The sequence below is a fragment of the Pseudomonas sp. Emmai genome (assembly GCF_055179735.1).
On sequence record NZ_CM143685.1, the window covers coordinates 6,540,231 to 6,596,708 of the forward strand.

Consider the following 56,478-nt stretch of genomic DNA (forward strand, 5'->3'; position numbering starts at 1 on the left):
AACACATCCAGCGGCCCTTGCAGGTTGTACTTGAGGAACGCGTCGTCGCGGATCGAATCCCCCGCCTCGCGAATCAGCTCAATGGCTTTATCCACATCCGTGTCGTAGGTGAACTGCACCGAGAAAAACGCATAGGCAAATTGCCGCGATTGGTTGGTCACCGCCTTGATCTGCCCGAATGGCACCGAGTGCACGAAACCCTTGCCGTCGCGCAGGCGCAAGGTGCGGATGGTCAGGCCTTCGACCGTACCGGCGTGGCCGGAATCGAGCACCACCCAGTCGCCGATCGACAGGGTGTCTTCGATGATGATGAACAGCCCGGTGATCACGTCCTGCACCAACTGCTGGGAACCAAAACCGATGGCCAGGCCGACCACCCCGGCACCGGCCAGCAGCGGTGCCACGTTGATCCCCAGGTTGGCCATGGTGGTGATCGCGCAAATCACCACCAGGATGATTTTTATCGCGTTGCGCAGCAGCGGCAGGATGGTTTTGACTCGAGTACTGGGCTGGCGCGCCGAGCGTTTACTGACCGGTGGTTTCAGCGCCTCCTGAATCGCCGTGTCGAGCACCACCCACAGCAGCCAGGTCACGAGGAAGATCAACCCGATGCTGCTCAGCGAATTACTGATCGCACGCCCCGCCGAATTCTGCTCGGCGAACTCGAATAGCGAAATGCCCCAGATCCGTCCAAGGATCTCGATGAACGCCACGGCCATGACGATGCGCAACAAGGCGTGCAACAAGCTGAGAAAGCGGTCCTTGTAGGCGCTGCTGCGCTGGAATCTTTCGACTTTCCGGGATTTGAACAGGTGCTGGAAAATCGTGCTCAGGAACACCGTGGCGATCAGCAATATCGTGGTGAACAACGCGCAGCGCAGGGCTTTTTGATTGTCCTCGCCGACGCCGATCAGGTTGATCGCCGAGACCATCACCATCAACAGGATCGGCCAGTACCAGAGCCCGGAAAAGATTCGCAGGGATTCCTGCAGCGAGGGTTGTTTGATGCGTTGGGGCAAGGGGCGGTTGCGGATCAGATGCGCCACCGGCCGGCGCAGACGGATGACCAGATAACCGAAGATGATCGAGGCAAACAACCCGGTGAACACCGCGACGCTGCTGGTGATATTGCCGCCCAGTTGTCGAGCGATCTGGGGGCTGGTCAACGCATCGCTGAGTGCCGCGAGGAAGCCGATCAGAAACAGCGGTTTGGGGCAGTAGTCACGGATGATCTGTACCGCCGGGCGCTTGTGGCCGGTGTTGAACATGACAATCACGCAGAGCAGCATCGAGGTCGAGAAAATGCCGCTGCTGGTGGCGTAAGCAAAACACAGCGCCAGCGCCCGACCGGCCGAGGCCTGCATGAAGTGGCTGACGTACAGCGTGAGTGGCAGCGAGGCGATAGCGGGCAAAGTGTAGGGCAACAAGTAGCCGAGCAGGTCCTGGCTGCGTTGCCGGGTGCGCAACCAATGGCCGAGGCTCAAGCGCTTGGCGGCAATCCCGCCGAGCACCGTGAGCAAGGCAAAGGTGCCGAGCCAGATGCCGGACAACATCAGGAAATCGCCGGCCACGCTCCAGCCGGATCGCGCCGAGGGCTGGTTGACCAGTTTGTCGACTTCATCGGCCGCCCGATCCGCCCGCAGGCGCCAGGCGTCGACCAGGTTGTCGTTGAGCTCGAGTTTGTCCTGCACGTCGTCGATGCTGGAACTGATGGCCCCGAGCAAGCCGCCCTGGACCAGCGGCTCAGGTTTTGCGGCCTCGTCAGTGGCGGCGGGAACACCCGGCAGCGTCACGGCTTCCAGCTCGCTGCTCCCCAGAATCAGCAACGCCCCCAGTAGTATCGCGGTCTTGAACTTGAACAAAACGCGGAGCTCCTTGCGAAGGGTCTGTAAGGAACTGATCGGCAAATGCCAGGCAAGTTCGGTTTTGGCCGCGAGATAACCAGCCCAGAGGCTCTCTGTGGTGTGGAACACCCTCTGTGGCCAGGGGGCTTGCCCCCGTTGGGCTGCGAAGCGGCCCCAAAACCATCCGACCTTGTTCTTCAGGTATACCGCGTTTGCCGGGTTTACGACTGCTTCGCAGCCGAACGGGGGCAAGCCCCCTCGCCACAGGTCATCACCGTTCTTGGTGATATTTGACCAGCACGCAAATATCAAATGTCCAGCCCTCTATTTTTCCGCATAACCCAAACCCCGACACTGCGCTCCATCAAATAACCCACCGGAGTTGCAGTCATGCCCATTGCCTTGCTCGCGCTGACCCTCAGCGCCTTCGCCATCGGGACGACCGAGTTCGTCATCGTTGGCCTGTTACCCACCATCGGCGCCGACCTCGGGGTCAGCCTGCCGTCCGCCGGCCTGCTGGTCAGCCTCTACGCCCTGGGTGTGGCCATCGGCGCGCCGGTGCTGACTGCCCTCACCGGCAAAGTCCCGCGCAAATTGCTGCTGTTGTCGCTGATGGTGCTGTTCACCCTCGGCAACCTGCTGGCCTGGAAAGCCCCAAGCTACGAATCGCTGATCATTGCGCGGATCGTCACCGGCCTGGCCCACGGGGTGTTTTTCTCGATTGGCTCGACCATCGCCACCAGCCTGGTGCCAAAGGAAAAAGCCGCCAGCGCGATTGCAATCATGTTCACGGGCCTGACCGTGGCGTTGGTCACCGGTGTGCCGTTGGGGACCTTCATTGGTCAGCATTTCGGCTGGCGTGAAACCTTCCTCGCCGTGTCGGCCCTGGGTGTGATCGCGTTTATAGGCAGCCTGATCTACGTGCCCAAGAACATCGCCCACAGCAAACCCGCGTCGCTGTTGCAGCAATTGCAGGTGCTCAAACAACCGCGCCTGCTGCTGGTGTATGCCATGACGGCGGTCGGTTACGGCGGCTCGTTCATTGCGTTTACCTTCCTGGCACCGATTCTTCAGGACATCTCGGGTTTCAGCGCCAGCACCGTCAGCCTGGTGTTGCTGGTGTACGGCATCTCGGTGGCGGTCGGTAACATCTGGGGCGGCAAACTGGCGGACAAACGCGGCCCGATCAGCGCCCTGAAAATCATCTTCGCCCTGCTCGCTGCCGTGTTGTTCGTGTTGACCTTCACCGCCGGCAATCCATGGCTGGCCCTGGCCACCGTGCTGGTCTGGGGTGCGGTGGCGTTCGGCAACGTGCCGGGCTTGCAGGTTTACGTGGTGCGTCAGGCCGAGCATCACACCCCGCAGGCGGTGGATGTGGCATCGGGGCTGAACATTGCAGCGTTTAACCTCGGGATTGCCGGGGGGGCTTGGGGTGGCGGGTTGATCGTCGCGCACATGGGGCTGATTCACACGGCGTGGATAGGCGGGCTGGTGGTGTTGGTGGCCCTGGCGTTGACCATGTGGAGTGGTCGTCTTGATCGGTTGGGGCCGGTGTATGCCGAGAGCTCGACGCGGGTTGTCGCCGGGCACTGACCGTTTGCGGTGACGGCGGCACATCCGGCTTTGATGTGACTGATAGACCGCTATCGCGAGCAAGCGTTGCTCCCACAGGTGTGATGCGTTGCGTGTGTACCGTCCGTAGTCCCACGGAAACTTTCTCGTTTGCCCGACAGTCATCCAGAAATGGCGGGCAAACGACGGGAGGGACACATGGCGGCGATTCACATTGGTATTTCCGGCTGGCGCTACACGCCGTGGCGCGGGGGCTTCTATCCAAAAGGCCTGACCCACAAGCGCGAATTGCAATTCGCCTCGCGGGCGGTCAACAGCATCGAAATCAATGGATCGTTCTACGCCCTGCAACGGCCCGAACGCTATCTGCAGTGGTACGACGAAACCCCATCGGGCTTCGTCTTCAGCGTCAAGGCCCCGCGTTTCATCACCCACATCCGCCGCTTGCGGGACATCCATACACCCTTGGCGAATTTCTTCGCCTCCGGGGTGCTGGAGCTCAAGGACAAGCTCGGCCCGATCCTCTGGCAATTCCCGCCCAGCTTCAAATTCGACGCCGAACTGTTTGAACACTTCCTCGAACAACTGCCCCACACCACCGAACAGGCCGCCGCCCTCGCCCGCCAGCATGATTCGCATCTGCACGGCCACGCCAGCCTCAAGGCCCACGGCAAAAAACCGATGCGCCACGCCGTGGAAATTCGTCACGAGAGCTTCGTCGACCCGGCCTTCACCCGTCTGCTGCGACGCTACAACACCGCCCTGGTGATCGCCGACACCGCCGGCAAATGGCCGTACCGCGAAGACCTCACCAGCGATTTCGTCTACCTGCGCCTGCACGGTGCCGAAGCACTCTACGCCAGCGGCTACACGCCCCAGGCGCTGAAGCGTTGGGGCGAGCGGATCGAGGCGTGGAACCACGGTCAACAACCCACCGATCCGCAGTTGATCGCGCCACGACAGAAACCCAAGGTGCGCAAATCCCGGGAAGTGTTCTGCTATTTCGATAACGACATCAAGGTCCGCGCACCTTTCGATGCACGCCGCCTGCTGGAACGCTTCCACCTCGATAAAGAGCTCGCCACCCGCCCCGGCGAGCCCGCCGCCGAAGGGGTGCTGTCATGAGCCTTTCCGAACCGATAGGCGGCACCGACGAGCAGCAAACCGTGATCACAGCAGTGCGCAGCTTTACCGTGCTGACGGTCAACACCCACAAGGGTTTCACCGCGCTCAACCGGCGCTTCATCCTGCCCGAACTGCGCGAAGCGGTGCGCAGTGTCTCCGCCGACGTGGTGTTTTTGCAGGAAGTCCACGGCACCCACGAGCAGCATCCCCAGCGCTACAGCAATTGGCCGACCATGCCGCAATACGAATTCCTCGCCGACACCCTGTGGCCGCAGTTCGCCTATGGCCGCAACGCGGTGTACCCGGCGGGCGATCACGGCAATGCGTTGCTGTCGAAATTCCAGATCATCCGCCACGACAACCTCGACGTGTCCATCAGCGGCCATGAGAACCGTGGCCTGCTGCATTGCGTACTGCGCCTGCCCGGTGACGGCCAGGAAGTGCACGCGATTTGTGTGCACCTCGGGCTGCGGGAAAGCCATCGCACGGAACAACTCAAGTTGCTGGCCGAACGCCTGGAAGAACTGCCGAGCGATGCGCCGGTGATTGTCGCGGGCGATTTCAACGACTGGCGCCAGCGTGCCGATGCCTTGCTCAAACCCTGTGGTTTGCGCGAGGTTTTCGCCGAACACCATGGCAAACCGGCGCGCAGTTTTCCGGCGCGCTGGCCGACGTTGCGCCTGGACCGCATCTACGTACGCAACCTCAAGGCCAGCCGCCCGCAAGTATTGGCGGCGCGGCCCTGGTCCCACCTTTCCGACCATGCACCGCTGTCGGTGGAGATCGAGCTATGAACAATCCCTCGATGGAAAAAGCCGCCGTGGAACACATCGCCGCGCCGCCACTGGGCGAGCCGGCAGCGGCCGACGTGGAATACGCCTGGCACGGCAACAACCGGGTCGAGTTGCTGGAAAACGGCGAAGCGTATTTCCCCCGGGTGTTTGAGGTGTTGCGCGAAGCCAAGAGTGAAATCCTCCTGGAGACCTTCATCCTGTGGGAGGACAAGGTCGGCACCGAGTTGCAGCAGATCCTGATGGACGCGGCCCGGCGTGGCGTGCGGGTGACCATCAGCCTCGACGGTTTTGGCTGCGGCGAACTGAGCACGGGGTATCTCGCGGCGCTGAACGAGGCCGGCGTGCACATCCAGATGTTTGACCCGGCGCCCAAGCATTTGGGCTTTCGCACTAACTGGTTCCGGCGCCTGCACCGCAAGATCGTGGTGGTCGACGGCACCATCGCGTTTATCGGCGGGATCAATTTTTCCGGCGATCACCTGGCCGACTTCGGCCCGGAGGCCAAGCAGGATTATTCCGTTGAAGTCCAAGGCCCGGCAGTGGCTGACATTCATCACTTCGCGCTGCTGCAAAGCGGCCGTCCGGTCAGGGCCAAATACTGGTGGCAGCGCCGTCGGCAACGACGTTCGGAACTGGCGTTCAGCGACCATGACGGCCAGGTGCGGCTGGTGTACCGCGACAACAACGACCATCGCACCGACATCGAGGAGGTTTATCGCCTGGCTCTGCGTAGCGCCCAACGCCGGGTGGTGATCGCCAACGCTTACTTCTTCCCCGGTTATCGCCTGTTGCGCGAGATCCGCAACGCCGCGCGCCGGGGCGTGGATGTGCGGCTGATCCTGCAAGGCCAGCCGGACATGCTGGTGGCCAAGCTGGCGGCGCGCATGACCTATGACTATTTGCTCAAGGCCGGGGTGCGGATCTACGAATATTGCGACCGCCCGCTGCACGGCAAAGTGGCGCTGGTGGACGAGGACTGGAGCACCGTCGGTTCGAGCAACCTCGACCCGTTGAGCCTGTCGATGAACCTGGAAGCCAACGTGTTGATCCGCGACCGGACCTTCAACCGGGAGTTATTCGAACGCCTGGAAGAGCTGAGCAATCACCACTGCAAGGCCATGTCCCCGGACAAGGCACCGCGCGGGCGGGTCTGGCACATGACCGTGGGCTTCATGGTGTTCCACTTCCTGCGGCATTTCCCGGCGTGGGCCGGTTGGCTGCCGGCGCACAAGCCACGGCTCAAACCTTTCACTCATCCGACCGGGAGCGACCACCATGAGCCGCGCTGATGCCCCCTCCGTCGCCCAGGCCGACAGCCCGGCAAAATCCCGCTGGAGCCGCTGGAAAAAACCGCTGACGATGCTGTTTTTCCTGGCGCTGATCGTGCTGTTGACCATGCTCGCCCAGCGCCTGGAATGGAACGAGGTGTTCGACACACTGGCGGATTTCAAGGTGCGCACGCTGATCATTGCGTCTGGCGTGACGCTGCTGAGTTTCCTGGTTTACGCCTGCTTCGATCTGATCGGCCGCACCTACATCCGCCAGGACCTGACCTGGAAACAGATCCTGCCGGTGGGGATCATCAGCTACGCCTTCAACCTGAATCTGAGCGCGTGGGTCGGCGGCATCGCCATGCGTTATCGCCTGTATTCGCGTCTCGGCGTGAGCAAAAGCAACATCGCGAAAATCCTCGGGCTGAGCCTGGCCACCAACTGGATTGGCTACATGCTAATTGCCGGCGCGATCTTCAGCAGCGGGCTGGTGAGGATGCCGCCTGGCTGGAAGCTGAGCAGCGATGCGTTGCAAATCGTCGGGGTGGTGTTGCTGCTGCTGAGCGCGGGGTATCTGGCGGCGTGTCAGTTTTCCAAGCGCCGGGAGTGGGCGATTCGCGGCGTGGAAATCGACTTGCCGTCGCTGCGCATGGCGGTGCTGCAACTGGCGCTCGGGGCATTGAACTGGTCGTTGATGGCGGCGGTGATTTTCACCCTGCTGCCGAGCAAGCTCGACTATCCGCTGGTGTTGGGCGTGTTGTTGATCAGTGCGATTGCCGGGGTCATCACCCACATTCCGGCGGGGCTTGGGGTGTTGGAGGCGGTGTTCGTGGCACTGCTGCAACATGAGGTGTCGCGGGGCAGTCTGGTGGCGGGGTTGCTGGCGTATCGGGCGATTTATTTCATCTTGCCGCTGTTGATTGCGTTGGTGATGTACCTGGTGGTGGAGGCGAAGGCCAAGACGTTGCGGATTTCGAAGAAACCTTCTTGAGATTAGCGGTGATGCGGAAGACGCCTTCGCGGGCAAGCCTCGCTCCTACGGGGGTCGTGGTGAATGGGATTTCGCGAACGACACATCCCCTGTAGGAGCAAGGCTTGCCCGCGAATGGTCTTAAGAACACCGCAATTTCAACTGGACTGAATAATGCTCAACCGCTCACCCACCACCATTTCCGTGATCCAGTCCACGAGGATCGAGGTGTAGGCCTGTTGTGCAATCGGGTCGGTCAACGCGTGATCGGCACCGTCGATGATGCGGTGGGTCAACGAATGGGTTTGCTGGCACGCCGCGCGGTAACTCATGATCGTCGCATGGGGAATGTGATCATCCGTCTCCGATTCCACCAGCAACACATCCCCGGTAAACGCCGCGCAGGCATGCAGCGCCCGATTGTTCGCGGCATGTACTAGCGTGCTGCGGTAATCGAGCAAATCCACCTTGTCCAGTTCGCGCTTGGGTGTGTGCCACTGCTCGTCGCGGTACAGCGCCGGGACCCGCAGCGCCAGCCAGCGCACCGGACGCAAGGACGTGAGAATCGCCGCCAGGTAACCGCCATAACTGGTGCCGACCACCGCAATCGCCGAAGTATCGAGGGCCGGATGCGCGAGCAGGCGATCGTACGCCGCCAGCAAGTCGCGCAAATTGTCTTCCCGGGTCACCTGGGACAACGCAATGCCGGTGCCGCCGGTATGCCCGCGCAGGTCGAAGGTCAGGCAGACACAACCGAGGCCGGCGATGCCTTTGGCCCGTTCCAGATCCCGTTCCTGACTGCCGCCCCAGCCGTGCACAAACAACACGCCCGGGACTTTCGATTTGGGGCTGAGGAAATGCCCGGTCATCTGTTCGCCGTCAATGTCGATTTCTATGGTTTCGCTTCTAGCCGTCATAGGATTTGACCGTTACGTACTTGAGAAGAAAGTCACTGTCTTGCGCCGGGCCACGATAGACCTCGATGGTGTCCGCCGGCAGCGGCTGCTCGATGTAGGTTTCCACCGACGACACACGAATCGCGCGCATCCCCGGATCGTTGACGAAGCTTTGCAACGCCGCGATTTCGGCGCTGCTGGCACCGCCCATGCGCCAGGATTGTTCAAGCACGCCGCTACGCTGTTTGCCGTTGCTGTCCAGCCCCTGGGCGATGTCGTAATTGCGCCGCGACGCATAAAAACCGGGGTAAGCCTCGTCCGCCGCGCTGTCGAACACCTGGGCTTGCTGAATCGCCAGGCGCACATCCTCGGGCAATTCCAGTTCCAGCAGGTCCTCGTAGTAACCCTGGACCACCAGCAGATTGGAGCCTCCATAAACCTGCTCGCCGTGCCCGTCTTCGGTCAAGTATTGATCACCGCAGTAACTCAGCACTTTGTCGCCGATAAACGTCTGGCCAACGCTGTGGGTGATGACCTGGTCGAGGTCCTGCTCCAGCACCACGCCTTCGGTGAACAATTGCTCGGCGTCGGGGCGGGCGAGGATGGCATCGAACTGGTCGAGGCTCTTGATCACTTCCTGGCCGCGCCCGGCGCAGGCATGAATCGGTTTGAGGCGGATCGGGCCGCTGTAGAGCAAGTGCTCCGCCGCCGGCCGCGCATCCTCCAGGGAAAACACGCTAAGACCGTCGAGCACCACACTGCGCACCCGCTCGGAAAACAGTGGCGACCAGCCTTCGGGGGCGAATGCATCGCGGTTGAGCAAACCGTGGCTGATGGCTTTGGTGCAGATAAAGTCGTAGTCGACATAACCGCCCCACAGATCTTCCGGCCCCTTGACGCCAAACTTAAGCGCAGCGGCGGCGCCGACCAGCGTCTGGGTCGGCAACAGGTACAAGTCTCGGCCGTTGTGCAATTCGGGGTCGTAGCTGCCGCCGTATTTGAGCCCGAGGATCTGCGCCAGCCAACGGGCCAGCGCGCGATTGGTCTCGACTTCGTGCAGCGGGCTTTCAGGCCGCACGGAGTGAGCGACGACCAGTTTTTTGCGGTTTGTTGGGGTCATGCGTCCCCCTTCAATCTGCGCTTGATGAGTGTGGCTTGATGGTGCAGAGATCAGGCCAACGGTGGCCGGTTGGAAATGACTTTGAGATCAGTCATTTGCTCTAGCCGTGGTGGCATTGAGCCCGTTTATTCTGCACGACCTGTTCCCGGGCCCCGGCATTTTGCACGACGCTCCTCTGTAGGAGCATAGCTTGCTCGCGATGTCGGCCTGTCAGGCAGATCGATGTTGGATGTTCCGACGCTTTCGCGAGCAAGCTTTGCTCCTACGGATTTCGAGGCGGTGTTATGCCGAACCGGGTCCGGTAATCACTCGGCGCCAACCCGGTGATTTTCTTGAACGTGGCGCGAAATGCGCTTGGGTCCTGATAACCCACGGTCCAGGCGATGTGATCGATGGTGCCGTTGGTGAACTCCAGCATTTCCCGGGCCTTGCCGACCCGCAGGTGCTGGCAGTACTCGGTAGGCTTGAGCCCGGTCGCCGCGCGGAATCGGCGCAGGAAGGTGCGCTCCTCCAGCCCTGCCCGTTCGGCCATCGCGGTCAGCGACACGTCGGTCGCGCCGGTGCTTTGCAGCCAATGCTGGACCTTGAGAATCGACCCATCGCCATGGCTGAGGATCGGCGCAAAGTTGCTGCCGCACTGGCTCGCGCTGTCGCTGTGTTCGATCACCAGAAACCGCGCAGTGCTGGCGGCGATGCTCGGCCCGAGCAAGCGGTCGACCATGCGCAAGCCCAGCTCGGACCACGCCATCAGCCCGGCGGTGGTGATCAGGTCGCCGTCATCGACGATGGGCGTATCGGCCAGGAGCTTGATCGCCGGGTAACGTTCGGCAAAGGCTTTGGCCGAGGTCCAGTGGGTGGTGGCGCTGCGACCATCGAGCAAACCGCTTTCGGCCAACAGGATCGAACCCACGCACACGCCGCCCAGCGTCGCGCCTTGCCCGTGTTGCTGACGAATCCAGCGCAGCAGCCCTTGGGGCGCCTGACTTTCGGAAAAACCGCCAATCGACGGCGGGATCATCACCGCCACCAAGCCGCTGTCCGGGCCGGGATGACTGTCATACACCCGCTCGGGCACCTGATCGCCCTCGCCCCGCCAATGACTGACCCGCAGCAACGGCAACTGCGCCGCCTGATGCTCGGCGGCGATCCGGTTGGCAACGCCGAACAGGTCCGTCAACCCATGCACCGCCGCCATCTGCGCGCCGGGATAGATCAGCACACCCAGTTCGGCGACCGCTCTTTCTAGGCCCATTGTCAGTTTTCCCCCTTCTATTGTCGGTGCGGCCAATCCCCGGAAGGTCGGCCAGCGCCAATACTTGATTCCACACCTACACACACTTCGAGGAAACACCCATGGCCAAGCAAGCGCTCATCGTAGTTGATATCCAGAACGACTACTTCCCCCAAGGCAAGTGGCCGTTGGTCGGCGCCGACGCGGCGGCGGACAACGCCGTACGCTTGATCAACGCCTTTCGCGAGGCCGGCGACCCGGTGGTGCATATCCGCCATGAATTCACCTCGGACGCCGCGCCGTTCTTCACCCCGGGATCGGACGGCGCGAAGCTGCACCCCAAAGTCCTCAACCGCGCCGACGAGCCGGTGGTGCTCAAGCACTTCGTCAACTCGTTCCGCGAAACCGAGCTGCAAGCCATCCTCGATGAACAAGGCGTTGAGCATCTGGTGGTCGTCGGCAGCATGAGCCACATGTGCGTCGATGGCATCACCCGCGCCGCCGCCGACCTGGGCTACACCGTGACCGTGATCCATGACGCCTGCGCCACTCGCGATCTGGAGTTCAATGGCGTTACGGTGCCTGCCGCCCACGTTCACGCCGCGTTTATGTCGGCACTGGGGTTTGCTTATGCGAGCGTGGTGTCGGCTGATGAGTTTCTTGGGGCTGGGCGCTAACGGCATGACCTGAGAAAAATCAAAAGATCGCAGCCTTCGGGAGGCGATTTGAGGCCCGCAGTGTTTTCGCGCTGCGGGCTTTTGTATTTCCGTTGGTAAAAATCCTCACGCGTGAGCTATTGAGAGGGCCAGACAATCCCTGTAGTGTTTCTCACGCGTGAGATTTCACAACGGAGTCACCAGTATGAAAAGCAGCTCTGCATCAGGTCCGCCTGCCGAGCCTGTTACCGATACAGCGAGTCGCAAGGGAGAGCGCTCGAAACCGTCCGCGAAAAAACCGTCGAGCTTCTACATGAAGCAGATGCGCGCGGGCCTGGGTGCCGCCGGTTATGTGAAACACGAGACTTGGGTGCTTCCCGAAAACCGAAGCCTGCTCAAGCAGATGGAGAAACAGCTACGCCAACCGATCCTGGCTGGCTCATTCATGTCGGAGAATTTCATGAGCGCAGGTAACAACTGGAACATCGACCGCCTCTTCAGCGCCCTCCAGGCCCTGGATGACGTGGTTTCCAACGACATCACCCTTTCCCTCGTTCAAGGCTCCGAATCCAGCATCAAGCTGGAAATGAACGACTTTGGCGGCTTGCCGATTTACATCGCGGTCGTGGGCGAGCAGATCATCGTCGACACCGTGCTGGTGGACGTCGAGTCGATCAAGGACGTCGCAGCCTTCAACGACGCCGTGCTGCGCAGCCGCGAGCTGTTCCCGCTGTCCTCGATTGGTATCGAGTCGATGCCGAACGGCCAGGTCGTCTACAACATGTTCGGCGCCCTGAGCTCCGATTCGAGCCTGACCAACGTCGTGACCGAGGTCAAAACCCTCGTCGACAATGTGCAGCGCGCCAGCGAAGCCTTTGAACGTTTCTTCCATTAATTATTCAGCCATAGGGCATATCCAATGACTCAGTCCATCTGGAGCAAATTGTTCACCGCGCTGCGCGGCGGTGCCAGTGAAGTCGGCGAAGCCATCGTCGATCAACAGGCCCTGCGCATCCTCGACCAGGAAATCCGCGATGCTGACACCGCCCTGGCCAACGCCAAGCGCGAGCTGGTCACCATCATGGCCAAGCACAAACTGTCGGCGGATCGTGTGGCCGAGTACAACGCCAAGATCCAGGACCTTGAAACCAAGGCCATGGCTGCGATCCAGGCCAACCGCGAAGACCTGGCGCTGGAAGTCGCCGAAGCCATTTCGACCCTGACCAACGAACTCGAGGTCGAGCAAAAGCAGGCCAGCGAATTCGGCGGTTACGCGGACAACATGCGCAAAGACATCACCAAGGCCGAAAACCGCATCAAGAGCCTGCGCCAGCAAGTGGACATGGCCAAGGCGCGCGAAAGCGTACAGAAAGCCCAGGTCAGCGCTTCGATCGCCAGTGGCGGCGCCAACGGCAAGCTGGAAACGGCCGTCGGCACGCTGAACCGTTTGCAGGCCAAGCAGCAGCAACGCGCTGCCGAACTGCAAGCCCAGGATGAACTGGCCGACGCGTCGACCGGCACGGACCTGGAGCGCAAACTGCGCGAAGCTGGCATCACCCCGGATTCGGGCAGTGCCAATGCGATCCTGGATCGTCTGAAGAAAAAATCGGCTGAGTAAGCCGAGTAACCGGTCCGGGCCTGCCTGACTCCAATCAGTCAGGCCTGACACCGAACCTGTGGCGAGGGAGCTTGCTCCCGTTGGGCTGCGCAGCAGTCCCCTTCTTGTCAGGTAGAAAGAGGGGCCGCTTCGCAGCCCGGCGGGAGCAAGCTCCCTCGCCACAAGTAACTCATTGCCAGGTGCATCTCTTAACTAACTGGCATTGAGCGTCGAGCCCTGTCTTTTTTTGTAGAGTCGAGGTCAAGAATGGATGCCCTGAAGGGTTTCAAGACAATCGCCGGCCTGGCCCTTTTCATGGTGGCGCTGCAAGTGCTCAATTTCGTGAGCGGCTACAGCCTGCTGTCATTCGGCCTGGTCCCGCGGACACTCTACGGACTGCCCGGCATCCTCACGTCGCCTTTCCTCCACGCCTCGTTCGCGCACCTGAGCGCCAACCTGATTCCCTTTTTGATCCTCGGCACCCTGGTCATCGTCGATGGGCTCAACCGCTTCCTGGCCGTCAGCGCGATCATCATTGGCCTGGGTGGTTTGCTGGTCTGGCTGTTCGGTTTTTCCGGCCTGCACATCGGCGCCAGCGGCTGGGTGTTCGGGTTGTGGGCGTACATTCTGTTCCGCGCCTGGTTCCAGCACAGTTGGGGCAACCTGATCACGGCGGCGGTCGTCGCCTTGTTGTATGGCGGGCTGGTCTTCGGCTTTCTGCCGCGCCAGGGGGTTTCTTTCGAAGGCCATATTGCCGGGGCATTCGCCGGATTTATTGCGGCAAAGGTACTTCTCTCGGCGCCCGGCAACAGGTTTAATGCCGCCCGGTAGATGCGGATTCGAACCACGCATAGTGCCTGGAACGAGTTTTCCCACGGAGTCAGGGACGCCATGTCGATTTTTCTTTTATTACGCGTGTATGCCGCGACCTTCTTCCACCGTTTCGGCTGGGCAGGACTGGCAATTGCCTTGGGCATACACCTGAGCACGGCTTACCTCGGCCTGGTGCTTCTGGGCGAACAACACCTCACCGCCCCCGCGACGTTCACCTACTTCTATCTCACCACCACGCTGACGGTCGGCTACGGCGATCTCGCGCCGCAAACGGCGGCCGGGCGGGTGTTCGTGGCCACTTGGGTCATGCTTGGCGGCATTGCGCTGCTCACGGCAGCCATCGGCAAAACCACCAGCAGCGTCATTGATGTATGGAGAAAAGGCATGAAGGGCAAAGGCGATTTCAGCGGCAAGTCTGGCCATACGGTGCTGATTGGCTGGGAAGGTTCGTCCAGTGAGCGGGTCATCGAGCTGCTGCTGGAGGATGAAACCTCCAATGACAACCTGATCGTCATTTGCGATTGCGACCTCGAAGAAAACCCGATGCCGGGCAAAGCCGCCTTCATCAAAGGTGAAAGCCTGTCCTCCAGCGCGCTACTGATACGGGCCGGTGTGCCCGGTGCCGAACGCGTGCTGGTGCGCACCCATTCCGACGACCTGACCCTGGCCACCGTGCTGGCGGTCAATCAACTGAGCCCGGTCGGACACGTGGTGGCGCACTTCAACGAAAGCGAAATCGCCGCCCTCGCCAGCTCCTACGCGCCCAGCCTGGAATGCACCTCAAGCATGGCCATCGAGATGCTGGTGCGCGCGTCGCAGGACCCGGGCTCGTCCGTGGTCATCAACGAGTTGTTATGCGTCGGCCAGGGCGCCACGCAATACCTCATGAAACTGGCGCCGGACTATGTGGCAACATTCGGCGAGCTGTACGCGCGCATGAAAGACCGCCACAACGCGACCCTCATCGGCTATCGCGCCAAAGGCGCCCAGCAACCATCGATCAATCCGCCCAACGCCACGCGCATTGAGGGCGGTGAACTCTTCTACATCGCCTCCACTCGCCTCAAGGAAATCTCCAATGGGATGGTTTAAACAGTTGATGGGGCTTGAGGCCCCGGCTCCTAAAGCGGACCCGAACTGGACAGCCAACGCCAGCCAGCAGGCAGTCGGCCCGCTGGGCCTGGCGCTGGGTAAAGGCGTGATGTTCGACAGCACGCTCACATTGCTGCTCGACGAAAAAACCGCCGTGACCATCCCCGGCTCCCAGCAGATCTGGTGCGCCGGCACGGTCGATCTCGGGCAGTCGAACTGGCTGTCACGCTATTACATGAACGACGAAGATTATTGGCTGCAAGTGCACACCACCGGCGACATCGCCGGGCAGGTCGAGTCGGTCATCCTGTTCAACTACCTCAGCTACGTGACCATCAGCAGTGAGGCGGAGTTGAGTCGCCTGGCCGGCCCGCAAAGCCTGATCGGGCTGCCCTACTACGCCCACAAAGGCGTCGAATTCACCCGCGAATGGGGCACCGAGAACGGACAAACCGAGCTGGTCGCCCTGAGCGAAAACCTGAAGAACCCGAACGAGGCCTACACCATTGAGCACCGCTCGATGCTGTACGCCCGTGAAACCGGGCTGACCGATCGACGGGAGTTCCTGCTGTTCTCCGTCGAAGAGGACGCCGAAGGCAGCATCAGCTTGAGCACATCGCTGGGCATTTCGCTGTACACCACCGATCTGAACACCATTTAAAAAAAGGAAGAATGCCATGCTAGAAGCGCTCTCTATCTCCCTGAACAAGGCCGCTGTGCTCGGGTTTGTCACCTACATCATCGGCGCGGCCGTGCTGTTCGCGCTGTTCCAGTTCATCTATACCCGCATTACCCCGCACAAAGAGTTCGAACTGATCCGCTCGGGCAACGTCGCGGCGGCGATTGCCCTGGGCGGCGCGATCATCGGCTTCGCCATTCCGGCCAGCAACGTGATTGCCTACTCGATCAGCATCCTCGACTTCGTGGTCTGGGCGGTCATTGCCGCGTTCGTCCAACTGCTGGCGTTCCTGATGACCAGCCTGGTACTCAAGGGCACGTCCGAGCGCATTCGCAACGGTGAAATCGCTGCCGGCATCTACGTGGCAGCCGTGGCCATCAGCGTCGGCATGCTCAACGCCGCGTGCATGACCCCGTCCCAGAACTGATCGCGCAAACGGAGATTGTGATGAAACGAAGCAAGTACGTTCAGCTCTCGCTCGCCGCGTCAGTTGCCATGGCGATCTCAGGCTGCGGGCCATCAGAAAAAACCTACGAGATCCACAAGAAGTACAACTTCCAGTCCGTCCAGCAGTGTGCCGATGAAAAGCTTCCGGTCGACATCTGCTCTGACGCCTACATGAAGGCCATGACCCAGCATCGCAGCATTGCGCCGGTGTACGACAACAAGGCCGATTGCGATGCTGACTTCGTCGCCGACTGGTGCCAACAGGACTCCGCCGGCAAGTTCATCCCCAAACTCGGCGGTTTCGAACTGAACGCCGATGGCGAGGTGACGCAATCGGAAGTGGACGCGGCCAAGTCGAAACTGCCGGCGTCCGAAGCGAGCGCCGTCGGTGATTCCGGATTCTCCGGCAGCAGCCTGCTGATGGGGATGTTGGTGGGCAACATGCTCAGCGGCAACCGCAGCAGCTACTACTCCGAACCGGTCTACCGCTACCGCGATGATCGCGGCAGCTACTCGAACTCGACACTCAGCCAGCGGGTTTCGTCGGGTTCGACCTTCAACAAGTCCAATCAGGCGCGCTACGGCAGCAGCAATTACGCCGACACCGTCAGCCGCAGCAAGTCGGCGACGGTTTCCTCTGCGACCTCTCGCGGCGGCTTCGGCAGCCAGGCCAGCGCACGCAGTGGTTGGGGCGGTTCGGGCAAGAGTTCGGGCGGCTCAAGCAGCTAAGGGAACAGGGCCATGAAGAAAATCCTCTGCGCAGAGCGTCCCGACTGGAAACAGACTGCCGAAAGCCTCGGCTTTATGTTCCACACCATCGACGACGAGCCCTATTGGGACGAGAGCGCGTATTACCAGTTCACGCTCAAGCAGATCGAAAACGACCTAGAAGACCCGACCACCGAGCTGCATGAGATGTGCATGGACTTGGTGGCCCGGGTGGTGCAGAGCGAGGAATTGCTGGAGCGCCTGAGCATTCCCGCGCCGTTCTTCGACCTGGTCCGTACTTCATGGCTCGAAGGCCACCCGCATTTGTACGGGCGCATGGACTTCTCCTACAACGGCAGCGGCCCGGCCAAGTTGCTGGAACTCAACTACGACACGCCGACCAGCCTGTACGAAGCGGCGGCGTTTCAGTGGGGTTGGCTGGAGCAATGCATCGAACGCGGCCTGCTGCCCAAGCATGCTGACCAGTTCAACAGCATCGACACCAAGCTGCACCAGGCCTTTGCCCAACTGCAACTCAAGCAGCCGTTCTATTTCGCCTCGATGAAAGGTTCGGTCGAAGACAAAGGCACCACCGACTACCTGCGCCTGATTGCGGAGAAGGTCGGAATCGAATCCCGCCACATCGACCTCGAAGACATCGGCCTGACCAGTGACGGACGTTTCGTCGATCTTGAAGATCGCTGGATCCCGCACCTGTTCAAGCTGCATGCCTGGGAATTCATCTTCCACGAACCGTTCGGCGCCGCGATTGCCCAGAGCGATACGCAGTTTTTCGAGCCAGCCTGGAAAGCGATCATCTCCAACAAAGGCATCCTGCCGCTGTTGTGGGCGTTCAACAAAGGCCACCCGAATCTGCTCGCGGCGCACGTGGATACCGACCCGAACAAAGCCGTGCCGAAAGGCTGGGTGCGCAAACCTTTTTTCTCCCGGGAAGGCGCCAACATCGAGTTGCAAACGGCCGAGGGTCTGATTGTGAAAGAGGACGGGCCCTACACGGATGCGCCGTTTATCCTTCAGGAATTTGCGCCGTTGCCGCAGTTTGGCGACAGCTTCACCCTGGTGGGTTCGTGGGTGATTGGCGACCAGGCGGCCGGCATCGGCGTGCGGGAAGACAACAGCCTGATCACCAAGGATTCGAGCCGGTTTCTGCCGCACCTGATTCTTGATTGATCGGCACTTCACTTATAAAAAAGCCCGGTGCCGTGCATCGGGCTTTCGGGTGAAACAGGCTCTGGCCCCGACAACGACAAGACATACGTCTGAAAAGCCGGATAATGGCGGCCAATTCGTCTGCCGTTATGCTGGTAATCCCCCATGGAAATCAAGGTCAACTTTCTCGACAACCTTCGACTTGAAGCCAAGTTCGACGACTTCACGGTGGTGGCCGATCAACCTATCCGCTACAAGGGCGATGGCTCGGCACCGGGCCCGTTCGATTACTTCCTGGCGTCCTCGGCGTTGTGTGCGGCTTATTTCGTGAAGTTGTACTGCGACACGCGCAGCATTCCCACGGAAAACATCCGCCTGTCGCAGAACAACATTGTTGATCCGGAAAACCGCTACAACCAGATTTTCAAGATTCAGGTCGAGCTGCCCGCGGACATTTCCGACAAGGACCGCCAAGGCATCCTGCGTTCCATCGACCGCTGCACCGTGAAAAAAGTGGTGCAAGCCGGGCCTGAGTTTGTCATCGAAGAAGTCGATAACCTCGACGCCGATGCCCAGGCTTTGCTGATGCCGGCGTCCAGTTCCGAGGCGAGCACTTTTATTGCCGGCAAGGACCTGCCGCTGGAGCAGACCATCGCCAACATGTCGGCCATCCTGGCTGACCTGGGCATGAAGATTGAAATCGCTTCGTGGCGCAATATCGTGCCCAACGTGTGGTCGCTGCACATCCGCGACGCGCACTCGCCGATGTGTTTCACCAACGGCAAGGGCGCGACCAAGGAAGGCGCATTGGCGTCGGCATTGGGCGAGTTTATCGAGCGTCTGAACTGCAACTTCTTCTACAACGACCAGTTCTGGGGCGAAGACATCGCCAACGCGCCGTTCGTGCATTACCCGGACGAACGCTGGTTCAAGCCTGGCCGTAAAGATGCACTGCCGAGCGAAATCCTCGACGAGTACTGCCTGAAGATTTACAACCGCGACGGCGAGCTGCGTGGCTCCCATCTGATCGATACCAACTCGGGCAACGAAGAGCGCGGCATCTGCTCGCTGCCGTACGTGCGCCAGTCGGACGGTGAAGTGGTGTATTTCCCGTCCAACCTGATCGAGAACCTGTTCCTGAGCAACGGCATGAGCGCCGGCAATACTTTGGCTGAAGCCCAGGTGCAATGCCTGTCGGAGATCTTCGAGCGCGCGGTCAAACGCGAAATCATCGAAGGCGAATTTGCTCTGCCGGATGTGCCGGCCGAGGTGCTGGCGAAGTACCCCGGGATCCTGGCCGGGATTCAGGCGCTGGAAGAACAAGGCTTCCCGGTGCTGGTGAAGGATGCGTCCCTGGGCGGTGAATTCCCGGTGATGTGCGTCACGTTGATGAACCCGCGCACTGGCGGTGTATTCGCCTCGTTCGGCGCGCACCCGAGCCTGGAAGTGGCGCTGGAACGCAGCCTCACCGAATTGCTCCAGGGTCGCAGCTTCGAAGGCCTCAACGACCTGCCACAGCCGACCTTTGAAGGCCATGCGGTGACCGAGCCGAACAACTTCGTCGAGCACTTTATCGACTCCAGCGGCGTGGTGTCGTGGCGCTTCTTCAGCTCCAAGTCGGATTACGAATTCGTAGAGTGGGACTTCTCCGGCCAGGGTGAAAACTCGAACGCCGAGGAAGCCGCGACCTTGTTCGGCATTCTTAAAGCCATGGGCAAAGAATCGTACATGGCGGTCTACGAGCACATCGGCGCAACGGCGTGCCGCATCCTGGTGCCGGACTACTCGGAAATCTATCCTGCGGACGACCTGATCTGGGATAACACCAACAAAGCGCTGTTCTTCCGCGCCGACATCCTCAACCTGCATCGCCTGGACGAAGAAGAACTGAAAGCGCTGGTTGAGCGTCTGGTGGAAAGTGAGCTGGACGACTACACCGACATCACCTCGTTGATCGGCATCGAATTTGACGACAACACCGCGTGGGGTCAGCTGACCATCCTCGAGTTGAAGCTGCTGATCTATCTCGCCCTGCAGCAATATGAAGAGGCGAAAGAAGCGGTCGAAATGTTCCTGCAGTACAACGACAACACGGTGGAGCGCGGCTTGTTCTACCAGGCGGTCAATGTGGTGCTGGAGATGAAACTGGACGAAGACCTGGAACTGGAAGACTACGAAGCCAATTTCCGCCGGATGTTTGGCAACGAGCGCACGGAAGCAGCGATCGGCTCGGTGGACGGCAGCGTACGCTTCCACGGCCTGACGCCGACCAGCATGAAACTCGAGGGGCTCGACCGGCACCTGCGGTTGATCGAAAGCTACAAGAAGCTGCACTCGGCCCGGGCCAATGTGAACGCCCGTTAAAACAGCGCCCACAAAAAAGCGAAGCCAGATGGCTTCGCTTTTTTTTGTTCGCGGTTCTGAACCAGTTAGGGATCAGAACGGGATATCGTCATCAAAGCTGTCGAAATCCGGAGCCGGTTGCGGTGCTGCCTGCTGTGGCGGCGGAGCCTGGCGCGACTGCTGCGGAGCCGACTGCTGCGGACGCGGAGCCTGCTGCTGGCGTGGGGCTGGAGCGGACTGCTGGTAGTTGTTGCCCCCGCCTTGTTGGTCGCCCTGTTGTGGACGGCCGCCCAGCAGTTGCATGGTGCCTTGCATGTCGACCACGATTTCAGTGGTGTAACGCTTGATACCGTCTTTTTCCCACTCGCGGGTCTGCAGCTTGCCTTCGATGTAGACCTGCGAACCTTTACGCAGGTATTCGCCGGCGATTTCGGCCACTTTGCCGAACATCGAAACACGGTGCCATTCGGTCTTCTCGACCTTCTGACCGGTTTGCTTGTCAGTCCACTGTTCGCTGGTCGCCAGACTCAGGTTGGTCACGGCGTTACCGTTAGGCAAGTAGCGAACTTCGGGATCCTGGCCGCAAGTGCCGACCAATATGACTTTGTTAACCCCACGGGCCATAACGTTCTCCTAGGCTACGCACGCTGCCTCGGCCGGGTTGTTCACCAAGCGCTCAAGGGTCGTGCGATCCAATAGTTCTGTGTCCAATTTGATGTAAATCGCCGCTTCGTCTGCGACGACCACTGCATCTGTTACCCCTACGACGGCCTTCAGGCGCTCGACCAGACCCGCTTCGCGGATCGCCTCGGGCGACAATGGCAAGCGCAAGCTCGTCACGTAGGGAGGTTCGCGCATGGTAACAGCAAAGGCCAGCCAGAGGGCAGCCAGGCCGGCGCATCCGAGGAAGACAACCGACAAACCGCCATGCTGGAATAGCCAACCACCGAGGATCCCGCCCAGCGCCGAACCGAGGAACTGGCTGGTGGAATAAACCCCCATCGCCGTGCCTTTGCCGCCCGCCGGTGAAACCTTGCTGATCAACGATGGCAAGGACGCTTCCAGCAGATTGAACGCGGTAAAGAACACCACCGTCCCGATCACCAGAGCCCGCAAGCTATCGCCGAACTGCCAGAAGAATAGCTCAGTGAGCATCAGCGTCGCGACGGCGCCCAGCAAAACTCGTTTCATTTTGCGTCGCTTCTCGCCATAGATGATGAACGGGATCATGGCGAAGAAGGAGATCAGCAGCGCAGTCAGGTATACCCACCAGTGCTGCTCCTTGGGCAGCCCGGCTTTTTCCACCAGGGCCAGGGGCAATGCGACGAAGCTCGACATCAACATCGCGTGCAACACAAAAATACCCAGATCCAGCCGTAACAGGTCTGGATGCTTGAGCGTCGGGATCAGCGCCTGGCGGGCAACGCCGGATTCGCGATGCTGCAACGGGCCAGTAGCGCGCGGCACCATGAACATCACGATGACGATGCCGAACAACGCCATGCCGCCAGTGGCGAGGAACAACCCGGACAGGCCGAAGGCACGGGTCAGCAAGGGGCCGACGACCATGGCGACGGCGAACGACAAACCAATCGTCATGCCGATCATGGCCATGGCTTTGGTCCGGTGCTGTTCCCGGGTCAGGTCCGACAGCAACGCCATGACCGCCGCGGAAATCGCCCCGGCGCCTTGCAGGACGCGTCCGGCGATGACGCCCCAGATTGAATCGGCATTGGCCGCCAGCAGGCTGCCGAGGGCAAAAACGATCAGGCCCAGGTAAATCACCGGGCGCCGACCGATACGGTCGGAAATGAAACCGAACGGAATCTGGAACAGCGCCTGGGTCAGGCCGTAAGCGCCAATCGCCAGCCCGATCAGGGCCGGGGTCGCTCCGGCCAGGTCCATGCCATAGGTCGCCAGTACCGGCAACACCATGAACATGCCAAGCATACGGAAGGCGAACACCAGGGCCAGACCGCTGGCTGCGCGGGTCTCACTGCCACTCATGCGTTCGCTGTTGGGATCGTGCATGGAAAAACCTCATGTGAACCGGCGGCGATTCTACCAGTCCCATCGATTGACGGGGTATATCGCGACGCTATGACGCGCATAGATGACGCAGTCTTCATGTAAGCCTGCGCACTCCGTATTTGATAGTGTGCATCCATCCAGTATTTGGCCGTATACTCCTACGTTTTCGACGCCCGCCGAGCGAGGCCACTTTGGACAAGATCCTGATTCGTGGGGCCCGAACCCACAACCTGAAGAACATCGACCTGACCCTGCCACGGGACAAACTGATCGTCATCACCGGCCTGTCCGGATCCGGCAAGTCGTCCCTGGCTTTCGACACGCTGTACGCCGAAGGCCAGCGCCGCTATGTCGAATCGCTGTCGGCCTACGCCCGGCAATTCCTGTCGATGATGGAAAAGCCTGACGTCGACACCATCGAAGGCCTGTCGCCAGCGATTTCCATCGAGCAGAAGTCGACCTCGCACAACCCGCGTTCGACGGTCGGCACCATCACCGAAATCTACGACTACCTGCGCCTGCTGTACGCCCGCGTCGGTATTCCGCGCTGCCCGGACCACGACATTCCACTGGAAGCCCAGACTGTCAGCCAGATGGTTGACCTGGTGATGGCGCAACCGGAAGGCAGCAAACTGATGCTGCTGGCGCCGGTGATTCGCGAACGTAAAGGCGAGCACCTGTCGGTCTTCGAAGAACTGCGTGCCCAAGGTTTTGTGCGGGCGCGGGTCAACGGCCGGCTCTGCGAGCTGGACGAGTTACCGAAGCTGGATAAACAGAAGAAGCATTCGATTGATGTGGTGGTGGACCGCTTCAAGGTCCGCGCCGATCTGCAACAGCGTCTGGCCGAGTCGTTCGAGACCGCGCTGAAACTGGCGGACGGTATCGCTCTGGTGGCACCGATGGACGACGAGCCCGGCGAAGAGATCATCTTCTCCGCCCGCTTCGCCTGCCCGATCTGCGGCCACGCCATCAGCGAGCTGGAACCGAAGCTGTTCTCCTTCAACAACCCGGCCGGCGCCTGCCCGACCTGCGATGGCCTGGGGGTTAAGCAATTCTTCGACATCAAGCGACTGGTGAACGGCGAACTGACCTTGGCCGAAGGCGCGATTCGCGGCTGGGACCGGCGCAACGTCTATTACTTCCAGATGCTCGGGTCGCTGGCGTCCCATTACAAGTTCAGCCTCGAAGTGCCGTTCAACGACCTGCCGGCCGATCAGCAGAAGTTCATCCTGCACGGCAGCGGTTCGCAGAACGTCGACTTCAAATACCTGAACGACCGTGGCGACATCGTCAAACGCTCGCACCCGTTCGAAGGCATCGTGCCGAACCTGGAACGCCGCTACCGCGAAACCGAGTCCGCCTCGGTCCGTGAAGAGCTGGCCAAGTTCCTCAGCACCCAGCCTTGCCCGGATTGCCGTGGCACCCGTCTGCGTCGCGAAGCGCGGCACGTGTGGGTGGGCGAGAAGACCTTGCCAGCGGTCACCAACCTGCCAATCGGCGACGCCTGTGAGTATTTCGGCGTACTGAAGCTGACCGGGCGCCGTGGTGAGATTGCCGACAAAATTCTCAAGGAAATCCGCGAGCGCCTGCAGTTCCTGGTTAACGTGGGTCTGGATTATCTGTCGCTGGATCGCAGCGCCGACACGTTGTCTGGTGGTGAGGCTCAGCGTATTCGCCTGGCCAGTCAGATCGGCGCAGGTCTGGTCGGGGTTCTGTACATCCTCGATGAACCGTCGATTGGCTTGCACCAGCGGGACAACGATCGGTTGCTCGGCACCCTCAAGCACCTGCGGGACATCGGTAATACCGTGATTGTGGTCGAGCACGACGAAGACGCGATTCGTCTGGCGGACTACGTGGTAGACATCGGTCCTGGTGCCGGCGTACATGGCGGGCACATTGTTGCTGAAGGCACCCCAGCCGAAGTCATGGCTCACCCGGATTCGCTGACCGGGAAATACCTGTCGGGCCGAGTGAAGATTGCCGTACCGGCCAAACGTACACCGCGTAACAAAAAACTGACCCTGTCGCTCAAGGGTGCTCGCGGTAACAACCTGCGCAATGTCGATCTGGAGATCCCTCTGGGTCTGCTGACCTGTGTGACGGGCGTGTCCGGTTCGGGCAAATCGACGCTGATCAACAACACGCTGTTCCCGCTGAGCGCCACGGCACTCAATGGCGCCACGACCCTTGAAGCTGCCGCTCACGACAGCATCAAGGGCCTGGAGCATCTGGACAAGGTTGTGGACATTGACCAGAGCCCGATCGGTCGGACGCCGCGCTCCAACCCGGCGACTTACACCGGGCTGTTCACGCCGATTCGCGAGTTGTTCGCCGGCGTGCCGGAGTCGCGCTCCCGTGGTTACGGCCCAGGACGCTTCTCCTTCAACGTGAAGGGCGGACGCTGCGAAGCTTGCCAGGGCGATGGCCTGATCAAGGTGGAAATGCACTTCCTGCCGGACATCTATGTCCCGTGCGACGTCTGCAAGAGCAAGCGCTACAACCGCGAAACACTGGAGATCAAGTACAAGGGCAAGAACATCCACGAAACCCTCGAGATGACGATCGAGGAAGCGCGGGTGTTCTTCGACGCGGTTCCGGCGTTGGCGCGCAAGCTGCAGACGTTGATGGATGTCGGCCTGTCGTATATCAAGCTCGGGCAGTCGGCAACGACGCTGTCTGGTGGTGAAGCCCAGCGGGTGAAGCTGTCCCGTGAGCTGTCCAAGCGCGATACCGGCAAGACCCTGTATATCCTCGATGAGCCGACTACCGGCCTGCACTTCGCGGACATCCAGCAATTGCTCGACGTGCTGCATCGTCTGCGTGACCACGGCAACACAGTGGTGGTGATCGAGCACAACCTGGACGTGATCAAGACCGCGGACTGGTTGGTGGATCTGGGGCCGGAAGGTGGTTCCAAAGGTGGGCAGATTATTGCCGTCGGTACGCCGGAGGAAGTCTCGGAGATGAAGCAATCTCACACCGGCTTCTACTTGAAACCGCTGTTGGCTCGCGACAAGGCCTGATCAAGGCCCATGAAAAAGCCCCTGTCACTTCATCGGTGACAGGGGCTTTTTTATGTCTTGCACCTGTAGGAGCAAAGCTTGCTAGCGATGGCGACTTCTAAAACGCCATCGCCGGCAAGCCGTGCTCCTGCAAAGCAGAATCAGGTGTGCGATTGCAGGTAGTTCTCGAGGCCAATCAGCTTGATCAGACCCAACTGCTTCTCCAGCCAGTAGGTGTGATCTTCTTCAGTGTCGTTCAGCTGGATGCGCAACATCTCGCGGCTGACGTAGTCCTTGTGCTGCTCGCAGAGCTCTATGCCCTTGCAAAGCGCGGCACGGACCTTGTATTCCAGTCGCAGATCCGCAGCGAGCATGTCAGGTACCGTGGTGCCGACATCCAGGTCATCCGGACGCATGCGCGGCGTACCTTCAAGCATCAGGATGCGACGCATCAGGGCATCAGCGTGCCCGGCTTCTTCTTCCATCTCGTGGTTGATACGTTCGTAGAGCTTGGTGAAACCCCAGTCCTCATACATCCGCGAATGAACGAAATATTGATCACGCGCGGCCAGTTCGCCGGTCAGCAACGTGTTGAGGTAATCGATTACGTCTGGGTGGCCTTGCATCGCCCTACATCTCCCTGCTTGAAAGTCTGTAGTTTGAACCAAGGCGACTGTTTGGTCACGCCGATAGCGCGATAAAAGCGAAGATATTCTGAGAAAAGTAGTTTAAATAACGCAAAAACCGCCCAAATGAGGGCGGTTCTGCTTCTCGTTTAGACTTAGTTAAGCTGTACGCCCAACGCCTTTGCGATTGCTTCTCCATACGCCGGGTCAGCTTTGTAGAAGTGCTGCAACTGACGATCAACCACGTCGCCGGAAACCTCGGCCATCGCGCCCGCGATGTTGCTGATCAGCAGATGTTTTTGCTCATCATTCATCAGGCGGAACAGCGCACCGGCGTGGCTGTAGTAATCGGTGTCTTCGCGATGATCGTAACGATCAGCCGCACCGCTCAAGGCCAGCGCAGGTTCGGCGTAACGCGGCGCTTGTTTCGGCGACTCTACGTAGCTGTTCGGCTCGTAGTTGGGTGCAGCACCACCGTTGCTGCCGAACGCCATGGAACCATCACGCTGATAGCTGTTGACCTGATTGCGCGGCGCATTCACTGGCAGTTGCTGGTGATTGGTGCCTACGCGATAGCGGTGAGCATCGGCGTATGCGAACACGCGACCTTGCAGCATGCGATCCGGCGACAGACCTACACCTGGAACCATGTTGCTCGGGCCGAAGGCCGCTTGCTCTACCTCAGCGAAGTAGTTCTGCGGATTGCGGTTGAGTTCCAATTCACCGACTTCGATCAGCGGGAACTCTTTCTGCGACCAGGTCTTGGTCACGTCGAAGGGGTTCTCATAGTGCGCAGCGGCTTGAGCCTCGGTCATGACCTGAATGCACACACGCCATTTCGGGAAGTCACCACGCTCGATTGCACCGAACAGATCGCGCTGAGCGTAATCCGGATCGGTACCGGCCAGGCGTGCAGCATCTGCCGGCGCCAGGTTCTTGATCCCTTGCTGAGTCTTGTAGTGCCATTTCACCCAGTGACGCTCACCTGTGGCGTTGATCAGGCTGTAGGTGTGGCTGCCGAAGCCGTGCATGTGACGGTAACCGTCAGGGATACCGCGATCCGAAAACAGGATGGTGACCTGGTGCAGCGCCTCTGGGGAGTGCGACCAGAAGTCCCACATCATTTGTGCGCTTTTCAGGTTGCTTTGCGGCAGGCGCTTTTGCGTGTGGATAAAGTCAGGGAATTTCAGTGGATCGCGAATGAAGAACACCGGGGTGTTGTTGCCAACGATGTCCCAGTTGCCTTCTTCGGTGTAGAACTTGAGGGCAAAGCCTCGTGGATCGCGCTCGGTATCCGCCGAGCCGCGCTCGCCGCCTACAGTCGAGAAGCGCAGGAACGTCGGGGTTTGTTTGCCGACCGATTCGAACAGCTTGGCGCTGGTGTACTCAGTGATGTCGCGGGTAACGGTGAACGTACCGTAAGCACCCGAGCCTTTAGCGTGTACGCGGCGCTCTGGGATGTTTTCACGGTTGAAGTGGGCAAGCTTCTCGATCAGATGAAAATCGTCGAGCAACAGCGGGCCACGAGGGCCGGCGGAGCGGGAATTCTGGTTGTCGGCGACAGGAGCGCCACTGGCGGTCGTAAGCGTTTTTTTTTGGCTCATGCGATCTTCTTCCTCTGTCAGTTTTGGAACTGCCGGCTAATCGGCTTGGGACGGAGTATTGACCATTGATCAGGAAGGCTACAAATTCATTAATTTGTGGCGATCAATAGAAAAATACTACCAACGAATCCCGTTCGCATCATGACGGCGTGAACCACAGGGAAGCTTGTATAAACAGCGCGTTTCTTACAGGCACAAAAAACCGGGCACTAGGCCCGGCTCTTCGTTTCAGACTGACGTCTTACTCAGCGGATACAGCTTCACCGCCAACTGGACGATCAACCAACTCGACGTACGCCATAGGCGCGTTGTCGCCAGTGCGGAAGCCGCACTTGAGGATGCGCAGGTAGCCACCCTCACGGGTAGCGTAACGCTTGCCCAGGTCGTTGAAGAGCTTACCAACGATAGCTTTCGAACGAGTACGGTCGAAAGCCAGACGGCGGTTAGCCAGGCTGTCTGTCTTAGCCAAAGTAATCAGCGGCTCAGCAACGCGACGCAGTTCTTTAGCTTTCGGCAGTGTAGTTTTGATCAGCTCGTGCTCGAACAGCGACACTGCCATGTTTTGAAACATGGCCTTGCGGTGCGAGCTAGTGCGGCTCAGGTGACGACCACTTTTACGATGACGCATGGTTCATTCCTTACCAAACACAACGTTCGGTGATTACGACGATCAGGCAGTCGCCTTGTCGTCCTTCTTAAGACTTGCAGGCGGCCAGTTGTCGAGGCGCATGCCGAGGGACAGACCGCGGGAGGCCAGAACGTCCTTGATTTCAGTCAAGGATTTCTTGCCAAGGTTCGGAGTCTTCAACAGCTCTACTTCGGTACGCTGAATCAGGTCACCGATGTAGTAGATGTTTTCCGCCTTAAGGCAGTTAGCCGAACGTACAGTCAGTTCCAGATCGTCAACCGGGCGAAGCAGGATCGGATCAATCTCGTCTTCCTGCTCGACAACCACTGGCTCACTGTCACCTTTGAGATCGACGAACGCAGCCAGCTGCTGTTGCAGGATGGTTGCAGCACGGCGGATAGCCTCTTCAGGATCCAGGGTACCGTTGGTTTCCAGATCAATAACCAGCTTGTCCAGGTTAGTACGCTGCTCGACACGGGCGTTTTCCACCACGTATGCGATACGGCGAACCGGGCTGAACGAAGAGTCAAGCTGCAAGCGACCAATGCTGCGGCTTTCGTCTTCATCGCTCTGACGCGAGTCTGCCGGTTCATAACCACGACCACGAGCTACGGTGAGCTTCATGTTCAGGGCGCCGTTAGACGCCAGGTTAGCGATTACGTGATCGGGGTTAACGATCTCGACATCATGATCCAGCTGAATATCGGCAGCGGTAACCACCCCCGAACCCTTCTTCGACAAGGTCAGCGTAACTTCGTCACGGCCGTGCAGCTTGATAGCCAGACCTTTAAGGTTCAACAGGATTTCAATTACGTCTTCCTGTACACCTTCGATGGCGCTGTACTCGTGGAGCACACCGTCAATCTCGGCCTCGACTACTGCACAGCCGGGCATTGAGGACAACAGGATGCGTCGCAGCGCGTTGCCCAGGGTGTGGCCGAAACCACGCTCGAGAGGCTCGAGTGTGATCTTGGCGCGGGTTGGACTGACAACCTGCACATCAATATGGCGGGGTGTCAGGAACTCATTTACCGAAATCTGCATGGATGCACCTATTTTCTAGCCCTTACTTGGAGTAGAGCTCGACAATCAGGCTTTCGTTGATGTCGGCGGACAGATCACTGCGAGCAGGAACGTTCTTGAAAACGCCCGACTTCTTCTCAGTGTCTACTTCTACCCATTCTACGCGGCCACGTTGGGCACACAGATCGAGAGCTTGGACAATGCGAAGTTGGTTCTTTGCTTTCTCGCGAATCGCGACCACGTCACCAGCACGAACCTGGTACGACGGCACGTTTACGGTCTGACCGTTAACGCTTACGGATTTGTGCGATACCAGCTGACGGGATTCGGCACGAGTAGAGCCAAAACCCATACGGTATACAACGTTGTCCAGACGGCATTCGAGCAGCTGCAACAGGTTTTCGCCAGTTGCGCCTTTCTTGCCAGCAGCTTCTTTGTAGTAGCCGCTGAATTGACGCTCGAGAACGCCGTAGATACGACGGACCTTCTGCTTTTCACGCAGTTGGGTGCCGTAATCGGACTGGCGACCGCGGCGTTGGCCGTGGATACCAGGTGCTGCTTCAATGTTGCACTTCGATTCGATCGCGCGCACGCCGCTCTTCAGAAAGAGATCGGTGCCTTCACGACGAGCGAGTTTGCATTTTGGACCAATGTAACGAGCCATTCTTTACAATCTCCTGGATTACACGCGGCGCTTCTTCGGCGGACGGCACCCGTTGTGCGGGATTGGCGTCACGTCGGTGATGCTGGCGATCTTGTAGCCACAGCCGTTCAAAGCGCGGACTGCGGATTCACGACCTGGGCCTGGACCTTTGACGTTAACGTCGAGGTTTTTCAGACCGTATTCCAGCGCAGCTTGACCAGCACGTTCAGCAGCTACTTGAGCAGCAAACGGCGTGGACTTGCGGGAACCGCGGAAACCCGAACCACCGGAGGTAGCCCAGGAAAGAGCGTTGCCTTGACGGTCGGTGATGGTCACGATTGTGTTGTTAAACGACGCGTGGATGTGGGCGATGCCATCAACCACTGTCTTTTTAACTTTTTTACGAGGACGAGCAGCAGGTTTAGCCATGATTAATTTCCTGTCGATTCGCTGGGGCGATTACTTGCGGATCGGCTTACGCGGACCTTTACGGGTACGCGCGTTAGTCTTGGTACGCTGACCGCGCACTGGAAGACCACGACGATGACGCAGACCGCGATAGCAACCGAGGTCCATCAAACGCTTGATTTTCATGTTGATTTCGCGACGCAGGTCACCTTCAGTGGTGAACTTCGCCACTTCGCCACGCAGCTGTTCAATCTGCTCGTCGCTCAGATCTTTGATCTTTGCGGCTGGGTTTACCCCAGTCACTGCACAAATCTTCTGTGCAGTAGTGCGACCAACACCATAGATGTAGGTCAGCGAGATAACAGTATGCTTGTTATCTGGAATGTTAACGCCTGCAATACGGGCCATTCAGTGGGACTCCAATTGACAGCTACCTACGCCCCGGAAGCCAAGAAATAGGGCGCGAGATAATATCGCTGTAATAACAAATAATCAACCCGGCAGCGCACTAGCTGCCGGGCTTGAAGCACAATCACACTCAGCCTTGGCGCTGCTTGTGACGCGGTTCCGCGCTGCAAATTACTCGAACAACACCTTCGCGGCGAATAATCTTGCAGTTACGGCACAGCTTTTTCACCGATGCACGAACTTTCATCACCAACTCCTCGAACCTTATGGGTACTCAGCGCAACATGCCGCTGCCGTAACCCTTCAGGTTGGCTTTCTTCATCAGGGATTCGTACTGGTGCGAAACGAGGTGCGATTGTACTTGGGACATGAAGTCCATCACAACCACGACGACGATCAGCAGCGACGTCCCGCCAAGGTAAAACGGAACGTTTGCAGCCACCGTCAAGAATTGAGGAAGCAAGCACACGCCCGTCATATAAAGAGCACCGAACATGGTCAAGCGAGTCAGAACGCCATCAATGTAGCGAGCCGACTGCTCTCCTGGACGGATGCCCGGTATAAACGCACCGGATTTTTTCAGGTTTTCAGCAACGTCCTTCGGGTTGAACATCAGCGCTGTGTAGAAGAAGCAGAAGAAAATAATCCCTGCACTAAACAGCAAAATGTACAACGGATGACCCGGAGCGATTGACTGAGAGACATCCTGCAACCAGCCCAGATTAGGGGACTGGCCGAACCAGGCTGCCAACGAAGCAGGGAACAGCAAGATGCTGCTGGCAAAAATAGCCGGAATAACGCCCGCCATATTCACTTTCAGCGGCAGATGGCTTGTCTGCGCAGCGAAAACCTTTCGGCCCTGCTGACGCTTCGCGTAGTGAACAGCAATACGACGCTGACCACGCTCGACAAACACAACGAAACCGATGATCGCCACCGCCAGAAAGCCAACAAGGATCAGGGCGAAGATATTCACATCACCCGTGCGAGCAGACTCGAAAGACTGCCCGATCGCTCTTGGCAAGCCAGCAACGATGCCCGAAAAAATCAACATCGAGATGCCGTTGCCAACACCACGCTCGGTGATCTGCTCACCCAGCCACATCATGAACATCGCACCCGCCACAAACGTGGAGACTGCAACGACATAAAAGCCGAGACCAGGAGACAGTGCCGCGCCCTGCCCGGCCAAGCCAACGGACATGCCGATAGCTTGAACCAGAGCAAGAACGACGGTGCCGTAACGTGTGTACTGACTGATCTTGCGACGGCCAGCCTCACCTTCCTTCTTCAACTGCTCCAGTTGCGGGCTGACAGCGGTGAGCAACTGCATGATGATCGATGCCGAAATGTACGGCATGATCCCCAGTGCAAAAATGCTCATCCGCTCCAGCGCGCCGCCGGAAAACATGTTGAACATGCTAAGGATGGTCCCCTCACTCTGTCGGAACATATCCGCCAGCCGGTCTGGGTTGATACCGGGCACTGGGATGTGTGCGCCTATCCGGTAGACGATAATCGCCAGGAATAGAAAACGCAGTCGAGCCCAGAGCTCGGATAACCCGCCTTTGCCGAGCGCTGAGAGAGCACCTTGCTTAGCCATTTATTCCTCGAACTTGCCGCCAGCTGCTTCGATAGCCGCACGCGCACCTTTGGTGGCGCCGATTCCCTTTCCGATGGTGACAGCGCGAGTAACTTCGCCGGACAGCATGATTTTCACACGCTGTACGTTGACGTTAATCACGTTGGCATCTTTCAGGGACTGCACGGTGACGATGTCGCCTTCCACTTTGGCCAGCTCGGACAAACGCACTTCTGCGCGATCCATGGCTTTCAGGGAAACGAAACCGAACTTCGGCAGGCGACGATGCAGCGGTTGTTGACCACCTTCAAAGCCTGGAGCAATGGTGCCACCGGAGCGGGAGGACTGACCTTTGTGGCCACGGCCACCGGTCTTGCCCAAACCACTACCGATACCACGGCCCGGACGATGCTTTTCGCGACGGGAACCCGGCGCTGGACTCAGATCATTGAGTTTCATCGATTAACCCTCGACACGCAGCATGTAGTAAGCCTTGTTGATCATCCCGCGATTCTCGGGAGTATCAAGTACTTCTACAGTGTGACCGATGCGACGCAGACCCAGACCCTTAACGCACAGTTTGTGGTTAGGGATGCGGCCGGTCATGCTTTTGATCAGCGTAACTTTAACGGTAGCCATGATCAGAAGATCTCCTTGACGCTTTTGCCACGCTTGGCGGCAATGGATTCAGGAGATTGCATAGCTTTCAAACCTTTGAAAGTGGCGTGAACCACGTTTACCGGGTTAGTCGAGCCGTAGCACTTGGCCAGAACGTTCTGAACGCCAGCAACTTCGAGGACAGCACGCATAGCGCCGCCAGCGATGATACCGGTACCTTCAGAAGCAGGCTGCATGTACACCTTCGAAGCGCCGTGACCGGACTTCATTGCGTACTGCAGCGTGGTGCCGTTCAGATCAACTTGGATCATGTTGCGACGAGCAGCTTCCATTGCCTTCTGGATCGCGGCAGGCACTTCACGTGACTTGCCACGGCCGAAGCCAACACGCCCTTTACCATCACCCACCACGGTCAACGCGGTGAAAGTGAAGATACGGCCGCCTTTTACGGTTTTGGCTACGCGGTTAACTTGAACCAGCTTCTCAATGTAGCCTTCGTCGCGCTTTTGGTCGTTATTTGACATAACTTAGAACTCCAGCCCAGCTTCACGAGCAGCATCAGCCAGCGCCTTGACGCGGCCATGGTACTTGAAGCCAGAGCGGTCGAAAGCCACCTGCGAGACGCCAGCGGCTTTAGCACGCGTAGCGACCAGCTGGCCAACCTTAGTGGCCGCGTCGATGTTGCCAGTGGCGCCATCACGCAGTTCTTTATCCAAAGTCGAGGCAGATGCCAGGACTTTGTTGCCGTCGGCCGAAATGACCTGGGCGTAGATGTGCTGCGACGAGCGGAACACGCAGAGACGCACGACTTCGAGTTCGTGCATTTTCAGGCGTGCTTTGCGAGCGCGACGCAGTCGAGTAACTTTTTTGTCGGTCATTTGCTATGCCCTACTTCTTCTTGGCTTCTTTACGACGGACGACTTCGTCCGCGTAGCGCACACCTTTGCCTTTGTACGGCTCTGGTGGACGGAAGTCGCGGATCTCGGCGGCCACTTGACCTACCAGCTGCTTATCGATGCCCTTGATCAGGATATCGGTCTGGCTAGGAGTCTCAGCGGTGATGCCTTCCGGCAGTTCATAATCCACTGGGTGCGAGAAGCCAAGAGCCAGGTTCAGCACTGTGCCTTTTGCTTGCGCTTTGTAACCAACACCGACCAGCTGGAGCTTACGCTCGAAGCCTTGGCTTACGCCTTGGACCATGTTGTTTACCAACGCACGAGTGGTACCAGCCATTGCGCGAGTTTGTTGATCGCCATTGCGAGCAGCGAAACGCAGCTCACCAGCTTCTTCAACGATCTCAACGGACGAATGGATGTTCAGTTCGAGAGTGCCCTTGGCACCCTTCACCGAAAGCTGTTGGCCTGCGAATTTGACTTCGACACCGGCTGGCAGCTTAACGGGGTTCTTAGCGACGCGTGACATGCTTATCCCCCCTTAGAACACAGTGCAAAGAACTTCGCCGCCGACACCGGCAGCGCGCGCAGCACGATCCGTCATCACACCTTTGTTGGTGGAGACGATAGACACACCGAGACCGCCACGAACTTTTGGCAGATCATCGACGGACTTGTACTGACGCAGGCCTGGACGGCTAACGCGCTTCACTTCCTCGATGACCGGACGGCCTTCGAAGTACTTCAGCTCGATGGACAGCAGTGGTTTGATTTCGCTGCTGATCTGATAACCCGCAATGTAACCTTCGTCCTTCAGGACTTTGGCAACAGCTACCTTCAAAGTAGAAGATGGCATGCTTACGACGGACTTTTCAGCCATCTGGGCATTACGGATTCGAGTTAGCATGTCCGCTAACGGGTCCTGCATACTCATGGGCTAGACGCTCCTAATACAAAAAAATTAGCCTTGCGGCTACTACTTGTCGCCGAGCTCATCCATGCGGAAAAAGCACGGGCTCAGGCGAGCCGGGTATTCTAGACACACCCCACAAATGAATCAAGCCCCAAAAGGGGCTTGATTCAAGTTCAAGGTCACCGGCGGTCAGGATCTTGCGAACCTGGACGCCGAGACTTTGATCGTGCTTACCAGCTGGCTTTAACCAGACCAGGTACGTCACCACGCATTGCAGCTTCACGCAGTTTGTTACGGCCGAGGCCGAACTTGCGGTAAACGCCGTGTGGACGACCGGTCAGGCGGCAGCGGTTACGCATGCGCGAAGCGCTTGCGTCACGTGGCTGCTTCTGCAGAGCTACTGTAGCTTCCCAACGCGCTTCTGGACTTGCGTTCAGATCAACGATGATAGCTTTCAGTGCTGCACGCTTTTTGGCGTACTTGGCAACCGTGAGCTGACGCTTCAGCTCGCGGTTTTTCATGCTCATCTTGGCCATTTTCCTACTCCAATCAGTTGCGGAACGGGAATTTGAAAGCACGCAACAGGGCGCGACCTTCATCATCGTTCTTGGCAGTGGTGGTCAGGGTAATGTCCAGACCGCGGAGAGCATCGATCTTGTCGTAGTCGATTTCCGGGAAGATGATCTGCTCTTTAACGCCCATGCTGTAGTTACCACGACCATCGAAGGACTTGGCATTCAGGCCGCGGAAGTCGCGAACCCGAGGCAGGGAGATCGACAGCAGACGATCCAGGAACTCATACATACGCTCACGGCGCAGGGTCACTTTGACGCCGATCGGCCAACCTTCACGGACTTTAAAGCCAGCGATGGATTTCCGAGCGTAAGTCACAACGACTTTCTGACCGGTGATCTTTTCCAGGTCGGCAACAGCGTGCTCGATGACTTTTTTGTCACCGACCGCTTCGCCCAGACCCATGTTCAGGGTGATCTTTGTAACGCGTGGAACTTCCATCACGTTCGAAAGCTTAAGTTCTTCCTTAAGCTTCGGTGCGATTTCCTTCCAGTAAATCTCTTTTAGTCGTGCCATGGTCTTCTACCTAGCAGTGTTCAAGCATCAACCGCTTTTTGGGTCGACTTGAAGACACGAATTTTCTTGCCGTCTTCTACTTTGAAACCAACGCGATCAGCCTTGTTGGTTTCGCCGTTGAAAATGGCGACGTTAGAAGCGTCCAGTGGAGCTTCTTTTTCGACGATACCGCCTTGTACGCCCGACATCGGGTTAGGCTTGGTATGACGCTTAACCAGGTTCAGACCACCAATAACCAGACGGTTATTAGCGAGAACCTTAAGCACCTTACCGCGCTTACCTTTGTCTTTGCCGGCGATCACGATGATCTCGTCGTCACGACGAATCTTTTGCATGTCGGATCTCCTTACAGCACTTCTGGGGCGAGCGAGACGATCTTCATGAACTTCTCAGTACGAAGTTCACGGGTCACTGGCCCAAAGATACGGGTGCCGATCGGCTCTTGCTTGTTGTTCAGAAGAACAGCAGCGTTGCCATCAAAGCGGATAATGGAGCCATCAGCACGACGTACGCCGTGACGAGTGCGGACTACAACAGCAGTCATCACTTGGCCTTTTTTCACTTTACCGCGAGGAATTGCTTCCTTCACGGTAACTTTGATGATGTCACCGATACCAGCGTAACGACGATGGGAGCCACCCAGCACCTTGATGCACATAACGCGGCGTGCGCCGCTGTTATCGGCCACATCGAGCATGGATTGAGTCTGAATCATATAATTTCTCCGACCCCTAGTCCTTAGACTTCCACAGCGCGTTCGAGAACATCAACCAGCGCCCAAGACTTAGTCTTGGCCAAAGGACGAGTTTCACGAATAGTGACTTTGTCGCCGATGTGGCACTGATTGGTTTCGTCGTGCGCGTGCAGCTTAGTCGAACGCTTAACGTATTTACCGTAGATCGGGTGCTTAACGCGACGCTCGATCAGAACGGTGATGGTCTTGTCCATTTTGTCGCTGACAACACGGCCAGTCAGCGTACGGACGGTTTTTTCGGCTTCAGCCATGATTACTTACCTGCCTGCTGTTTGAGCACAGTCTTCACGCGAGCGATGTCACGCTTAACTTGCCGGAGCAGGTGAGACTGCCCCAACTGGCCAGTTGCTTTCTGCATACGCAGATTGAACTGGTCGCGCAGCAGGCCGAGCAGTTGCTCGTTAAGCTGCGGCGCGTCTTTTTCACGAAGTTCGTTCGCTTTCATCACATCACCGTCCGTTTAACAAAGGCGGTGGCGAGCGGCAGCTTTGCAGCAGCCAGGGCAAAAGCCTCACGCGCCAGCTCTTCAGAAACGCCCTCGATTTCATACAGGACTTTGCCTGGCTGAATCTGGGCAACCCAGTACTCCACACTACCCTTACCTTTACCCATCCGAACTTCGAGGGGCTTTTTGGAAATAGGCTTGTCCGGGAATACACGGATCCAGATCTTGCCGCCACGTTTAACGTGACGGGTCAGTGCACGACGCGCTGACTCGATCTGACGAGCGGTGAGACGACCACGAGCTACAGACTTCAGCGCGAACTCGCCGAAGCTGACTTTGCTACCGCGCTGAGCCAGACCACGGTTGTGGCCTGTCATCTGCTTGCGGAACTTCGTACGCTTTGGTTGCAACATTTGGCGTACCCCTTACTTAGCAGCTTTTTTACGAGGCGCTGGTGCTTGTGGTTTCAGTTCTTCTTGGCGACCACCAATTACTTCGCCTTTGAAGATCCAAACCTTTACACCGATCACACCGTAAGTGGTGTGAGCTTCGTAGTTGGCATAGTCGATGTCGGCACGCAGGGTGTGCAGTGGCACACGACCTTCGCGATACCATTCAGTACGTGCGATTTCAGCACCGCCGAGACGACCGCTCACTTGGATTTTGATGCCTTTGGCACCAATGCGCATGGCGTTCTGTACAGCGCGCTTCATAGCGCGACGGAACATTACGCGACGCTCCAGCTGCTGAGCTACGCTCTGCGCAACCAACATACCGTCGAGTTCCGGCTTGCGGATTTCTTCGATATTGATGTGCACAGGCACACCCATTTGTTTGGTCAGGTCCTGACGCAGTTTCTCAACATCTTCACCTTTCTTCCCGATAACGATACCTGGACGAGCGGTGTGGATGGTGATACGTGCAGTTTGGGCCGGACGATGGATATCGATACGGCTTACGGACGCGCTTTTTAGTTTGTCTTGGAGATACTCGCGCACCTTCAGATCAGCGAACAAATAGTCCGCATAAGTCCGACCGTCTGCGTACCAGACGGAGGTGTGCTCCTTGACGATTCCCAGGCGAATGCCAATGGGATGTACTTTCTGACCCATCTCTTCGACTCCGTTACTTGTCAGCAACCTTGACAGTGATATGGCAAGACCGCTTGACGATGCGATCAGCACGGCCTTTGGCACGTGGCATGATTCGCTTCAGCGAACGCCCTTCGTTGACGAAAACGGTGCTGACTTTAAGGTCATCAACGTCTGCGCCTTCGTTATGCTCGGCGTTGGCTACGGCCGACTCCAGCACTTTCTTCATGATCTCGGCGGCTTTCTTACTGCTGAAAGCCAACAGGTTGAGCGCTTCGCCCACCTTCTTCCCGCGGATCTGGTCGGCGACCAAGCGGGCTTTCTGGGCGGAGATTCGAGCGCCCGACAACTTAGCGGCTACTTCCATCGTTCCTTACCCCTTAACGCTTGGCTTTCTTGTCTGCCACGTGCCCACGATATGTGCGGGTACCGGCAAACTCGCCTAGTTTGTGGCCGACCATGTCTTCGTTCACGAGAACTGGAACATGTTGACGACCGTTATGCACAGCAATGGTCAAACCGACCATTTGTGGCAGGATCATGGAACGGCGCGACCAGGTCTTAACTGGTTTGCGATCGTTCTTTTCCGCCGCCACTTCGATCTTCTTCAGTAGGTGAAGATCAATAAAAGGACCTTTTTTCAGAGAACGTGGCACTGTCGTATCCCTCTATTTACTTGCGACGACGGACGATCATTTTGTCGGTACGCTTATTACCACGAGTCTTCGCGCCCTTAGTCGGGAAGCCCCATGGCGATACCGGATGACGACCACCAGAGGTACGACCTTCACCACCACCATGTGGGTGGTCAACCGGGTTCATGGCAACACCACGAACGGTTGGGCGAACGCCACGCCAGCGTTTGGCACCAGCTTTACCCAGCGAACGCAGGCTGTGCTCGGAGTTCGAGACTTCACCCAGGGTCGCGCGGCATTCAGCCAGCACTTTACGCATCTCACCAGAACGCAGACGCAGGGTCACGTAGACACCTTCACGAGCGATCAGCTGAGCCGAAGCACCAGCGGAACGAGCGATTTGCGCGCCTTTACCTGGCTTCAATTCGATGCCGTGTACGGTGCTACCAACTGGAATGTTACGCAGTTGCAGAGCGTTGCCCGGCTTGATCGGCGCCAAAGCACCTGCGATCAGCTGGTCGCCAGCACTCACGCCTTTAGGGGCGATGATGTAGCGACGCTCGCCATCTGCGTACAGCAGCAGAGCGATGTGAGCAGTACGGTTTGGATCGTATTCAATACGCTCGACAGTGGCAGCGATGCCATCTTTGTCGTTGCGACGGAAATCGACCAGACGATAATGCTGCTTATGGCCACCACCAATGTGACGAGTGGTAATACGACCATTGTTGTTACGACCACCAGTCTTCGATTTTTTCTCGAGCAGCGGTGCGTGAGGAGCGCCTTTATGCAGCTCCTGGTTGACCACCTTGACCACAAAACGGCGGCCAGGGGAAGTCGGTTTGCATTTAACGATTGCCATGATGCACCCCTTCCTTACTCAGCACTGCTGCTGAAATCGAGATCTTGGCCTGGCTGAAGGGAGATAACTGCCTTCTTCCAGTCATTACGCTTGCCCAGACCGCGAGCAGTGCGCTTGCTCTTACCCAGAACATTCAGGGTAGTAACACGCTCTACTTTCACGCTGAACAGGCTTTCGACGGCCTTCTTGATTTCCAGCTTGGTTGCGTCAGTTGCAACCTTGAAAACGAACTGGCCTTTCTTGTCAGCCAGAACCGTAGCCTTTTCGGAAACGTGCGGGCCAAGCAGAACTTTAAATACGCGTTCCTGGTTCATCCCAGCAGCTCCTCGAATTTCTTCACGGCCGACACGGTGATCAACACCTTGTCGTATGCGATCAGACTAACTGGATCGGAACCTTGAACGTCACGTACATCAACGTGTGGCAGGTTACGAGCAGCCAGGTACAGGTTCTGATCAACTACTTCAGACACGATCAAGACGTCAGTCAGGCCCATGCCAGTCAGTTTGTTCAGCAGATCTTTGGTCTTCGGTGCATCAACAGCGAAGTCCTGAACCACAACCAGACGATCAGTACGCACCAGCTCAGCAAGGATGGAACGCATTGCTGCGCGATACATCTTCTTGTTCAGCTTCTGGGTGTGATCCTGAGGACGAGCTGCGAAAGTGGTACCGCCGCCACGCCAGATTGGGCTACGGATGGTACCGGCACGAGCACGGCCAGTACCTTTCTGACGCCAAGGGCGCTTACCGCCACCACGAACGTCGGAACGGGTCTTTTGCTGCTTGCTACCTTGACGGCCGCCGGCCATGTAGGCCACGACTGCTTGGTGAACCAGCGTCTCGTTGAATTCGCCGCCAAATGTCAGTTCGGAAACTTCGATCGCTTGAGCGTCATTTACATTTAATTGCATGTCAGCTTCCCCTTAACCGCGAGCCTTGGCTGCTGGACGTACAACCAAGTTGCCGCCAGTAGCGCCAGGAACAGCACCCTTGACCAACAACAGATTGCGTTCAGCGTCCACGCGCACTACTTCCAGGGACTGCACGGTCACGCGCTCAGCGCCCATATGACCGGACATTTTTTTGCCCTTGAATACACGACCAGGAGTCTGGCACTGGCCGATAGAGCCTGGAACGCGGTGGGACACGGAGTTACCGTGGGTATTATCTTGCCCGCGGAAGTTCCAACGCTTGATCGTACCCTGGAAGCCTTTACCCTTGGACTGACCGGTTACATCAACCAGTTGACCAGCGGCGAAGATTTCAGCGTTGATCAGATCGCCGGCCTGGTACTCGCCTTCTTCAAGACGGAATTCCATTACGGTACGACCAGCGGCAACGTTCGCTTTAGCGAAGTGGCCAGCTTGAGCAGCTGTAACACGCGAAGCACGACGCTCGCCTACAGTGACTTGCACTGCACGATAGCCATCGGTCTCTTCAGTTTTGAACTGGGTGACGCGATTCGGTTCGATCTCAATGACCGTGACCGGAATGGAGACACCTTCTTCGGTGAAAATACGGGTCATACCGCATTTACGACCGACTACACCAATAGTCATGTTGTAAACCTCATGAGTGTACGGGGCTTTCACCCGCTATGGCCGCCCATTTCAGAGCGTTACACGACTAAGACCGAGTCTTAGCCGAGGCTGATCTGCACTTCCACACCGGCCGCAAGATCAAGCTTCATAAGAGCATCAACGGTTTTATCCGTTGGCTGGACGATGTCCAGAACGCGCTTATGAGTACGGATCTCGTACTGGTCACGCGCGTCTTTGTTGACGTGCGGGGAGACCAGAACGGTGAACCGCTCTTTACGGGTAGGCAGTGGAATTGGACCACGCACTTGAGCACCAGTACGTTTCGCGGTTTCCACGATTTCCTGGGTGGATTGGTCGATCAGGCGATGGTCAAAAGCCTTCAACCTGATACGGATTTGCTGATTTTGCATTGGATTTCAGACTCCGGCTGCTATTCCCAGCGAGCGCAATACGCCCGTTAAAAGGAGGCGCAATTCTATAGACGGGTTTCTACAGTGTCAACCCAATAAAAAAGCCCCCGCTAGGCGGGGGCTTTTTCAAGTCATCACTTATTAAGCGATGATTTTGGCTACGACGCCAGCGCCGACGGTACGACCGCCTTCACGAATAGCGAAACGCAGACCATCTTCCATTGCGATGGTTTTGATCAGGGTGACAACCATTTTGATGTTGTCGCCTGGCATTACCATTTCAACGCCTTCCGGCAGTTCGCAGTTACCGGTCACGTCAGTGGTCCGGAAGTAGAACTGTGGACGGTAGCCTTTGAAGAACGGAGTGTGGCGACCGCCTTCTTCTTTGCTCAACACGTACACTTCAGCTTCGAAGGTAGTGTGCGGCTTAACCGAACCTGGCTTGACCAGAACCTGGCCACGCTCAACGTCGTCACGCTTGGTGCCGCGCAGCAGCACGCCGCAGTTCTCGCCAGCACGACCTTCGTCGAGCAGCTTACGGAACATTTCAACACCGGTGCAGGTGGTGACGGTAGTGTCACGCAGACCAACGATTTCCAGTGGATCCTGAACCTTGACGATACCGCGCTCGATACGGCCAGTTACAACAGTACCGCGACCGGAGATCGAGAATACGTCTTCGATTGGCATCAGGAACGGCTTGTCGATAACACGGACTGGATCTGGGATGTAGCTGTCCAGAGTCTCAACCAGTTTACGAACGGCAGTGGTGCCCATTTCGTTGTCGTCTTGGCCGTTCAGAGCCATCAGAGCCGAACCGATGATGATCGGAGTGTCGTCACCTGGGAAGTCGTAAGTGCTCAGCAGGTCGCGCACTTCCATCTCAACCAGTTCCAGCAGCTCAGCGTCGTCAACCATGTCAGCCTTGTTCAGGAAGACAACGATGTACGGAACGCCTACCTGACGGGACAGCAGGATGTGCTCACGGGTTTGTGGCATCGGACCATCAGCGGCCGAGCAAACCAGGATAGCGCCGTCCATCTGTGCAGCACCGGTGATCATGTTCTTCACATAGTCAGCGTGACCTGGGCAGTCAACGTGAGCGTAGTGACGGATCAGCGAGTTGTATTCAACGTGCGCGGTGTTGATGGTGATACCACGAGCCTTTTCTTCTGGAGCGCTGTCGATTTTATCGAAAGCAACAACAGCGGAACCGAAAACTTCGGAGCAGACGCGAGTCAGAGCAGCGGTCAGCGTGGTTTTACCGTGGTCGACGTGACCGATGGTGCCAACGTTGACGTGCGGGAGGGTACGGTCAAATTTTTCTTTAGCCACGACAATTAACTCCTAGCCTAAAGGGGCTGAATCAGCCTTGTTTTTTGGTAACGGTTTCGACGATGTGCGACGGAGCCGTATTGTATTTTTTGAATTCCATAGAGTAGCTTGCGCGACCTTGGGACATGGAACGAACGTCGGTTGCGTAACCGAACATCTCACCCAACGGAACCTCGGCGCGAATCACTTTGCCGGAAACCGTGTCTTCCATACCCAGGATCATGCCGCGACGACGGTTAAGGTCGCCCATCACGTCACCCATATAGTCTTCAGGCGTAACAACCTCTACCGCCATGATCGGCTCGAGCAACTCACCACCGCCCTTCTGGGCCAGTTGCTTGGTCGCCATGGAAGCAGCCACCTTAAACGCCATCTCGTTGGAGTCGACGTCGTGGTAGGAACCATCAAACACGGTAGCCTTCAGGCCGATCAGCGGATAGCCGGCAACAACGCCGTTCTTCATCTGCTCTTCGATACCCTTCTGGATAGCCGGGATGTATTCCTTAGGAACCACACCACCTACTACTTCGTTCACGAATTGCAGACCTTCCTGACCTTCGTCAGCAGGAGCAAAGCGAATCCAGCAGTGACCGAACTGGCCACGACCGCCGGATTGACGAACGAACTTACCTTCGATTTCACAGTTCTTCGTGATGCGCTCACGATAGGAAACCTGAGGCTTACCGATGTTGGCTTCGACGTTGAACTCACGGCGCATCCGGTCAACCAGGATGTCCAGGTGCAACTCGCCCATGCCGGAGATGATCGTTTGACCAGTCTCTTCATCAGTCTTGACGCGGAAAGACGGGTCTTCCTGAGCAAGTTTGCCCAGAGCGATACCCATTTTTTCCTGGTCGTCCTTGGTCTTAGGCTCTACGGCAACCGAAATAACCGGCTCCGGGAAGTCCATGCGAACCAGGATGATTGGCTTGTCAGCGTTGCACAAAGTCTCACCAGTGGTGACGTCCTTCATGCCGATCAAGGCCGCGATGTCGCCAGCGCGTACTTCCTTGATTTCTTCACGGGCGTTTGCGTGCATTTGCACCATACGACCCACGCGCTCTTTCTTGCCTTTAACCGAGTTGATCACGCCGTCGCCGGAGGCCAACACGCCCGAGTAAACTCGAACGAAGGTCAAGGTACCCACGAATGGGTCGGTAGCGATCTTGAACGCCAGAGCCGAGAACGGCTCGCTGTCGTCTGCGTGACGCTCCATTTCCTTGGTCTCGTCATCCGGGTCAGTACCCTTGATGGCAGGAATGTCGGTTGGAGCAGGCAGGTAGTCGATAACGGCGTCGAGAACCAGGGGAACACCCTTGTTCTTGAAGGAAGAACCGCAAACAGCCAGAACGATCTCACCAGCGATAGTACGCTGACGCAGAGCGGCCTTGATTTCCGCGTTGGTGAGTTCTTCACCTTCGAGGTACTTGTTCATCAGCTCTTCGCTGGCTTCGGCCGCAGCCTCAACCATATTACCGCGCCACTCGTCAGCCAGCTCCTGCAGCTCAGCAGGGATAGGCTTACGAACTGGAACCATGCCTTTGTCAGCATCATTCCAATAAACAGCTTCCATGGCCAACAGATCGATCTGACCCTGGAAGTTGTCTTCGGAACCGATAGCCAACTGGATTGGCACCGGAGTGTGACCCAGACGCTGTTTGATCTGACCGATCACGCGCAGGAAGTTCGCACCAGCACGGTCCATCTTGTTTACGTAAACAAGACGTGGAACGCCGTACTTGTTGGCTTGACGCCATACGGTTTCCGACTGAGGCTCAACACCCGAGGTACCGCAGAACACAACGACCGCGCCGTCGAGAACACGCAGGGAACGTTCAACTTCAATAGTGAAGTCAACGTGGCCCGGGGTGTCAATGACGTTGAAACGGTATTGGTCCTTGTGCTGCTTCTCGGAACCCTGCCAGAAGGCGGTAATAGCAGCAGAAGTAATGGTAATACCACGCTCCTGCTCCTGCACCATCCAGTCTGTGGTCGCGGCGCCGTCATGCACCTCGCCCATTTTGTGACTTTTGCCAGTGTAAAAAAGGACGCGCTCGGTGGTGGTGGTTTTACCAGCATCCACGTGAGCAACGATACCAATGTTACGGTAGCGGTTAATCGGTGTAGTACGAGCCATAAAGCCCTCGCAAAATTAGTGACGCTAAAATTAGAAGCGGTAGTGCGAGAAAGCCTTGTTGGCTTCAGCCATACGGTGCACGTCTTCACGCTTCTTAACTGCAGCACCTTTACCTTCAGCGGCGTCCAACAGTTCGCCAGCCAAACGCAGAGCCATAGACTTCTCGCCGCGCTTGCGGGCGAAGTCTACCAACCAGCGCATTGCCAGGGCGTTACGACGGGACGGACGAACTTCGACCGGAACCTGGTAAGTAGCACCGCCTACACGGCGCGACTTCACTTCGACCAGCGGAGCGATGGCGTCGAGAGCTTTCTCGAAGATTTCCAGGGGATCGCTGTTCTTGCGTTCTTTAACCTTTTCCAGCGCGCCATAAACGATACGTTCGGCAACGGCTTTCTTGCCGCTTTCCATAACGTGGTTCATGAACTTGGCCAGGATTTGGCTTCCGTATTTTGGATCGTCAAGCACTTCGCGCTTGGCTGCTACGCGTCTTCTTGGCATGGATAAGCCCTCAAACGGTCTTCAGGTTCGCTCGGAATCGGTGCCCTTTCGGGACGCCTCCGACCTTACTCTTATCGACTCAGAAAAATAGAAAATCAGTTTTTACAAAAAGCCGCTACTACTTAGGCTTCTTGGTACCGTACTTCGAACGACCCTGGTTACGACCTTTAACGCCGGAAGTATCCAAAGAACCGCGCACGGTGTGGTAACGAACACCTGGCAAGTCTTTTACACGACCGCCGCGGATCAGTACCACGCTGTGCTCTTGCAGGTTGTGGCCTTCACCGCCGATGTACGAGGAAACCTCGAAACCGTTGGTCAGACGCACACGGCATACTTTACGCAGTGCCGAGTTAGGTTTTTTCGGCGTGGTGGTATACACACGGGTGCATACGCCACGACGTTGCGGGCAGTTCTGCAGCGCAGGCACGTCGGATTTCTCGACGATACGCTTACGCGGCTGACGTACCAGCTGGTTGATAGTTGCCATCTACTAGCTCCACTGTTGTCTTGCGACGCTATTGTCTTGCAAGAAAAGCAAAATGGCAGGAACGAATTCCCGCCAAATTTAGGGGTACAAGAGTCTAAAGAGGATCTTGTCCCCAGTCAAGGCAAGGCCCCGACCTCCCCGCTCATCCAACCTCGACAAATTGTCTCGATTCGATGAACGGAACGACCGGGGCCCCACACTCATTTACTGCAGAACTCAGTTACCGCTCGAGTTCAGTGCTTCGGTCAGTGCAGCTTCCACTTCACTGGCGCTTACGCGCAACGGTTTGTCAGCATCACGGCGGCGCTTACGCTCGCTGTGATAAGCCAGACCGGTACCGGCCGGGATCAGACGACCCACGACTACGTTTTCTTTCAGGCCGCGCAGGTAATCGCGCTTGCCGGTTACCGCCGCTTCGGTCAGTACGCGAGTGGTTTCCTGGAAGGAAGCCGCCGAGATGAACGATTCGGTGGACAACGACGCCTTGGTGATACCCAACAGCACGCGAGTGAACTTGGAAACGAATTTCTCGTCGCCAGCCAGACGCTCGTTCTCTACCAGAACGTGAGTCAACTCCATCTGGTCGCCCTTGATGAAAGTCGAGTCGCCGGATTCAGCGATTTCAACTTTACGCAGCATCTGACGCAGGATGGTCTCGATGTGCTTATCGTTGATCTTCACGCCTTGCAGACGATAAACGTCCTGGATCTCGTTCACGATGTACTTGGCCAGCGCACTCACACCAAGCAGACGCAGGATGTCGTGTGGATCGCTCGGGCCGTCGGAGATAACTTCGCCGCGGTTTACCTGTTCGCCTTCGAAGACGTTCAGGTGACGCCACTTCGGAATCAGCTCTTCGTACGGATCGGTACCGTCGTTCGGGGTGATAACCAGACGGCGCTTGCCTTTGGTCTCTTTACCGAACGCGATGGTGCCGCTGACTTCAGCCAGAATAGAGGCTTCTTTCGGACGACGGGCTTCGAACAAGTCGGCAACACGCGGCAGACCACCGGTGATGTCACGGGTTTTCGAAGTTTCTTGCGGGATACGAGCGATAACATCACCGATCGCAACCTGCACACCATCCGCTACACCGACCAGGGCGTTAGCCGGCAGGAAGTACTGAGCCGGTACGTCGGTACCTGGCAGCAGCAGATCCTTGCCATCGACACCGACCATCTTAACGGCAGGACGGATGTCTTTACCGGCAGCTGGACGGTCTTTGGCGTCGAGTACTTCAATGTTGGTCATACCGGTCAATTCGTCAGTCTGACGCTTGATCGTGATGCCTTCTTCCATGCCCACGTAGGTCACGGTACCTTTCATTTCGGTAACGATTGGGTGAGTGTGCGGATCCCACTTGGCCACGATTGCGCCAGCGTCGACCTTGTCACCTTCTTTAACCGAAATCACAGCACCGTACGGCAGCTTGTAACGCTCGCGCTCACGACCGAAGTCATCAGCGATTGCCAGCTCACCGGAACGGGACACAGCAACCAGGCAACCATCCACTCGCTCAACGTGCTTCAGGTTGTGCAGACGGACGGTACCGCCATTCTTCACCTGAACGCTGTCAGCTGCGGAGGTCCGGCTTGCCGCACCACCGATGTGGAACGTACGCATGGTCAGCTGAGTACCCGGCTCACCGATGGACTGGGCAGCGATAACGCCGACCGCTTCACCGATGTTCACCTGGTGACCACGAGCCAAGTCACGGCCGTAGCACTTGGCGCAAATGCCGTAGCGGGTTTCGCAGCTGATCGGCGAACGCACGATCACTTCGTCGATGCTGTTCAGCTCGATGAACTCGACCCACTTCTCGTCTACCAGCGTGCCGGCAGGAACGATGATTTCTTCGCTACCTGGCTTGAACACGTCACGGGCAATGACACGACCCAATACGCGCTCACCCAGCGGCTCAACAACGTCACCGCCTTCAATGTGCGGAGTCATTACCAGGCCATGCTCGGTGCCGCAATCGATCTCGGTCACAACCAGATCCTGCGCTACGTCTACCAGACGACGAGTCAGGTAACCGGAGTTCGCAGTTTTCAACGCGGTATCCGCCAAACCTTTACGAGCACCGTGAGTGGAGATGAAGTACTGAAGTACGCTCAAACCTTCACGGAAGTTCGCAGTAATCGGCGTTTCGATGATGGAACCGTCCGGCTTGGCCATCAGGCCACGCATACCGGCGAGCTGACGGATCTGCGCAGCAGAACCCCGTGCGCCCGAGTCGGCCATCATGTACATCGAGTTGAAGGACTCTTGGTCGACTTCGACGCCATGACGGTCGATGACTTTCTCTTTCGAGAGGTTGGCCATCATCGCCTTGGAAACTTCGTCGTTCGCCTTGGACCAAAGGTCGATCACTTTGTTGTACTTCTCGCCCTGGGTTACCAGGCCGGAGGCGTACTGACTTTCGATCTCTTTCACTTCATCAGTAGCAGCATTGATGATGCGGGCTTTTTCATCCGGGATAACGAAGTCGTTAACACCGATGGAAACGCCGGAAATGGTCGAATAGGCAAAACCGGTGTACATCAACTGGTCAGCGAAGATCACGGTCTCTTTCAAACCAACCACGCGGTAGCACTGGTTGATCAGCTTGGAGATCGCTTTTTTCTTCATCGGCTGGTTGACGACGTCGTACGACAGGCCAGGCGGAACAACCTGGAACAACAGCGCACGGCCGACAGTGGTGTCGACGATACGGGTGTTCTTGACGCTGCCACCATCGCGATCGTTGACGGTTTCGTGGATCCGCACTTTGACTTTAGCGTGCAGTGCGGCTTCGCCAGCACGGAACACACGGTCAACTTCCTGCAGATCCGCGAACACACGACCTTCGCCTTTGGCGTTGATCGCTTCACGAGTCATGTAGTACAGACCCAATACAACGTCCTGCGACGGAACGATGATTGGCTCACCGTTGGCTGGCGACAGAATGTTGTTGGTCGACATCATCAACGCACGCGCTTCCAACTGGGCTTCCAGTGTCAGCGGTACGTGCACGGCCATTTGGTCGCCGTCGAAGTCGGCGTTGTACGCAGCACAGACCAACGGGTGCAGCTGGATAGCCTTACCTTCGATCAGTACCGGTTCAAACGCCTGGATACCCAGACGGTGAAGGGTCGGTGCACGGTTGAGGAGAACCGGGTGTTCGCGGATTACTTCAGCGAGAACGTCCCAAACTTCCGGCAGCTCGCGCTCGACCATCTTCTTGGCAGCTTTGATGGTGGTAGCGAGACCACGCATTTCCAGCTTGCCGAAAATGAACGGCTTGAACAGCTCGAGAGCCATCTTCTTCGGCAGACCGCACTGGTGCAGACGCAGGGTCGGACCTACGGTAATTACCGAACGACCGGAGTAGTCAACACGCTTACCGAGCAAGTTCTGACGGAAACGACCTTGTTTACCCTTGATCATGTCAGCCAGGGATTTCAGAGGACGCTTGTTGGAACCGGTGATAGCGCGGCCACGACGACCGTTGTCGAGCAGTGCATCGACGGCTTCCTGCAACATACGCTTTTCGTTGCGCACGATGATGTCGGGAGCGGACAGATCGAGCAGACGCTTCAAGCGGTTGTTACGGTTGATCACTCGACGATACAGATCGTTGAGATCGGAAGTCGCGAAGCGACCGCCATCCAGCGGGACCAGTGGACGCAGATCTGGCGGCAGAACCGGCAGAACGGTCAGCACCATCCATTCTGGAAGGTTGCCGGAACCCTGGAAGGCTTCCATCAACTTCAGACGCTTGGACAGCTTCTTGATCTTGGTTTCGGAGTTGGTTTGCGGAATTTCTTCGCGCAGACGGCCAATCTCGTGCTCCAGGTCGATAGCGTGCAGCAGTTCACGGACAGCTTCGGCACCCATGCGGGCATCGAAATCGTCGCCGAACTCTTCCAGCGCTTCGAAGTACTGCTCGTCGTTCAGCAGCTGACCTTTTTCAAGGGTGGTCATGCCCGGGTCGATAACGACATAGCTCTCGAAATAGAGAACGCGTTCGATATCGCGCAGGGTCATGTCCATCAGCAAGCCGATACGCGACGGCAGCGATTTCAGGAACCAGATGTGGGCAACCGGCGAAGCCAGTTCGATGTGCGCCATGCGCTCACGACGAACTTTAGCCAGCGCGACTTCAACGCCGCACTTCTCGCAGATCACACCACGGTGCTTCAAGCGCTTGTACTTACCGCACAGGCACTCGTAATCCTTTACCGGGCCAAAGATCTTGGCGCAGAACAGGCCGTCACGCTCAGGTTTGAACGTACGGTAGTTGATGGTTTCCGGCTTTTTAACTTCACCGAACGACCACGAACGGATCATCTCAGGCGATGCCAATCCAATACGGATGGCGTCGAACTCTTCGACTTGACCCTGGTTTTTCAGCAAATTCAGTAGGTCTTTCAAGGCCTTTCCTCCTGGCGGAGCAGAGAGCGGGCAATCCTGCCCCGCTCTCGATTCGCGTCACGTGTTATTCGGTTTCCAGATCGATATCGATGCCGAGGGAACGAATTTCCTTGATCAACACGTTGAAAGACTCGGGCATGCCCGGCTCCATACGGTGATCGCCATCCACGATGTTTTTGTACATCTTGGTACGGCCGTTCACATCGTCCGACTTCACTGTGAGCATTTCTTGCAGAGTGTAAGCGGCACCGTATGCTTCCAGTGCCCAGACCTCCATCTCCCCGAAACGCTGACCACCGAACTGTGCCTTACCACCCAGCGGCTGCTGGGTAACCAGGCTGTACGAACCGGTAGAACGAGCGTGCATCTTGTCGTCTACCAAGTGGTTCAGCTTCAGCATGTACATGTAGCCAACAGTAACCGGGCGCTCGAACTTGTTGCCGGTACGGCCGTCGGTCAGCTGCATCTGGCCGCTTTCTGGCAGGTCTGCCAGTTTCAGCATGGCCTTGATTTCGCTTTCCTTGGCACCGTCGAACACTGGAGTGGCCATTGGAACGCCGCCACGCAGGTTCTTCGCCAGATCCAGGATTTCCTGGTCGGAGAAGCTATCCAGATCTTCGTTACGACCGCCGATCTGGTTGTAGATCTCGTCAAGGAATTTACGAAGTTCAGCGACTTTGCGCTGTTCTTCGATCATCCGGTTGATCTTCTCGCCCAGACCTTTAGCCGCGAGGCCGAGGTGAGTTTCAAGGATCTGACCAACGTTCATACGCGAAGGTACGCCCAACGGGTTGAGGACGACGTCGACCGGGGTGCCATTGGCATCGTGCGGCATGTCTTCAACCGGCATGATCACGGAGACCACACCTTTGTTACCGTGACGACCGGCCATCTTGTCGCCCGGCTGGATGCGACGACGGATTGCCAGGTAAACCTTGACGATTTTCAGCACGCCTGGAGCCAGGTCATCGCCCTGCTGCAGTTTGCGCTTCTTGTCTTCGAACTTGTCGTCCAGCAGACGGCGACGATCAACGATGTAGGCCTGGGCCTTCTCGAGTTGCTCGTTCAGAGCATCTTCAGTCATGCGCAGTTTGAACCACTGACCATGCTCAAGACCGTCGAGTACTTCGTCGGTGATGTCCTGACCTTTCTTCAGGCCGGCGCCGCCTTCGGCTTTGTGGCCGACCAGAGCGGAACGCAGACGTTCGAAAGTTGCGCCTTCAACGATACGGAACTCTTCGTTCAGGTCCTTGCGGATCTCGTCGAGTTGAGTCTTCTCGATCGACAGTGCACGAGCATCACGCTCAACGCCGTCACGAGTGAAGACCTGTACGTCGATGACGGTACCCTTAGTGCCGGTAGGCACGCGCAGGGAGGTGTCTTTAACGTCGCTGGCTTTTTCACCGAAGATGGCACGCAACAGCTTCTCTTCCGGAGTCAGTTGGGTCTCGCCTTTCGGAGTGACCTTACCAACCAGAATGTCGCCTGCGCCAACTTCAGCACCTACGTAAACGATACCGGCTTCGTCCAGCTTGTTCAGAGCAGCTTCACCCACGTTCGGGATGTCGGCAGTAATTTCCTCTGGCCCAAGCTTGGTGTCACGTGCCACACAGGTCAGTTCCTGAATGTGGATCGTGGTGAAGCGATCTTCTTGAACAACTCGTTCCGACAGGCAGATGGAGTCTTCGAAGTTGTAACCGTTCCAGGCCATGAACGCGATGCGCATGTTCTGACCCAGCGCCAGCTCACCCATGTCGGTGGACGGACCGTCGGCCATGATGTCGCTACGCTGAACCCGATCACCTTTACGCACCAGCGGACGCTGGTTGATGCAGGTGTTCTGGTTGGAACGGGTGTATTTGGTGAGGTTGTAGATGTCGACACCAGCTTCACCGGTTTCAACTTCGTCATCAGCAACACGAACCACGATACGGCTGGCATCAACGGAATCGATCACGCCGCCACGACGAGCCACGACGCAAACGCCGGAGTCACGAGCTACGTTACGCTCCATGCCGGTACCGACCAGCGGCTTGTCAGCGCGCAGGGTTGGTACAGCTTGACGCTGCATGTTCGAACCCATCAACGCACGGTTGGCGTCATCGTGCTCGAGGAACGGGATCAGCGACGCTGCAACCGAAACAACCTGCTTCGGCGAAACGTCCATCAAGGTGACGTCTTCCGGCGCCTTGACGGTGAACTCGTTCAAGTGACGAACAGCTACCAGTTCGTCGATCAGCATTTTCTTGTCGTTCATCGTGGCCGAAGCCTGGGCGATCACGTGATCAGCCTCTTCGATGGCGGACAGGAAAACGATCTCGTCGGTGACCAAAGCGTCTTTCACCACGCGGTACGGGCTCTCGAGGAAGCCGTACTGGTTGGTGCGCGCATAGGCAGCCAGGGAGTTGATCAGACCGATGTTCGGACCTTCCGGCGTTTCAATCGGGCATACACGACCGTAGTGAGTCGGGTGTACGTCACGAACTTCAAAGCCAGCACGCTCACGAGTCAAGCCGCCAGGGCCGAGTGCAGACACACGACGCTTGTGGGTGATCTCGGACAGCGGGTTGTTCTGGTCCATGAACTGGGACAGCTGGCTGGAACCGAAGAACTCTTTCACCGCCGCAGCCACTGGCTTGGCGTTGATCAGGTCTTGCGGCATCAGGCCTTCGCTTTCAGCCATCGACAGACGCTCTTTGACCGCACGCTCAACACGTACCAGGCCAACGCGGAACTGGTTTTCAGCCATTTCGCCTACGCAGCGAACACGACGGTTACCCAAGTGGTCGATGTCATCGACGATGCCTTTACCGTTACGGATGTCGACCAGAGTCTTCAGGACCGCAACGATGTCTTCCTTGCACAACACGCCCGAACCTTCGATCTCGGTACGACCGATACGACGGTTGAACTTCATCCGGCCGACCGCAGACAGGTCATAGCGCTCAGGGCTGAAGAACAGGTTGTTGAACAGAGTCTCGGCAGCGTCTTTGGTTGGCGGCTCGCCTGGACGCATCATGCGATAGATCTCGACCAGCGCTTCCAATTGGTTGCTGGTGGAGTCGATCTTCAGAGTGTCGGAGACGAACGGACCGCAGTCGATATCGTTGGTGTACAGAGTTTCGATGCGAACAACCTGGGACTTGGCGATTTTCGCCAGGATCTCGGTGTTCAGCTCGGTGTTGCACTCTGCAAGGATTTCGCCGGTTGCCGGATGCACGATGACCTTGGCTGTAGTGCGGCCCAGGACGTAGTCCAGAGGCACTTGCAGCTCTTTGATCCCTGCCTTTTCCAGCTGGTTGATGTGGCGAGCAGTAATACGACGACCTTGCTCGACAATAACCTTGCCTTTGTCATCCAGGATATCCAGGACAGCAATTTCACCGCGCAGGCGATGAGGCACCAGTTCCAGGCTGAGGTTTTCACCTTGCACGTGGAAGACGTTGGTGGTGTAGAACGCGTCCAGCACTTCTTCAGTGGTATAGCCGAGCGCGCGCAGCAATACCGATGCAGGCAGCTTGCGACGACGGTCAATACGCACGAATACGCAGTCTTTCGGATCGAACTCGAAGTCCAACCACGAACCGCGGTAAGGGATGATGCGCGCGGAGTACAGCAGTTTACCGGAGCTGTGCGTCTTGCCACGGTCGTGGTCGAAGAACACGCCCGGGGAACGGTGCAGCTGGGAAACGATTACACGCTCGGTACCGTTGATTACGAAGGTACCGTTCTCAGTCATCAGGGGGATTTCACCCATGTAGACTTCTTGCTCTTTGATGTCCTTGATCGCTTTGTTCGACGATTCTTTGTCGAAAATGATCAGGCGCACTTTTACCCGCAACGGTACGGCGTAAGTTACACCGCGCAATACGCATTCTTTGACATCAAATGCCGGTTCGCCCAGGCGATAACCGACGTACTCCAGCGCAGCATTGCCGGAGTAGCTGATGATCGGGAAAACGGATTTGAAGGCCGCATGCAGGCCCACGTCGCGGAACTGATCTTTAGTCGCTCCCGCTTGCAAGAATTCACGATACGAATCCAGCTGGATGGCCAGGAGGTACGGCACATCCATGACGTCCGGCAACTTGCTAAAGTCCTTGCGGATACGTTTTTTCTCAGTATATGAGTAAGCCATCAGCGTTCCCCAGCTTGGTCACCTGCTTGTTTGGCCCCTCCCGACGGGAGCAGCCAGAAAATCGTGCAAACCCCATGGTTTGCTCCACCGCATCGGGTGGTTACAGCTCGTTACCAGCACCGACCCAGTCGGCTGCCAATAACGGAAAAAGGCCGGTGGCAAGAGCCACCAGCCATCAGCCTTTCGCTTAACGCTCGGGCTGGAGACGCAAAGTCGATGCTTACTTCAGCTCGACTTTAGCGCCTGCTTCTTCCAGAGTGGCTTTGGCTTTGTCAGCTGCGTCTTTCGAAACAGCTTCCAGAACCATGGCAGGAGCGCCGTCAACTACAGCCTTGGCTTCTTTCAAGCCCAGACCGGTCAGTTCACGTACTGCCTTGATCACGTTAACTTTCTTCTCGCCAGTTTCGGTCAACATGACGTTGAATTCGGTTTGCTCTTCAGCAACAGCGGCAACAGCGGCTGGGCCGGCGGAAGCAGCAGCAGCGGAAACGCCGAATTTTTCTTCGAAAGCTTTGATCAGCTCAACAACCTGCAGAACCGACATTTCAGCTACGGCGTTGAGGATATCTTCTTGGGAGATAGACATTACTGTATTTCCTGAATTGGGGGACGGCCTACGCGGCCATCGAAATAAACAAAAATACGCGAAAGGAGATGCTCAGCCTTAGGCTGCAGCAGCTTCTTTTTGCTCGCGAACTGCAGCCAGAGTACGAGCCAACTTGCTGGTAGCGCCTTGAATCACGCTCATCAGCTGAGAAATAGCTTCGTTACGGGTCGGCAGTGTTGCCAGTACGTCGATTTGGTTAGCTGCGAGGAACTTGCCCTCGAACGCAGCTGCCTTGATCTCGAACTTATCCTGACTCTTGGCGAATTCCTTGAACAAACGGGCAGCAGCGCCTGGATGATCCTTGGAGAACGCGATCAGAGTCGGGCCGGTGAACACGTCGTTGAGGACACTGTATTCAGTGCCAGCAACAGCGCGCTTGAGCAGGGTGTTACGTACAACACGTACGTATACGCCAGCTTCACGAGCCTCTTTACGGAGTCCGGTCATTGCGCCTACTGTCACACCGCGGGCATCAGCCACAACAGCAGACAGGGCAACTTTGGCAGCCTCGTTGACTTCAGCGACGATGGCCTTCTTGTCTTCGAGATTAATTGCCACGGGTTTAACTCCTGCTTGTTACCGTTTCATCCAACCGGAGCCGGATGTCGTTTTGGTGTCTGATTCGGTAAGGAACCGGGAGCACCATCTGCGTAGGCTTGAGGTTTAAGACTTGCGCCGCCTACGGTCTTGGATAGCCCCCGCCAGGCAGGGACCCCAATCTTTCAATTGGCGCAATCGCTTGCGCCAACCTGTGTCTTACGCGTCGAGCGAGCCTTGGTCGATGACCAGACCTGGACCCATGGTGGTGCTCAGGGTAACGCGCTTGACGTAAATACCTTTCGAAGAAGCTGGCTTGATACGCTTCAGATCAGCGATCAGGGCTTCAACGTTTTCCTTCAGCTTGACGGCGTCGAAACCGACTTTGCCAACGGAGGTGTGAATGATGCCGTTTTTGTCGGTGCGATAACGAACCTGACCAGCCTTGGCGTTTTTAACCGCGGTAGCTACGTCTGGGGTTACGGTGCCGACTTTAGGGTTAGGCATCAGACCGCGTGGGCCGAGGATCTGACCCAACTGACCAACAACGCGCATTGCATCCGGGGATGCGATAACTACGTCATAGTTCAGGTCGCCGCCTTTCATTTCGGCAGCCAGATCGTCCATACCTACACGGTCAGCGCCGGCAGCCAGAGCGGCCTCAGCAGCTGGCCCCTGGGTGAACACAGCAACGCGAACAGTCTTGCCAGTGCCGTGCGGCAGCACAGTAGCGCTACGAACGACCTGGTCGGATTTA

Annotated in this window: 61 protein-coding genes (2 of these 61 running past the window's edge); 16 read left to right on the plus strand and 45 right to left on the minus strand. The window is 57.6% G+C overall.

From position 1 onward, the window contains the following. On the minus strand, positions 1-1,862 hold the 5' portion of the coding sequence (locus tag ACY4LX_RS30060) for a mechanosensitive ion channel family protein (RefSeq protein WP_463258607.1). It extends 259 nt beyond the left edge of the window; only the first 1,862 of its 2,121 coding nucleotides appear in the window; the start codon lies at positions 1,860-1,862; its stop codon lies off the left edge, out of view. Positions 1,863-2,234: 372 nt separating this feature from the next. Here ACY4LX_RS30060 and ACY4LX_RS30065 point away from each other — a divergent pair, with 372 nt between their 5' ends. The 5 genes from ACY4LX_RS30065 (at position 2,235) to ACY4LX_RS30085 (ending at position 7,597) form a co-directional block, all read left to right on the plus strand. Continuing rightward, complete coding sequence (locus ACY4LX_RS30065; protein WP_463258608.1) at positions 2,235-3,437, plus strand: MFS transporter; 1,203 nt, start codon at positions 2,235-2,237, stop codon at positions 3,435-3,437. A gap of 177 nt (positions 3,438-3,614) precedes the next feature. After that, entirely contained in the window at positions 3,615-4,541 is a 927-nt protein-coding gene (locus ACY4LX_RS30070; RefSeq protein ID WP_149660959.1) for a DUF72 domain-containing protein, read from the plus strand. Beyond that, positions 4,538-5,335 (plus strand): endonuclease/exonuclease/phosphatase family protein, encoded by a 798-nt coding sequence (locus ACY4LX_RS30075; RefSeq protein ID WP_463258609.1) that lies wholly within the window; start codon positions 4,538-4,540, stop codon positions 5,333-5,335. Before ACY4LX_RS30070 ends, ACY4LX_RS30075 begins: the two co-directional genes overlap by 4 nt. Beyond that, positions 5,332-6,624 carry a cardiolipin synthase ClsB gene (gene clsB / locus ACY4LX_RS30080; protein WP_463258610.1) on the plus strand — a complete coding sequence of 431 codons (1,293 nt, stop codon included), beginning with the start codon at positions 5,332-5,334 and terminating at the stop codon, positions 6,622-6,624. Before ACY4LX_RS30075 ends, clsB begins: the two co-directional genes overlap by 4 nt. Beyond that, positions 6,611-7,597, plus strand: a complete 987-nt coding sequence (locus ACY4LX_RS30085) for a lysylphosphatidylglycerol synthase domain-containing protein (RefSeq protein ID WP_463258611.1) — start codon at positions 6,611-6,613, stop codon at positions 7,595-7,597. The genes clsB and ACY4LX_RS30085 overlap by 14 nt, the downstream gene beginning before the upstream one ends. A 137-nt stretch (positions 7,598-7,734) precedes the next feature. Here the strand turns inward: ACY4LX_RS30085 and ACY4LX_RS30090 are convergent, their stop codons facing one another. The 3 genes from ACY4LX_RS30090 to ACY4LX_RS30100 all read right to left on the minus strand — a co-directional run bounded on the left by ACY4LX_RS30090 (position 7,735) and on the right by ACY4LX_RS30100 (position 10,844). Beyond that, a complete protein-coding gene (locus ACY4LX_RS30090) occupies positions 7,735-8,493 on the minus strand; it encodes an alpha/beta hydrolase family protein (RefSeq protein WP_149660963.1) in 759 nt (252 codons plus the stop codon). Then, positions 8,483-9,592: a DUF3182 family protein gene (locus ACY4LX_RS30095; protein WP_463258612.1), complete on the minus strand. Its 1,110-nt coding sequence runs from the start codon at positions 9,590-9,592 to the stop codon at positions 8,483-8,485. The genes ACY4LX_RS30090 and ACY4LX_RS30095 overlap by 11 nt, the downstream gene beginning before the upstream one ends. A 262-nt stretch (positions 9,593-9,854) precedes the next feature. Further along, positions 9,855-10,844, minus strand: a complete 990-nt coding sequence (locus ACY4LX_RS30100; RefSeq protein ID WP_463258613.1) for a GlxA family transcriptional regulator — start codon at positions 10,842-10,844, stop codon at positions 9,855-9,857. 101 nt (positions 10,845-10,945) lie between these two features. Between ACY4LX_RS30100 and ACY4LX_RS30105 the strand changes: the two genes are divergently transcribed. From ACY4LX_RS30105 to ACY4LX_RS30150, 10 genes are all read left to right on the plus strand, one after another. Next, the gene (locus ACY4LX_RS30105; protein ID WP_463258614.1) at positions 10,946-11,500 is read left to right on the plus strand and encodes a cysteine hydrolase family protein; all 555 of its coding nucleotides are present in this window, start codon (positions 10,946-10,948) and stop codon (positions 11,498-11,500) included. A gap of 292 nt (positions 11,501-11,792) precedes the next feature. After that, positions 11,793-12,374: a YjfI family protein gene (locus tag ACY4LX_RS30110; RefSeq protein WP_149660967.1), complete on the plus strand. Its 582-nt coding sequence runs from the start codon at positions 11,793-11,795 to the stop codon at positions 12,372-12,374. Between the two features lie 24 nt (positions 12,375-12,398). Then, the gene (locus tag ACY4LX_RS30115) at positions 12,399-13,097 is read left to right on the plus strand and encodes a PspA/IM30 family protein (RefSeq protein ID WP_149660968.1); all 699 of its coding nucleotides are present in this window, start codon (positions 12,399-12,401) and stop codon (positions 13,095-13,097) included. A 246-nt stretch (positions 13,098-13,343) separates the two neighbouring features. After that, complete coding sequence (locus ACY4LX_RS30120; RefSeq protein ID WP_149660969.1) at positions 13,344-13,907, plus strand: rhomboid family intramembrane serine protease; 564 nt, start codon at positions 13,344-13,346, stop codon at positions 13,905-13,907. Between the two features lie 60 nt (positions 13,908-13,967). Beyond that, positions 13,968-15,002 (plus strand): ion channel, encoded by a 1,035-nt coding sequence (locus ACY4LX_RS30125; protein ID WP_149660970.1) that lies wholly within the window; start codon positions 13,968-13,970, stop codon positions 15,000-15,002. Next, the gene (locus ACY4LX_RS30130) at positions 14,989-15,663 is read left to right on the plus strand and encodes a DUF2491 family protein (protein WP_149660971.1); all 675 of its coding nucleotides are present in this window, start codon (positions 14,989-14,991) and stop codon (positions 15,661-15,663) included. The genes ACY4LX_RS30125 and ACY4LX_RS30130 overlap by 14 nt, the downstream gene beginning before the upstream one ends. A 16-nt stretch (positions 15,664-15,679) precedes the next feature. Continuing rightward, positions 15,680-16,108: a DUF350 domain-containing protein gene (locus tag ACY4LX_RS30135; protein ID WP_123404383.1), complete on the plus strand. Its 429-nt coding sequence runs from the start codon at positions 15,680-15,682 to the stop codon at positions 16,106-16,108. Positions 16,109-16,128: 20 nt separating this feature from the next. Beyond that, the gene (locus tag ACY4LX_RS30140; RefSeq protein WP_149660973.1) at positions 16,129-16,857 is read left to right on the plus strand and encodes a DUF1190 domain-containing protein; all 729 of its coding nucleotides are present in this window, start codon (positions 16,129-16,131) and stop codon (positions 16,855-16,857) included. A gap of 12 nt (positions 16,858-16,869) precedes the next feature. Then, entirely contained in the window at positions 16,870-18,027 is a 1,158-nt protein-coding gene (locus ACY4LX_RS30145) for a glutathionylspermidine synthase family protein (protein ID WP_463258615.1), read from the plus strand. Between the two features lie 144 nt (positions 18,028-18,171). Next, positions 18,172-20,370 carry an OsmC domain/YcaO domain-containing protein gene (locus ACY4LX_RS30150; protein WP_463258616.1) on the plus strand — a complete coding sequence of 733 codons (2,199 nt, stop codon included), beginning with the start codon at positions 18,172-18,174 and terminating at the stop codon, positions 20,368-20,370. A gap of 72 nt (positions 20,371-20,442) precedes the next feature. On the opposite strand, the gene ACY4LX_RS30155 is transcribed toward ACY4LX_RS30150, so the two are convergent. Both ACY4LX_RS30155 and ACY4LX_RS30160 read right to left on the minus strand, forming a co-directional pair. Continuing rightward, the gene (locus ACY4LX_RS30155) at positions 20,443-20,973 is read right to left on the minus strand and encodes a single-stranded DNA-binding protein (RefSeq protein WP_123404375.1); all 531 of its coding nucleotides are present in this window, start codon (positions 20,971-20,973) and stop codon (positions 20,443-20,445) included. A gap of 9 nt (positions 20,974-20,982) precedes the next feature. Next, a complete protein-coding gene (locus tag ACY4LX_RS30160) occupies positions 20,983-22,380 on the minus strand; it encodes an MFS transporter (RefSeq protein ID WP_149662052.1) in 1,398 nt (465 codons plus the stop codon). A 191-nt stretch (positions 22,381-22,571) separates the two neighbouring features. On the opposite strand from ACY4LX_RS30160, the gene uvrA reads away from it, so the two are divergent. Then, the gene (gene uvrA / locus ACY4LX_RS30165; protein WP_149662053.1) at positions 22,572-25,406 is read left to right on the plus strand and encodes an excinuclease ABC subunit UvrA; all 2,835 of its coding nucleotides are present in this window, start codon (positions 22,572-22,574) and stop codon (positions 25,404-25,406) included. Positions 25,407-25,546: 140 nt separating this feature from the next. Here uvrA and bfr read toward each other — a convergent pair whose 3' ends face one another. The 39 genes from bfr to rplA all read right to left on the minus strand — a co-directional run. Beyond that, positions 25,547-26,011, minus strand: coding sequence for a bacterioferritin (gene bfr / locus ACY4LX_RS30170; protein WP_008030905.1), 465 nt, complete (start codon positions 26,009-26,011; stop codon positions 25,547-25,549). Between the two features lie 155 nt (positions 26,012-26,166). After that, positions 26,167-27,615 carry a catalase gene (locus ACY4LX_RS30175; protein WP_463258617.1) on the minus strand — a complete coding sequence of 483 codons (1,449 nt, stop codon included), beginning with the start codon at positions 27,613-27,615 and terminating at the stop codon, positions 26,167-26,169. 241 nt (positions 27,616-27,856) lie between these two features. Beyond that, entirely contained in the window at positions 27,857-28,243 is a 387-nt protein-coding gene (rplQ, locus tag ACY4LX_RS30180; protein WP_007896790.1) for a 50S ribosomal protein L17, read from the minus strand. Between the two features lie 42 nt (positions 28,244-28,285). Beyond that, entirely contained in the window at positions 28,286-29,287 is a 1,002-nt protein-coding gene (locus ACY4LX_RS30185) for a DNA-directed RNA polymerase subunit alpha (protein WP_003186012.1), read from the minus strand. Positions 29,288-29,309: 22 nt separating this feature from the next. Next, positions 29,310-29,930 (minus strand): 30S ribosomal protein S4, encoded by a 621-nt coding sequence (gene rpsD, locus ACY4LX_RS30190; RefSeq protein WP_003210056.1) that lies wholly within the window; start codon positions 29,928-29,930, stop codon positions 29,310-29,312. 18 nt (positions 29,931-29,948) lie between these two features. Then, positions 29,949-30,338: a 30S ribosomal protein S11 gene (gene rpsK, locus ACY4LX_RS30195; RefSeq protein ID WP_002555466.1), complete on the minus strand. Its 390-nt coding sequence runs from the start codon at positions 30,336-30,338 to the stop codon at positions 29,949-29,951. Between the two features lie 30 nt (positions 30,339-30,368). Beyond that, complete coding sequence (rpsM, locus tag ACY4LX_RS30200) at positions 30,369-30,725, minus strand: 30S ribosomal protein S13 (protein WP_003186020.1); 357 nt, start codon at positions 30,723-30,725, stop codon at positions 30,369-30,371. A 130-nt stretch (positions 30,726-30,855) separates the two neighbouring features. Continuing rightward, positions 30,856-30,972 (minus strand): 50S ribosomal protein L36, encoded by a 117-nt coding sequence (rpmJ, locus tag ACY4LX_RS30205; protein ID WP_002555468.1) that lies wholly within the window; start codon positions 30,970-30,972, stop codon positions 30,856-30,858. A gap of 27 nt (positions 30,973-30,999) precedes the next feature. Next, complete coding sequence (gene secY, locus ACY4LX_RS30210; RefSeq protein WP_463258618.1) at positions 31,000-32,328, minus strand: preprotein translocase subunit SecY; 1,329 nt, start codon at positions 32,326-32,328, stop codon at positions 31,000-31,002. Continuing rightward, a complete protein-coding gene (rplO, locus tag ACY4LX_RS30215; protein WP_007896782.1) occupies positions 32,329-32,766 on the minus strand; it encodes a 50S ribosomal protein L15 in 438 nt (145 codons plus the stop codon). 3 nt (positions 32,767-32,769) lie between these two features. Then, complete coding sequence (rpmD, locus tag ACY4LX_RS30220) at positions 32,770-32,946, minus strand: 50S ribosomal protein L30 (protein ID WP_003186033.1); 177 nt, start codon at positions 32,944-32,946, stop codon at positions 32,770-32,772. A 2-nt stretch (positions 32,947-32,948) separates the two neighbouring features. Further along, the gene (gene rpsE, locus ACY4LX_RS30225) at positions 32,949-33,449 is read right to left on the minus strand and encodes a 30S ribosomal protein S5 (RefSeq protein ID WP_007943782.1); all 501 of its coding nucleotides are present in this window, start codon (positions 33,447-33,449) and stop codon (positions 32,949-32,951) included. 3 nt (positions 33,450-33,452) lie between these two features. Beyond that, on the minus strand, positions 33,453-33,803 hold the full coding sequence (rplR, locus tag ACY4LX_RS30230) for a 50S ribosomal protein L18 (RefSeq protein ID WP_003186037.1): 351 nt from the start codon (positions 33,801-33,803) through the stop codon (positions 33,453-33,455). A 10-nt stretch (positions 33,804-33,813) separates the two neighbouring features. Next, positions 33,814-34,347: a 50S ribosomal protein L6 gene (gene rplF, locus ACY4LX_RS30235; RefSeq protein ID WP_003176412.1), complete on the minus strand. Its 534-nt coding sequence runs from the start codon at positions 34,345-34,347 to the stop codon at positions 33,814-33,816. A gap of 12 nt (positions 34,348-34,359) precedes the next feature. Further along, entirely contained in the window at positions 34,360-34,752 is a 393-nt protein-coding gene (rpsH, locus tag ACY4LX_RS30240; protein WP_003186040.1) for a 30S ribosomal protein S8, read from the minus strand. A gap of 209 nt (positions 34,753-34,961) precedes the next feature. Next, positions 34,962-35,267: a 30S ribosomal protein S14 gene (gene rpsN / locus ACY4LX_RS30245; protein WP_003176414.1), complete on the minus strand. Its 306-nt coding sequence runs from the start codon at positions 35,265-35,267 to the stop codon at positions 34,962-34,964. A 13-nt stretch (positions 35,268-35,280) separates the two neighbouring features. Then, positions 35,281-35,820 carry a 50S ribosomal protein L5 gene (gene rplE / locus ACY4LX_RS30250; RefSeq protein ID WP_003176415.1) on the minus strand — a complete coding sequence of 180 codons (540 nt, stop codon included), beginning with the start codon at positions 35,818-35,820 and terminating at the stop codon, positions 35,281-35,283. Between the two features lie 20 nt (positions 35,821-35,840). Next, positions 35,841-36,155, minus strand: coding sequence for a 50S ribosomal protein L24 (gene rplX, locus ACY4LX_RS30255; RefSeq protein ID WP_003176416.1), 315 nt, complete (start codon positions 36,153-36,155; stop codon positions 35,841-35,843). An 11-nt stretch (positions 36,156-36,166) separates the two neighbouring features. Then, positions 36,167-36,535 carry a 50S ribosomal protein L14 gene (gene rplN / locus ACY4LX_RS30260; protein ID WP_002555479.1) on the minus strand — a complete coding sequence of 123 codons (369 nt, stop codon included), beginning with the start codon at positions 36,533-36,535 and terminating at the stop codon, positions 36,167-36,169. Between the two features lie 23 nt (positions 36,536-36,558). After that, entirely contained in the window at positions 36,559-36,825 is a 267-nt protein-coding gene (gene rpsQ, locus ACY4LX_RS30265) for a 30S ribosomal protein S17 (RefSeq protein ID WP_003176419.1), read from the minus strand. Between the two features lie 2 nt (positions 36,826-36,827). Further along, complete coding sequence (gene rpmC, locus ACY4LX_RS30270; RefSeq protein ID WP_008030901.1) at positions 36,828-37,019, minus strand: 50S ribosomal protein L29; 192 nt, start codon at positions 37,017-37,019, stop codon at positions 36,828-36,830. After that, positions 37,019-37,432 (minus strand): 50S ribosomal protein L16, encoded by a 414-nt coding sequence (gene rplP / locus ACY4LX_RS30275; RefSeq protein WP_007896757.1) that lies wholly within the window; start codon positions 37,430-37,432, stop codon positions 37,019-37,021. The genes rpmC and rplP overlap by 1 nt, the downstream gene beginning before the upstream one ends. A gap of 12 nt (positions 37,433-37,444) precedes the next feature. After that, entirely contained in the window at positions 37,445-38,131 is a 687-nt protein-coding gene (gene rpsC / locus ACY4LX_RS30280) for a 30S ribosomal protein S3 (RefSeq protein ID WP_003176422.1), read from the minus strand. Positions 38,132-38,144: 13 nt separating this feature from the next. After that, positions 38,145-38,477 carry a 50S ribosomal protein L22 gene (gene rplV, locus ACY4LX_RS30285; protein ID WP_003103908.1) on the minus strand — a complete coding sequence of 111 codons (333 nt, stop codon included), beginning with the start codon at positions 38,475-38,477 and terminating at the stop codon, positions 38,145-38,147. Positions 38,478-38,490: 13 nt separating this feature from the next. After that, the gene (gene rpsS / locus ACY4LX_RS30290) at positions 38,491-38,766 is read right to left on the minus strand and encodes a 30S ribosomal protein S19 (RefSeq protein WP_002555486.1); all 276 of its coding nucleotides are present in this window, start codon (positions 38,764-38,766) and stop codon (positions 38,491-38,493) included. A gap of 16 nt (positions 38,767-38,782) precedes the next feature. Then, complete coding sequence (gene rplB, locus ACY4LX_RS30295; protein WP_003210080.1) at positions 38,783-39,607, minus strand: 50S ribosomal protein L2; 825 nt, start codon at positions 39,605-39,607, stop codon at positions 38,783-38,785. A 14-nt stretch (positions 39,608-39,621) separates the two neighbouring features. Further along, positions 39,622-39,921, minus strand: coding sequence for a 50S ribosomal protein L23 (rplW, locus tag ACY4LX_RS30300; protein ID WP_002555488.1), 300 nt, complete (start codon positions 39,919-39,921; stop codon positions 39,622-39,624). Then, on the minus strand, positions 39,918-40,520 hold the full coding sequence (rplD, locus tag ACY4LX_RS30305; protein WP_007896707.1) for a 50S ribosomal protein L4: 603 nt from the start codon (positions 40,518-40,520) through the stop codon (positions 39,918-39,920). Before rplD ends, rplW begins: the two co-directional genes overlap by 4 nt. Positions 40,521-40,532: 12 nt before the next feature. Continuing rightward, positions 40,533-41,168, minus strand: a complete 636-nt coding sequence (gene rplC, locus ACY4LX_RS30310; RefSeq protein ID WP_003186059.1) for a 50S ribosomal protein L3 — start codon at positions 41,166-41,168, stop codon at positions 40,533-40,535. A gap of 80 nt (positions 41,169-41,248) precedes the next feature. Beyond that, positions 41,249-41,560, minus strand: coding sequence for a 30S ribosomal protein S10 (gene rpsJ, locus ACY4LX_RS30315; protein ID WP_003186070.1), 312 nt, complete (start codon positions 41,558-41,560; stop codon positions 41,249-41,251). Positions 41,561-41,701: 141 nt separating this feature from the next. Next, positions 41,702-42,895 (minus strand): elongation factor Tu, encoded by a 1,194-nt coding sequence (tuf, locus tag ACY4LX_RS30320; protein ID WP_008145495.1) that lies wholly within the window; start codon positions 42,893-42,895, stop codon positions 41,702-41,704. 31 nt (positions 42,896-42,926) lie between these two features. Beyond that, positions 42,927-45,032: an elongation factor G gene (fusA, locus tag ACY4LX_RS30325; RefSeq protein WP_064680057.1), complete on the minus strand. Its 2,106-nt coding sequence runs from the start codon at positions 45,030-45,032 to the stop codon at positions 42,927-42,929. A 30-nt stretch (positions 45,033-45,062) separates the two neighbouring features. Next, the gene (gene rpsG / locus ACY4LX_RS30330; protein ID WP_002555493.1) at positions 45,063-45,533 is read right to left on the minus strand and encodes a 30S ribosomal protein S7; all 471 of its coding nucleotides are present in this window, start codon (positions 45,531-45,533) and stop codon (positions 45,063-45,065) included. A gap of 118 nt (positions 45,534-45,651) precedes the next feature. Next, entirely contained in the window at positions 45,652-46,023 is a 372-nt protein-coding gene (gene rpsL, locus ACY4LX_RS30335) for a 30S ribosomal protein S12 (RefSeq protein WP_002555494.1), read from the minus strand. A 216-nt stretch (positions 46,024-46,239) separates the two neighbouring features. Further along, on the minus strand, positions 46,240-50,439 hold the full coding sequence (rpoC, locus tag ACY4LX_RS30340; RefSeq protein WP_149662055.1) for a DNA-directed RNA polymerase subunit beta': 4,200 nt from the start codon (positions 50,437-50,439) through the stop codon (positions 46,240-46,242). Positions 50,440-50,503: 64 nt separating this feature from the next. Continuing rightward, a complete protein-coding gene (gene rpoB / locus ACY4LX_RS30345) occupies positions 50,504-54,577 on the minus strand; it encodes a DNA-directed RNA polymerase subunit beta (protein WP_123596816.1) in 4,074 nt (1,357 codons plus the stop codon). Between the two features lie 220 nt (positions 54,578-54,797). Next, positions 54,798-55,163: a 50S ribosomal protein L7/L12 gene (rplL, locus tag ACY4LX_RS30350; protein ID WP_149662056.1), complete on the minus strand. Its 366-nt coding sequence runs from the start codon at positions 55,161-55,163 to the stop codon at positions 54,798-54,800. Between the two features lie 78 nt (positions 55,164-55,241). After that, positions 55,242-55,742, minus strand: coding sequence for a 50S ribosomal protein L10 (gene rplJ, locus ACY4LX_RS30355; protein WP_149662057.1), 501 nt, complete (start codon positions 55,740-55,742; stop codon positions 55,242-55,244). A gap of 198 nt (positions 55,743-55,940) precedes the next feature. Continuing rightward, positions 55,941-56,478, minus strand: partial view of a 50S ribosomal protein L1 gene (gene rplA, locus ACY4LX_RS30360; protein ID WP_019693883.1) — the 3' portion only. It continues 158 nt past the right edge of the window; only the last 538 of its 696 coding nucleotides appear in the window; its start codon lies beyond the right edge, outside the window — the gene reads right to left on this strand; the stop codon is at positions 55,941-55,943.

Coding starts and splice junctions, on each gene's coding strand:
- ACY4LX_RS30065 (WP_463258608.1), top strand. CDS start 2,235: ATGCCCATTGCCTTGCTCGCGCTGACCCTCAGCGCCTTCGCCATCGGG.
- ACY4LX_RS30070 (WP_149660959.1), top strand. CDS start 3,615: ATGGCGGCGATTCACATTGGTATTTCCGGCTGGCGCTACACGCCGTGG.
- ACY4LX_RS30075 (WP_463258609.1), top strand. CDS start 4,538: ATGAGCCTTTCCGAACCGATAGGCGGCACCGACGAGCAGCAAACCGTG.
- clsB (WP_463258610.1), top strand. CDS start 5,332: ATGAACAATCCCTCGATGGAAAAAGCCGCCGTGGAACACATCGCCGCG.
- ACY4LX_RS30085 (WP_463258611.1), top strand. CDS start 6,611: ATGAGCCGCGCTGATGCCCCCTCCGTCGCCCAGGCCGACAGCCCGGCA.
- ACY4LX_RS30090 (WP_149660963.1), bottom strand. CDS start 8,493: ATGACGGCTAGAAGCGAAACCATAGAAATCGACATTGACGGCGAACAG.
- ACY4LX_RS30095 (WP_463258612.1), bottom strand. CDS start 9,592: ATGACCCCAACAAACCGCAAAAAACTGGTCGTCGCTCACTCCGTGCGG.
- ACY4LX_RS30100 (WP_463258613.1), bottom strand. CDS start 10,844: ATGGGCCTAGAAAGAGCGGTCGCCGAACTGGGTGTGCTGATCTATCCC.
- ACY4LX_RS30105 (WP_463258614.1), top strand. CDS start 10,946: ATGGCCAAGCAAGCGCTCATCGTAGTTGATATCCAGAACGACTACTTC.
- ACY4LX_RS30110 (WP_149660967.1), top strand. CDS start 11,793: ATGAAGCAGATGCGCGCGGGCCTGGGTGCCGCCGGTTATGTGAAACAC.
- ACY4LX_RS30115 (WP_149660968.1), top strand. CDS start 12,399: ATGACTCAGTCCATCTGGAGCAAATTGTTCACCGCGCTGCGCGGCGGT.
- ACY4LX_RS30120 (WP_149660969.1), top strand. CDS start 13,344: ATGGATGCCCTGAAGGGTTTCAAGACAATCGCCGGCCTGGCCCTTTTC.
- ACY4LX_RS30125 (WP_149660970.1), top strand. CDS start 13,968: ATGTCGATTTTTCTTTTATTACGCGTGTATGCCGCGACCTTCTTCCAC.
- ACY4LX_RS30130 (WP_149660971.1), top strand. CDS start 14,989: ATGGGATGGTTTAAACAGTTGATGGGGCTTGAGGCCCCGGCTCCTAAA.
- ACY4LX_RS30135 (WP_123404383.1), top strand. CDS start 15,680: ATGCTAGAAGCGCTCTCTATCTCCCTGAACAAGGCCGCTGTGCTCGGG.
- ACY4LX_RS30140 (WP_149660973.1), top strand. CDS start 16,129: ATGAAACGAAGCAAGTACGTTCAGCTCTCGCTCGCCGCGTCAGTTGCC.
- ACY4LX_RS30145 (WP_463258615.1), top strand. CDS start 16,870: ATGAAGAAAATCCTCTGCGCAGAGCGTCCCGACTGGAAACAGACTGCC.
- ACY4LX_RS30150 (WP_463258616.1), top strand. CDS start 18,172: ATGGAAATCAAGGTCAACTTTCTCGACAACCTTCGACTTGAAGCCAAG.
- ACY4LX_RS30155 (WP_123404375.1), bottom strand. CDS start 20,973: ATGGCCCGTGGGGTTAACAAAGTCATATTGGTCGGCACTTGCGGCCAG.
- ACY4LX_RS30160 (WP_149662052.1), bottom strand. CDS start 22,380: ATGCACGATCCCAACAGCGAACGCATGAGTGGCAGTGAGACCCGCGCA.
- bfr (WP_008030905.1), bottom strand. CDS start 26,011: ATGCAAGGCCACCCAGACGTAATCGATTACCTCAACACGTTGCTGACC.
- ACY4LX_RS30175 (WP_463258617.1), bottom strand. CDS start 27,615: ATGAGCCAAAAAAAAACGCTTACGACCGCCAGTGGCGCTCCTGTCGCC.
- rplQ (WP_007896790.1), bottom strand. CDS start 28,243: ATGCGTCATCGTAAAAGTGGTCGTCACCTGAGCCGCACTAGCTCGCAC.
- ACY4LX_RS30185 (WP_003186012.1), bottom strand. CDS start 29,287: ATGCAGATTTCGGTAAATGAGTTCCTGACACCCCGCCATATTGATGTG.
- rpsD (WP_003210056.1), bottom strand. CDS start 29,930: ATGGCTCGTTACATTGGTCCAAAATGCAAACTCGCTCGTCGTGAAGGC.
- rpsK (WP_002555466.1), bottom strand. CDS start 30,338: ATGGCTAAACCTGCTGCTCGTCCTCGTAAAAAAGTTAAAAAGACAGTG.
- rpsM (WP_003186020.1), bottom strand. CDS start 30,725: ATGGCCCGTATTGCAGGCGTTAACATTCCAGATAACAAGCATACTGTT.
- rpmJ (WP_002555468.1), bottom strand. CDS start 30,972: ATGAAAGTTCGTGCATCGGTGAAAAAGCTGTGCCGTAACTGCAAGATT.
- secY (WP_463258618.1), bottom strand. CDS start 32,328: ATGGCTAAGCAAGGTGCTCTCTCAGCGCTCGGCAAAGGCGGGTTATCC.
- rplO (WP_007896782.1), bottom strand. CDS start 32,766: ATGAAACTCAATGATCTGAGTCCAGCGCCGGGTTCCCGTCGCGAAAAG.
- rpmD (WP_003186033.1), bottom strand. CDS start 32,946: ATGGCTACCGTTAAAGTTACGCTGATCAAAAGCATGACCGGCCGCATC.
- rpsE (WP_007943782.1), bottom strand. CDS start 33,449: ATGTCAAATAACGACCAAAAGCGCGACGAAGGCTACATTGAGAAGCTG.
- rplR (WP_003186037.1), bottom strand. CDS start 33,803: ATGACCGACAAAAAAGTTACTCGACTGCGTCGCGCTCGCAAAGCACGC.
- rplF (WP_003176412.1), bottom strand. CDS start 34,347: ATGTCACGCGTCGCTAAGAACCCCGTTAAGCTGCCAGCCGGTGTCGAA.
- rpsH (WP_003186040.1), bottom strand. CDS start 34,752: ATGAGTATGCAGGACCCGTTAGCGGACATGCTAACTCGAATCCGTAAT.
- rpsN (WP_003176414.1), bottom strand. CDS start 35,267: ATGGCCAAGATGAGCATGAAAAACCGCGAGCTGAAGCGTCAGCTCACG.
- rplE (WP_003176415.1), bottom strand. CDS start 35,820: ATGGCACGACTAAAAGAGATTTACTGGAAGGAAATCGCACCGAAGCTT.
- rplX (WP_003176416.1), bottom strand. CDS start 36,155: ATGCAAAAGATTCGTCGTGACGACGAGATCATCGTGATCGCCGGCAAA.
- rplN (WP_002555479.1), bottom strand. CDS start 36,535: ATGATTCAGACTCAATCCATGCTCGATGTGGCCGATAACAGCGGCGCA.
- rpsQ (WP_003176419.1), bottom strand. CDS start 36,825: ATGGCTGAAGCCGAAAAAACCGTCCGTACGCTGACTGGCCGTGTTGTC.
- rpmC (WP_008030901.1), bottom strand. CDS start 37,019: ATGAAAGCGAACGAACTTCGTGAAAAAGACGCGCCGCAGCTTAACGAG.
- rplP (WP_007896757.1), bottom strand. CDS start 37,432: ATGTTGCAACCAAAGCGTACGAAGTTCCGCAAGCAGATGACAGGCCAC.
- rpsC (WP_003176422.1), bottom strand. CDS start 38,131: ATGGGTCAGAAAGTACATCCCATTGGCATTCGCCTGGGAATCGTCAAG.
- rplV (WP_003103908.1), bottom strand. CDS start 38,477: ATGGAAGTAGCCGCTAAGTTGTCGGGCGCTCGAATCTCCGCCCAGAAA.
- rplB (WP_003210080.1), bottom strand. CDS start 39,607: ATGGCAATCGTTAAATGCAAACCGACTTCCCCTGGCCGCCGTTTTGTG.
- rplW (WP_002555488.1), bottom strand. CDS start 39,921: ATGAACCAGGAACGCGTATTTAAAGTTCTGCTTGGCCCGCACGTTTCC.
- rplD (WP_007896707.1), bottom strand. CDS start 40,520: ATGCAATTAAATGTAAATGACGCTCAAGCGATCGAAGTTTCCGAACTG.
- rplC (WP_003186059.1), bottom strand. CDS start 41,168: ATGACTATTGGTGTAGTCGGTCGTAAATGCGGTATGACCCGTATTTTC.
- rpsJ (WP_003186070.1), bottom strand. CDS start 41,560: ATGCAAAATCAGCAAATCCGTATCAGGTTGAAGGCTTTTGACCATCGC.
- fusA (WP_064680057.1), bottom strand. CDS start 45,032: ATGGCTCGTACTACACCGATTAACCGCTACCGTAACATTGGTATCGTT.
- rpsG (WP_002555493.1), bottom strand. CDS start 45,533: ATGCCAAGAAGACGCGTAGCAGCCAAGCGCGAAGTGCTTGACGATCCA.
- rpsL (WP_002555494.1), bottom strand. CDS start 46,023: ATGGCAACTATCAACCAGCTGGTACGTCAGCCGCGTAAGCGTATCGTC.
- rpoB (WP_123596816.1), bottom strand. CDS start 54,577: ATGGCTTACTCATATACTGAGAAAAAACGTATCCGCAAGGACTTTAGC.
- rplL (WP_149662056.1), bottom strand. CDS start 55,163: ATGTCTATCTCCCAAGAAGATATCCTCAACGCCGTAGCTGAAATGTCG.